Source organism: Pantoea sp. F_5 (assembly GCF_008631595.1).
In the GTDB taxonomy this organism is placed as follows: Bacteria; Pseudomonadota; Gammaproteobacteria; order Enterobacterales; family Enterobacteriaceae; genus Pantoea; species Pantoea gossypiicola.
In genome coordinates, this window is record NZ_VWUO01000013.1 from 56,720 (window position 1) to 112,968 (window position 56,249).

Annotated in this window: 58 protein-coding genes and 2 pseudogenes (2 of these 60 running past the window's edge); 36 read left to right on the forward strand and 24 right to left on the reverse strand. The window is 53.6% G+C overall.

Annotated features, from left to right (window positions below; translation table 11 throughout):
- Positions 1-545, reverse strand: the beginning of a protein-coding gene (locus F3I44_RS17085; RefSeq protein WP_150014332.1) for a metallophosphoesterase. 571 nt of this gene lie to the left of the window's left edge; only the first 545 of its 1,116 coding nucleotides appear in the window; it begins with the start codon at positions 543-545; the stop codon falls past the left edge of the window.
- A 165-nt stretch (positions 546-710) separates the two neighbouring features.
- On the opposite strand from F3I44_RS17085, the gene F3I44_RS17090 reads away from it, so the two are divergent.
- The 3 genes from F3I44_RS17090 to F3I44_RS17100 all read left to right on the forward strand — a co-directional run bounded on the left by F3I44_RS17090 (position 711) and on the right by F3I44_RS17100 (position 4,882).
- Positions 711-1,658 (forward strand): LysR family transcriptional regulator, encoded by a 948-nt coding sequence (locus F3I44_RS17090; protein WP_150014334.1) that lies wholly within the window; start codon positions 711-713, stop codon positions 1,656-1,658.
- A gap of 722 nt (positions 1,659-2,380) precedes the next feature.
- On the forward strand, positions 2,381-3,610 hold the full coding sequence (gene zigA / locus F3I44_RS17095; protein ID WP_150014336.1) for a zinc metallochaperone GTPase ZigA: 1,230 nt from the start codon (positions 2,381-2,383) through the stop codon (positions 3,608-3,610).
- 93 nt (positions 3,611-3,703) lie between these two features.
- A complete protein-coding gene (locus F3I44_RS17100) occupies positions 3,704-4,882 on the forward strand; it encodes an FAD-binding oxidoreductase (RefSeq protein ID WP_150014338.1) in 1,179 nt (392 codons plus the stop codon).
- 3 nt (positions 4,883-4,885) lie between these two features.
- Here the strand turns inward: F3I44_RS17100 and F3I44_RS17105 are convergent, their stop codons facing one another.
- Entirely contained in the window at positions 4,886-6,256 is a 1,371-nt protein-coding gene (locus tag F3I44_RS17105) for an aldehyde dehydrogenase family protein (RefSeq protein ID WP_150014340.1), read from the reverse strand.
- A gap of 462 nt (positions 6,257-6,718) precedes the next feature.
- On the opposite strand from F3I44_RS17105, the gene F3I44_RS17110 reads away from it, so the two are divergent.
- The 3 genes from F3I44_RS17110 to F3I44_RS17120 all read left to right on the forward strand — a co-directional run bounded on the left by F3I44_RS17110 (position 6,719) and on the right by F3I44_RS17120 (position 11,381).
- Entirely contained in the window at positions 6,719-7,648 is a 930-nt protein-coding gene (locus tag F3I44_RS17110; protein ID WP_003855845.1) for a RepB family plasmid replication initiator protein, read from the forward strand.
- 1,554 nt (positions 7,649-9,202) lie between these two features.
- Positions 9,203-10,402, forward strand: a complete 1,200-nt coding sequence (locus tag F3I44_RS17115) for an AAA family ATPase (RefSeq protein WP_033735792.1) — start codon at positions 9,203-9,205, stop codon at positions 10,400-10,402.
- A 7-nt stretch (positions 10,403-10,409) separates the two neighbouring features.
- Complete coding sequence (locus tag F3I44_RS17120; RefSeq protein WP_150014342.1) at positions 10,410-11,381, forward strand: ParB family protein; 972 nt, start codon at positions 10,410-10,412, stop codon at positions 11,379-11,381.
- Between the two features lie 1,086 nt (positions 11,382-12,467).
- Here the strand turns inward: F3I44_RS17120 and F3I44_RS17125 are convergent.
- The 4 genes from F3I44_RS17125 to F3I44_RS17140 are packed head-to-tail and all read right to left on the reverse strand — an operon-like array spanning position 12,468 to position 16,437.
- Entirely contained in the window at positions 12,468-13,478 is a 1,011-nt protein-coding gene (locus F3I44_RS17125; protein ID WP_150014344.1) for a transketolase family protein, read from the reverse strand.
- Between the two features lies 1 nt (position 13,479).
- Entirely contained in the window at positions 13,480-14,322 is an 843-nt protein-coding gene (locus tag F3I44_RS17130) for a transketolase (RefSeq protein WP_150014346.1), read from the reverse strand.
- A 12-nt stretch (positions 14,323-14,334) separates the two neighbouring features.
- Positions 14,335-15,633: an MFS transporter gene (locus F3I44_RS17135; RefSeq protein ID WP_150014348.1), complete on the reverse strand. Its 1,299-nt coding sequence runs from the start codon at positions 15,631-15,633 to the stop codon at positions 14,335-14,337.
- Positions 15,634-15,687: 54 nt separating this feature from the next.
- On the reverse strand, positions 15,688-16,437 hold the full coding sequence (locus F3I44_RS17140; RefSeq protein WP_150014350.1) for an SDR family NAD(P)-dependent oxidoreductase: 750 nt from the start codon (positions 16,435-16,437) through the stop codon (positions 15,688-15,690).
- Between the two features lie 197 nt (positions 16,438-16,634).
- Between F3I44_RS17140 and F3I44_RS17145 the strand changes: the two genes are divergently transcribed.
- The 4 genes from F3I44_RS17145 to F3I44_RS17160 all read left to right on the forward strand — a co-directional run bounded on the left by F3I44_RS17145 (position 16,635) and on the right by F3I44_RS17160 (position 21,569).
- Positions 16,635-17,531: a LysR substrate-binding domain-containing protein gene (locus tag F3I44_RS17145; protein WP_150014352.1), complete on the forward strand. Its 897-nt coding sequence runs from the start codon at positions 16,635-16,637 to the stop codon at positions 17,529-17,531.
- Positions 17,532-17,736: 205 nt separating this feature from the next.
- Complete coding sequence (locus F3I44_RS17150) at positions 17,737-19,188, forward strand: sugar porter family MFS transporter (RefSeq protein WP_150014354.1); 1,452 nt, start codon at positions 17,737-17,739, stop codon at positions 19,186-19,188.
- A gap of 302 nt (positions 19,189-19,490) precedes the next feature.
- A complete protein-coding gene (gene pagP / locus F3I44_RS17155; protein WP_150014356.1) occupies positions 19,491-20,051 on the forward strand; it encodes a lipid IV(A) palmitoyltransferase PagP in 561 nt (186 codons plus the stop codon).
- An 18-nt stretch (positions 20,052-20,069) separates the two neighbouring features.
- Positions 20,070-21,569 carry a carboxylesterase gene (locus tag F3I44_RS17160; protein ID WP_150014358.1) on the forward strand — a complete coding sequence of 500 codons (1,500 nt, stop codon included), beginning with the start codon at positions 20,070-20,072 and terminating at the stop codon, positions 21,567-21,569.
- 32 nt (positions 21,570-21,601) lie between these two features.
- Here F3I44_RS17160 and F3I44_RS17165 read toward each other — a convergent pair whose 3' ends face one another.
- The gene (locus tag F3I44_RS17165) at positions 21,602-22,456 is read right to left on the reverse strand and encodes an aldo/keto reductase family oxidoreductase (protein ID WP_150014360.1); all 855 of its coding nucleotides are present in this window, start codon (positions 22,454-22,456) and stop codon (positions 21,602-21,604) included.
- Positions 22,457-22,551: 95 nt separating this feature from the next.
- Here F3I44_RS17165 and F3I44_RS17170 point away from each other — a divergent pair, with 95 nt between their 5' ends.
- Entirely contained in the window at positions 22,552-23,481 is a 930-nt protein-coding gene (locus tag F3I44_RS17170) for a LysR family transcriptional regulator (RefSeq protein WP_150014362.1), read from the forward strand.
- Here F3I44_RS17170 and F3I44_RS17175 read toward each other — a convergent pair.
- Complete coding sequence (locus tag F3I44_RS17175) at positions 23,465-27,982, reverse strand: ATP-dependent helicase (protein ID WP_190285971.1); 4,518 nt, start codon at positions 27,980-27,982, stop codon at positions 23,465-23,467. The genes F3I44_RS17170 and F3I44_RS17175 overlap by 17 nt on opposite strands.
- 106 nt (positions 27,983-28,088) lie before the next feature.
- The gene (locus F3I44_RS17180) at positions 28,089-29,282 is read right to left on the reverse strand and encodes an MFS transporter (RefSeq protein ID WP_150014364.1); all 1,194 of its coding nucleotides are present in this window, start codon (positions 29,280-29,282) and stop codon (positions 28,089-28,091) included.
- Positions 29,283-29,434: 152 nt separating this feature from the next.
- Here F3I44_RS17180 and F3I44_RS17185 point away from each other — a divergent pair, with 152 nt between their 5' ends.
- Positions 29,435-29,707: an antitoxin gene (locus F3I44_RS17185; RefSeq protein ID WP_150019494.1), complete on the forward strand. Its 273-nt coding sequence runs from the start codon at positions 29,435-29,437 to the stop codon at positions 29,705-29,707.
- Positions 29,707-30,072 carry a type II toxin-antitoxin system PemK/MazF family toxin gene (locus tag F3I44_RS17190; RefSeq protein ID WP_150014366.1) on the forward strand — a complete coding sequence of 122 codons (366 nt, stop codon included), beginning with the start codon at positions 29,707-29,709 and terminating at the stop codon, positions 30,070-30,072. Before F3I44_RS17185 ends, F3I44_RS17190 begins: the two co-directional genes overlap by 1 nt.
- A 158-nt stretch (positions 30,073-30,230) precedes the next feature.
- Here the strand turns inward: F3I44_RS17190 and F3I44_RS17195 are convergent, their stop codons facing one another.
- Positions 30,231-30,848, reverse strand: coding sequence for a pyridoxamine 5'-phosphate oxidase family protein (locus F3I44_RS17195; protein WP_150014368.1), 618 nt, complete (start codon positions 30,846-30,848; stop codon positions 30,231-30,233).
- A 271-nt stretch (positions 30,849-31,119) separates the two neighbouring features.
- Between F3I44_RS17195 and F3I44_RS17200 the strand changes: the two genes are divergently transcribed.
- The 5 genes from F3I44_RS17200 (at position 31,120) to F3I44_RS17215 (ending at position 33,310) form a co-directional block, all read left to right on the forward strand.
- Positions 31,120-31,668 (forward strand): GNAT family N-acetyltransferase, encoded by a 549-nt coding sequence (locus tag F3I44_RS17200; protein WP_061060638.1) that lies wholly within the window; start codon positions 31,120-31,122, stop codon positions 31,666-31,668.
- Positions 31,669-31,804: 136 nt separating this feature from the next.
- Positions 31,805-31,936 (forward strand): hypothetical protein, encoded by a 132-nt coding sequence (locus F3I44_RS24130; RefSeq protein WP_255467310.1) that lies wholly within the window; start codon positions 31,805-31,807, stop codon positions 31,934-31,936.
- A 127-nt stretch (positions 31,937-32,063) separates the two neighbouring features.
- Positions 32,064-32,609: a TetR/AcrR family transcriptional regulator gene (locus F3I44_RS17205; RefSeq protein WP_150014370.1), complete on the forward strand. Its 546-nt coding sequence runs from the start codon at positions 32,064-32,066 to the stop codon at positions 32,607-32,609.
- A gap of 75 nt (positions 32,610-32,684) precedes the next feature.
- A complete protein-coding gene (locus F3I44_RS17210) occupies positions 32,685-32,786 on the forward strand; it encodes a tautomerase family protein (RefSeq protein ID WP_223811692.1) in 102 nt (33 codons plus the stop codon).
- Positions 32,783-33,310, forward strand: coding sequence for a DUF4865 family protein (locus F3I44_RS17215; RefSeq protein WP_150014372.1), 528 nt, complete (start codon positions 32,783-32,785; stop codon positions 33,308-33,310). The genes F3I44_RS17210 and F3I44_RS17215 overlap by 4 nt, the downstream gene beginning before the upstream one ends.
- A gap of 25 nt (positions 33,311-33,335) precedes the next feature.
- Here F3I44_RS17215 and F3I44_RS17220 read toward each other — a convergent pair whose 3' ends face one another.
- The 3 genes and pseudogenes from F3I44_RS17220 to F3I44_RS23970 all read right to left on the reverse strand — a co-directional run.
- Entirely contained in the window at positions 33,336-33,713 is a 378-nt protein-coding gene (locus F3I44_RS17220; RefSeq protein WP_150014374.1) for a RidA family protein, read from the reverse strand.
- A gap of 49 nt (positions 33,714-33,762) precedes the next feature.
- Positions 33,763-34,061, reverse strand: a pseudogene (locus F3I44_RS17225) (hypothetical protein).
- Between the two features lie 70 nt (positions 34,062-34,131).
- Positions 34,132-34,281: pseudogene (locus tag F3I44_RS23970) on the reverse strand (phage integrase family protein); the annotation flags it as partial.
- Here F3I44_RS23970 and F3I44_RS17235 point away from each other — a divergent pair.
- From F3I44_RS17235 to F3I44_RS17250, 3 genes are all read left to right on the forward strand, one after another.
- A complete protein-coding gene (locus tag F3I44_RS17235; protein ID WP_190285968.1) occupies positions 34,245-34,814 on the forward strand; it encodes a hypothetical protein in 570 nt (189 codons plus the stop codon). The pseudogene F3I44_RS23970 and the gene F3I44_RS17235 overlap by 37 nt on opposite strands.
- 345 nt (positions 34,815-35,159) lie before the next feature.
- Positions 35,160-35,792 carry a hypothetical protein gene (locus F3I44_RS23975; RefSeq protein WP_223811693.1) on the forward strand — a complete coding sequence of 211 codons (633 nt, stop codon included), beginning with the start codon at positions 35,160-35,162 and terminating at the stop codon, positions 35,790-35,792.
- A gap of 38 nt (positions 35,793-35,830) precedes the next feature.
- On the forward strand, positions 35,831-36,196 hold the full coding sequence (locus F3I44_RS17250; protein ID WP_150014380.1) for a hypothetical protein: 366 nt from the start codon (positions 35,831-35,833) through the stop codon (positions 36,194-36,196).
- Between the two features lie 476 nt (positions 36,197-36,672).
- On the opposite strand, the gene F3I44_RS23980 is transcribed toward F3I44_RS17250, so the two are convergent.
- From F3I44_RS23980 to F3I44_RS17290, 7 genes are all read right to left on the reverse strand, one after another.
- Positions 36,673-37,020, reverse strand: coding sequence for a hypothetical protein (locus F3I44_RS23980; RefSeq protein WP_223811694.1), 348 nt, complete (start codon positions 37,018-37,020; stop codon positions 36,673-36,675).
- Positions 37,021-37,182: 162 nt separating this feature from the next.
- Positions 37,183-37,476 (reverse strand): DUF1493 family protein, encoded by a 294-nt coding sequence (locus tag F3I44_RS17260; protein ID WP_150014382.1) that lies wholly within the window; start codon positions 37,474-37,476, stop codon positions 37,183-37,185.
- Positions 37,470-37,928, reverse strand: coding sequence for an STM2901 family protein (locus F3I44_RS17265; RefSeq protein ID WP_150014416.1), 459 nt, complete (start codon positions 37,926-37,928; stop codon positions 37,470-37,472). Before F3I44_RS17265 ends, F3I44_RS17260 begins: the two co-directional genes overlap by 7 nt.
- Positions 37,929-38,075: 147 nt before the next feature.
- Entirely contained in the window at positions 38,076-38,612 is a 537-nt protein-coding gene (locus F3I44_RS17270) for a DUF1173 family protein (protein ID WP_150014384.1), read from the reverse strand.
- Entirely contained in the window at positions 38,498-38,824 is a 327-nt protein-coding gene (locus F3I44_RS17275) for a DUF1173 domain-containing protein (RefSeq protein ID WP_150014386.1), read from the reverse strand. The genes F3I44_RS17270 and F3I44_RS17275 overlap by 115 nt, the downstream gene beginning before the upstream one ends.
- Positions 38,825-39,056: 232 nt before the next feature.
- Positions 39,057-39,377, reverse strand: a complete 321-nt coding sequence (locus F3I44_RS17280) for a hypothetical protein (RefSeq protein WP_150019118.1) — start codon at positions 39,375-39,377, stop codon at positions 39,057-39,059.
- A gap of 324 nt (positions 39,378-39,701) precedes the next feature.
- Positions 39,702-40,397, reverse strand: coding sequence for a B3/4 domain-containing protein (locus F3I44_RS17290; protein ID WP_150014390.1), 696 nt, complete (start codon positions 40,395-40,397; stop codon positions 39,702-39,704).
- Positions 40,398-40,440: 43 nt separating this feature from the next.
- On the opposite strand from F3I44_RS17290, the gene F3I44_RS17295 reads away from it, so the two are divergent.
- On the forward strand, positions 40,441-41,043 hold the full coding sequence (locus tag F3I44_RS17295; RefSeq protein WP_150014392.1) for a helix-turn-helix transcriptional regulator: 603 nt from the start codon (positions 40,441-40,443) through the stop codon (positions 41,041-41,043).
- A gap of 8 nt (positions 41,044-41,051) precedes the next feature.
- Here F3I44_RS17295 and F3I44_RS17300 read toward each other — a convergent pair whose 3' ends face one another.
- Entirely contained in the window at positions 41,052-41,555 is a 504-nt protein-coding gene (locus tag F3I44_RS17300) for a MarR family winged helix-turn-helix transcriptional regulator (protein WP_150014394.1), read from the reverse strand.
- Positions 41,556-41,688: 133 nt separating this feature from the next.
- Here F3I44_RS17300 and F3I44_RS17305 point away from each other — a divergent pair, with 133 nt between their 5' ends.
- From F3I44_RS17305 to F3I44_RS17320, 4 genes are all read left to right on the forward strand, one after another.
- On the forward strand, positions 41,689-42,840 hold the full coding sequence (locus F3I44_RS17305) for an MFS transporter (RefSeq protein WP_370452852.1): 1,152 nt from the start codon (positions 41,689-41,691) through the stop codon (positions 42,838-42,840).
- Positions 42,841-42,906: 66 nt separating this feature from the next.
- The gene (locus F3I44_RS17310; protein ID WP_150014396.1) at positions 42,907-43,599 is read left to right on the forward strand and encodes an aspartate/glutamate racemase family protein; all 693 of its coding nucleotides are present in this window, start codon (positions 42,907-42,909) and stop codon (positions 43,597-43,599) included.
- Positions 43,600-43,619: 20 nt separating this feature from the next.
- Positions 43,620-43,949: a DHCW motif cupin fold protein gene (locus F3I44_RS17315; protein ID WP_150014398.1), complete on the forward strand. Its 330-nt coding sequence runs from the start codon at positions 43,620-43,622 to the stop codon at positions 43,947-43,949.
- A 210-nt stretch (positions 43,950-44,159) separates the two neighbouring features.
- Positions 44,160-44,900, forward strand: coding sequence for a YoaK family protein (locus F3I44_RS17320; protein WP_150014400.1), 741 nt, complete (start codon positions 44,160-44,162; stop codon positions 44,898-44,900).
- 39 nt (positions 44,901-44,939) lie between these two features.
- On the opposite strand, the gene F3I44_RS17325 is transcribed toward F3I44_RS17320, so the two are convergent.
- Positions 44,940-45,665, reverse strand: coding sequence for an SDR family oxidoreductase (locus F3I44_RS17325; protein WP_150019496.1), 726 nt, complete (start codon positions 45,663-45,665; stop codon positions 44,940-44,942).
- Positions 45,666-45,764: 99 nt separating this feature from the next.
- Here F3I44_RS17325 and F3I44_RS17330 point away from each other — a divergent pair, with 99 nt between their 5' ends.
- A complete protein-coding gene (locus F3I44_RS17330) occupies positions 45,765-46,649 on the forward strand; it encodes a LysR family transcriptional regulator (protein ID WP_150015992.1) in 885 nt (294 codons plus the stop codon).
- Positions 46,650-46,790: 141 nt separating this feature from the next.
- Here the strand turns inward: F3I44_RS17330 and F3I44_RS17335 are convergent, their stop codons facing one another.
- On the reverse strand, positions 46,791-47,807 hold the full coding sequence (locus F3I44_RS17335; RefSeq protein ID WP_150015993.1) for a substrate-binding domain-containing protein: 1,017 nt from the start codon (positions 47,805-47,807) through the stop codon (positions 46,791-46,793).
- Positions 47,808-48,217: 410 nt separating this feature from the next.
- Between F3I44_RS17335 and F3I44_RS17340 the strand changes: the two genes are divergently transcribed.
- The 7 genes from F3I44_RS17340 (at position 48,218) to F3I44_RS17370 (ending at position 53,580) form a co-directional block, all read left to right on the forward strand.
- On the forward strand, positions 48,218-48,412 hold the full coding sequence (locus F3I44_RS17340) for a hypothetical protein (RefSeq protein WP_150015994.1): 195 nt from the start codon (positions 48,218-48,220) through the stop codon (positions 48,410-48,412).
- A gap of 674 nt (positions 48,413-49,086) precedes the next feature.
- Positions 49,087-50,130: a catalase family peroxidase gene (locus tag F3I44_RS17345; RefSeq protein ID WP_150015995.1), complete on the forward strand. Its 1,044-nt coding sequence runs from the start codon at positions 49,087-49,089 to the stop codon at positions 50,128-50,130.
- The gene (locus tag F3I44_RS17350; protein WP_150015996.1) at positions 50,130-50,705 is read left to right on the forward strand and encodes a cytochrome b; all 576 of its coding nucleotides are present in this window, start codon (positions 50,130-50,132) and stop codon (positions 50,703-50,705) included. The genes F3I44_RS17345 and F3I44_RS17350 overlap by 1 nt, the downstream gene beginning before the upstream one ends.
- A gap of 55 nt (positions 50,706-50,760) precedes the next feature.
- The gene (locus F3I44_RS17355) at positions 50,761-51,351 is read left to right on the forward strand and encodes a TetR/AcrR family transcriptional regulator (protein ID WP_150015997.1); all 591 of its coding nucleotides are present in this window, start codon (positions 50,761-50,763) and stop codon (positions 51,349-51,351) included.
- Positions 51,352-51,673: 322 nt separating this feature from the next.
- Positions 51,674-52,333, forward strand: a complete 660-nt coding sequence (locus tag F3I44_RS17360) for a hypothetical protein (protein ID WP_150015998.1) — start codon at positions 51,674-51,676, stop codon at positions 52,331-52,333.
- 209 nt (positions 52,334-52,542) lie between these two features.
- Positions 52,543-53,118, forward strand: coding sequence for a DUF308 domain-containing protein (locus F3I44_RS17365; RefSeq protein WP_150015999.1), 576 nt, complete (start codon positions 52,543-52,545; stop codon positions 53,116-53,118).
- Between the two features lie 150 nt (positions 53,119-53,268).
- A complete protein-coding gene (locus tag F3I44_RS17370) occupies positions 53,269-53,580 on the forward strand; it encodes a chorismate mutase (protein WP_150016000.1) in 312 nt (103 codons plus the stop codon).
- A gap of 39 nt (positions 53,581-53,619) precedes the next feature.
- Here the strand turns inward: F3I44_RS17370 and F3I44_RS17375 are convergent, their stop codons facing one another.
- On the reverse strand, positions 53,620-54,468 hold the full coding sequence (locus F3I44_RS17375) for a LysR family transcriptional regulator (protein ID WP_150016001.1): 849 nt from the start codon (positions 54,466-54,468) through the stop codon (positions 53,620-53,622).
- A gap of 129 nt (positions 54,469-54,597) precedes the next feature.
- Here F3I44_RS17375 and F3I44_RS17380 point away from each other — a divergent pair, with 129 nt between their 5' ends.
- Both F3I44_RS17380 and F3I44_RS17385 read left to right on the forward strand, forming a co-directional pair.
- Positions 54,598-55,344 carry an SDR family NAD(P)-dependent oxidoreductase gene (locus F3I44_RS17380; RefSeq protein WP_150016002.1) on the forward strand — a complete coding sequence of 249 codons (747 nt, stop codon included), beginning with the start codon at positions 54,598-54,600 and terminating at the stop codon, positions 55,342-55,344.
- A gap of 113 nt (positions 55,345-55,457) precedes the next feature.
- Positions 55,458-56,249, forward strand: partial view of an MFS transporter gene (locus tag F3I44_RS17385; RefSeq protein WP_150016003.1) — the 5' portion only. Its footprint extends 666 nt past the window's final position; 792 of the gene's 1,458 nt are visible here — the first part of the coding sequence; its start codon is at positions 55,458-55,460; its stop codon lies off the right edge, out of view.

Genomic DNA, 56,249 nt, shown 5'->3' on the forward strand with positions numbered 1-56,249 from the left:
GTAACTACAATCAGATCAGGATGAAGCGCATTGGTCTTATCCATCACGCTCTGCATCCATGAATGAGGCAGGAGGCGGCTGGCATGCAGATCGGTCAGTTGCACGATGGTAAAGCCGTCAAATTCACTCGGCAGTTTCCGGAGCGTAAGTTCTGAACGTTGTACAACAGGCGTTTTTATGGCGTTATGCACACCCACTGCGGCAAGCAGACATGAAGCGACCAGCATTAGCATTCTTCCACCCGCTCTGCCTGTAACGGAACGGTGCAAAAAGACCCGACAAAAAATAAAACAGATGTCCTGAAGCAGCAGCATGAGAGCTAAAAATATAACGCTACCAAAAATCCATCCAAGAACGATCATGATCAGTTGGGGCAGTTCGGGAGAAAACATCGTGCCAAAGGCGAGACGGCTCAATAAATGAAATTCACATACGACCACTGCAAAGAGGCCCAGTGAAAGCTGAATTTTATTACTGAATTTCAGCTTTTTTATAAAGCGCAGGTATACATACACTGCCGGAAGCAGCGTCCATACGTGAAACATCCTTTGATCTCCAGACTGGAATGCAACCGTCCGACTGTCAAAGAGACATTGTACTGGTTGCATAAAATTTGTGAATTTAACTAAACTTAACACTTTTAACAAAGGGTTATGTTTAGTGTCCTGCAAAGGGGCGTTGAGTTTTGCTCATGTATAGAAGGCACATTTATGTCAGTCACACCTACTCCTCGTCTTTCACGTAGCGATCTGGCGGATTTAAATGCTTTTCGCGTTGTTGAACGATTACGCAGCTTCACCAAAGCTGCCGTTGAGCTTGGGATCACCACCTCTGCTCTCAGCCACGCAGTCCGTAATCTTGAAACACGCCTTGGTGTTCGGTTGCTGAACCGTACGAGCCGGACGGTTGCTCCGACCGAAGCGGGTGCAAGCCTGGCCTTGCGGCTGGATGCAGGCTTTCGTGAGATAGGAGACGCTTTAGATGAAATTAACCGGATGCGGGATCGGCCAGTCGGGCGGTTACGACTGAACGTCCTGAGCGACGGGGCAAGGTTAATTATGGCTCGTCACCTGCCGAAATTTCTGAGTCAGTATCCGGAAGTTGAAGTAGAAATCAGCGTTGATGATCGAATGGTAGATATTGTTTCTGAGGGGTTTGATGCTGGCATTCGTTTTGGCGGGACAGTTCCGGAGGATTTAGTTGCCGTCAAACTGGGCCCTGAGTTGAAATGGGTTGCCGTCGCGTCTCCGCGTTACCTCTATCATCGTCCCCTTCCCGCCACGCCGGATGATTTGCGCGCTCACTCCTGTATTCAGCTGCGAACGGGCCAGGGGATAATTTATAAATGGGAATTCAGCAAGGGGGATGATTATCGTGCAATCGATGTCCCAGGACAGATTTGTGTCAGTGAGACAGCGTTAGCCATTGAGCTTGCCCTTGCCGGAACTGGCATTGCGTATTGTCTGGAAAACCGGGTATCACATTATATCCAGGAAGGTAGTTTGCGGATCGTGTTGCCTGACTGGGCACCTACAGAACCGGCTATGCATCTGTATTACCCTGGACACCGACGCATTCCTCAAGGGCTAAGAGAGCTCATTGATATGCTGCGAGAAGAAATTTCGGCTGAAAGCCGCAGCAATGAGGGGCGGCCATAAATCTAACTATTCAGGACTTCTTATCAGATCACGACATATGTTGTCGCAGAAGTCGGAAGAGCTGGCATGTTCAGTTTAATAATGTCCGCTTATGGCACAAAGCGGACATTCATTTTGGCCAATCATTTGGTGCTCGAAGTTCACTTAAATTCCGAGTAATACATAGCTAGCCCATGAATGCCGCTTTAGCGGCATGGAGACGCCTGATGTCGTTGAGGATAACACTGAGGTTAAACGGCGCCGTACGCCCGGCGTAGCCGGTTACAGACGTATAAATTCTGCCATTCCATACTCTTCATTGAACAGCCTAAACCAGTTTTCAGCAATGAATGAGGTCAGGTAACCCCTCTAACCCCGGGAAGCGGGCTTCACGGCGCTGGCGACTGAAGGGCGTGATTTCCGGGGCCTTAGCTTGCTGCTGACGCTTAGGGGAATGTTCATTAAACTTTCAACGATGGCCTTGGAAATTAATACGGTAGCTGCTGAATTACCAGCTCAGCAGACCGGTAACGATATCGCCCTCCTGCCAGCGTATCGTAGAGGTTTTCTCGCCGCGTCTGACGACGGACATCAGACGGGGACCAGTGTAAGTTGCTGCATTTCCTCTCCTTTCTTTAAACCCACTTTGAGAACTGCCACAAAACCAGAAATCCGGATTGAAAACAGTGTTATTAATGTTATGTTATAACATAATTATTTAACTTCATCTGACAGGTAACAGTATGACACTCTCTTCTCAGACATCTGGCGATCCACGTCTGCCGGTTGCGGTTCTCTCTGGTTTTCTGGGTGCCGGTAAAACCACGCTGCTCAATCATATTCTGAATAACCGTGAAGGACGGCGCATCGCAGTCATCGTCAATGACATGTCTGAAATTAATATTGATGCGGCTCTGGTGCGTAATGGCGGTGCCCAACTGTCCCGCACTGATGAAAAGCTGGTCGAGATGAGTAACGGCTGCATCTGCTGCACGCTGCGTGAAGATCTGCTGCTGGAGGTGAAACGTCTGGCGCTGGCTGGTCGCTTCGACCATCTGGTCATTGAATCGACCGGCATTTCTGAACCGCTGCCGGTGGCTGAAACTTTTACCTTTGAAGACGAAGCGGGTGAAAGCCTTTCAGCTTATGCCCGGCTGGATAGCATGATTACCGTGGTGGATGGCTTCAACTTCCTGCGCGATTACCGTTCAGTCGATGATCTTCAGTCTCGCGGCGAGTCGCTGGGCGAGCAGGATGAGCGATCGGTGGTTGATCTGCTGGTAGATCAGATTGAGTTCTGTGATTTGCTGGTGCTGAACAAAACGGATCTGCTCAGCCCGACGGAGCTGCATCAGCTGCAGGGCATGCTGCGTGCACTCAATCCACACGCTCGCATTGTAAACAGCGAGTTCGGGCAGGTTCCGCTGGACTGTCTGCTGAATACCGGCCGGTTTGATTTTGACCGGGCAGCACAGGCACCTGGCTGGCTGCAGACCCTGCGGGGCGAGCATCAGCCGGAATCGGAGGAGTATGGGATTCGCAGCGTTGTCTATCGCGCCCGTCGCCCTTTTCATCCCCAGCGTTTCTGGGAGGTTGTAAACCACCAGCTCGACGGCGTGATTCGCTCAAAAGGTTACTTCTGGCTGGCCACCCGACCCGAATTTGCGGCGATCTGGTCGCAGGCGGGCGCGGTGGCTCGTCAGGGTTACGCCGGGCGCTGGTGGGTCAGCGTGCCGCGAGACAACTGGCCACAGGATGCAGACTCACTCAACTTCATCGCTGAGCAGTGGCAGGAAGGCATCGGTGATGCGCGTCAGGAGCTGGTGTTTATCGGCATAGATATGGATGAGCAGCACATCATTGCCGCACTGGATCACGCACTGCTGACACCTCATGAGATGGCTGCAGGGCCAGAACACTGGATTACGCTGGACGATCCACTGCCTGCCTGGTTTGATGAGATAACTGCCTGACGCAACGGTTGACCGCACACTGTCGCTCCGCAATAGTAAAACGTCCCGGCGGGTGCCCATCACCCGCTGATTTCTGTTCAGGAGAAGCCGGATATGCCACAACGTATAGCTGTTATCGGTGCAGGCGTGCTGGGTTTAGCCGTCGCGCAGTCATTGTCCCGCCGGGGCGCACAAGTCACTGTCTTCGACAAAAGCTTGCCTGGCAGTGGCACCAGCCAGATCAGCTACGCCTGGGTCAATGCTAACGGCAAAGAACCCGGCCATTATCATGAACTCAACGCCCAGGCGATAAACGAGCACAAGCGATGGCAGGCGAGCCACCCTGCATTGCCCCGCTGGCTGCTTGAAACCGGCTCGCTGGAGTGGGCAGCCGATGAGTCATCCCTGCGCCAGCTGGCGCAGCGTGCAGCAAAGCTTGCTACGCTGGATTACCCCGTTGAGAAGCGTAGCCGCGCTGCGCTACTGGGCACCCTGCCCGGACTACGGCTCGATCCCCGCATTCAGCATGCGTGGTTTTTCCCTTCGGAGTGCCTGCTCCATCCCAGCCTGTTCATCGCTTCTCTGCTTGCCGACCTGCGCGCCAGTGGCGGGCAGCTGGTCTGCAACAATGAGGTAACCACACTGACTGAATCGGGTCGGGATGTGCATCTGACGCTGGCCAGTGGTGATGAGTGGCACGGGGATCAGCTGGTGCTGGCAACCGGTCGCTGGGCACCTGAGCTGATCAGCCAGTGTGGACTTGAACTGGCGATGACCGATGCGAACCGTGCCGATCCTGTTGCCTGCAGTTTTCTGGCGCAGACACAGCCTTTGCCGATTCTGCTTAACTGCAATCTCATTACCCCGGAACTGAATGTGCGGCCGGATGGCGGAGGACGCCTGATGCTGCAGGCTCTGGATCTTGACCAGCATGCCGATCCGTCACGCCCCGCTTCTCCGGAGGGGCTGACTGGCAAAGAGATGCTGCGTCGGTTGCGTCGGCTGTTTAACAATGCGGAAGGGGCGAGGATTGAGCGGATTGAAACGGGACAGCGATCGCGCCCGGCAGATGGATTACCCGCACTGGGCTACATCAGTGACTCAGCACGCGTTTATCTGATGGTCAGCCATAGTGGCATGACCCTTGCGCCCTTACTGGGCAGACTGGTGGCTGAGGAGATGCTGAGCGGTACACCTTCACCGATGCTGAGTGGGTTTGCCCCGCATCGGTTGCTGCGTCCGCTCAGTGAGGTCGCTAAAACTGCACCCGCCTATCTTCCGGCAGCGCAGTAAATACTAGCGGCGATTTTTCCACAGGGTCTGCACGTTACAGAATTCGTGCACACCAAAGTGGGACAGTTCACGACCATAACCGCTTTTCTTCACGCCGCCGATGGTCACCCGCGGATCGGACGCGCCGTTGCCATTAATAAACACGGCACCGACTTCCAGCTGCAGCGCCAGCCGATCGGCAGTTTCTTCGTTACCGCTCCAGACAGTAGCACTGAGGCCAAATTCGCTGTCGTTAGCGATCTCCAGCGCATGCTGAGGATCCCGTGCTACGGCAATGGCCGCGACCGGACCAAACAGCTCCTGCCTGAACGCGGTCATGGTGCTGGTAACGTCAGCGAGAATGGTTGGCGCATAGTAGTTACCCTGCCCTGCCACCTTCTCACCACCCAGCACCAGACGCGCACCTTCACTAAGGGTCGCTTTTACCTGTCCGTCGAGCTCGTCGCGCAGATCGGCGCGTGCCATCGGGCCCAGGAAGGTGTTTTCATCCAGCGGATCGCCCATTTTCAGTGCCTGTACCGCTGCTGTGAAGCGCTTTTCAAACTCTTCCGCGATGGGGGCTTCCACAATAAAGCGTTTGGTCGCCATGCAGACCTGCCCGGTATTCTGGAAACGTCCGATTACGGCTGATTTCACTGCTTCATCGAGATCGGCATCAGCCAGCACGATAAAGGGATCGGATCCGCCCAGCTCCAGCACTGTTTTCTTGAGCGCTGCACCTGCCTGTGCCGCGATTGCTGCACCCGCCCGTACGCTGCCGGTAACCGCGACGGCAGCAATGCGGTCATCTTTAATCGCTACCGAAACACCGTCGTTGTCGACATTAATCAGGTTAAAGCCACCCGCAGGCAGATCGGTTGCTGTGAACAGCTCAGCCATCAGTGTGGCGCTTCCCATGACGTTTGGCGCGTGTTTCAACAGATAGGTGTTACCTGCCAGCAATATGCTGACTGCGCCCCGCAGAACCTGCCACAGGGGGAAATTCCATGGCATGACCGCCAGGATCACCCCAATGGGACGGAATCGCTGCCATGCGTCAGTAATCTGAGTGGGCTGATCGGCCAGCATCGCCGGGCCATGTTCTGCATACCAGTCGCACAAATTTGCGCATTTCAGTACTTCCGCGCGAGCCTGTGCAATGGGTTTACCCATTTCCAGCGTAATCATGCGTGAAAGATCCTGTTCTCTCAGACGGATCTGTTCACCGAGCTGACGCAATACGCGCACCCGGTCACTCATACTGCTGTGCTGCCATGCTGCAAAAGCAGAAGCGCTTTCTGTCAGAGTCTGTTCCAGTTCGGTGCTGTTCTGCAGAGGATAGCGTGCCAGAATGTCACCTGTTGCAGGGTTTCGTGATAGAGCATATTCAGTCATGGTGCTGTCTTCCTCATTCGTTCAGTGATAGAGAAACGATACGCGCTGTAGTTAATGATGAAAAATGAATAATAGTGAGGAAGTTCGTTATCGATTGAGAATATCGGAATTGCAAAAGCAGTATTCTGGAAGTCTGAAGGGTTTGCGGAGATGATGCTATTGCGGCACCTGTCCGTGTGTCTGAAAATGATACCTGCCAGTCAGTTATCCACTTATACACTGACTCGATCCTAAAAAACGATCCTTAATAGATCATAGAGAGATCCTAAGAGATCCCCGATCGTCGCAGGCCGCACCCCGTAAGGGCTCAAAGGGTGATCGCGTTCACTATAATCAGTAAAGTGTTCACTGTAATCAGTACTTTATTCACTGTACCAGGTAGAATGTTCACTGTAAACAGTGCTAATGTTCACTGTAGTCAGAAAACGATCCTTTTCATCCACAGAATGAAGATCTTACGCCATGGCAGATAAAGACAACGAAAACAAAGCGTTACTTGAACCTTTTCTGTCAGTGACCAAAAACAGTGGTGAAGTTATTCAGCTTCATCCCAACAAGAATAATACTGTTCAGCCGGTAGCATTGATGCGTCTTGGACTGTTTGTGCCGACGCTGAAATCAACCGCGCGGGGTAAATCCGGCGCTATGGCATCAACGGATGCGACGAAAGAGCTGAAGAATCTGACGCTGGTGAAGGCGGAAGGCTACGAAAAGATTACCATTACCGGCGCACGGCTGGATATGGATAACGATTTCAAAACCTGGGCAGGTATTATTCAGTCCTTTTCGCGTTATCCGACCAAAGGCGATACCGTTACACTGCCGTTTATCGATTTTGTGAAGATGTGCGGCATTCCCTCTGCCAACTCGTCTGCCGCACTACGTAAGCGTCTTGATGCTTCTCTGCGTCGCATTGCAACTAACACGCTCTCCTTTGAAGGCAACGGCAAGGCGTATCATACCCACCTTGTCCAGTCTGCGTATTACGACCGCGAAAAAGATATTGTGCGGATTCAGGCCGACCCCAAACTATTTGAACTCTACAACTTCGATCACAAGGTGCTGCTTCAGCTTCGTGCAATATCCCGCCTTAAGCGTAAAGAGTCTGCACAGGCGCTCTATACCTTCCTTGAAAGCCTTCCGACCAATCCGGCACCGATATCGCTGGCACGCCTGCGTATGCGCCTCAATCTCGGCTCAAAGACCACCACGCAGAACCATGTGGTGCGGCGTGCGATGGAGCAACTGAAGGAAATTGGTTATCTGGATTATTCAGAAGTGAAACGTGGCCGCTCAGTCTTTTTCATTATCCATAGCCGAACACCTAAGCTTGATGGCATCGGTAATCTGGAGAGCATCGATTCACTGGATGAAATTGAGTTTGAGGATTAACTCCTTAGGTTCACTGTAATCAGTATTTTTGCGTGGCAGTGTCACTTTTTCGTTGCCGGTGACATTGCATCCTTCATCTCTCATTCACTGTAATCAGTACTTACCCTCTATTCACTGCAATCAGTAACGTTCACTGTAATCAGTAAACGGGGCACGTTTTTGTATCATACTTTCCTCCCCTCTTTTGCTGTCGTTCCATGCCATAAGGCTTATAAAGTAAGTTTGTGCTTACAAACTAATTGACAAGCGCCTTCGGACATTGGCTTTGCTGATTACAGTGAACGTTCTGATTCAGGCAGGTCAGCGCCTCTCTCTGATGATTCTCGTTGAGCACTTTACTGATTACAGTGAATGTCAGCGCTCACGTTCATCACGGCTGACGTGCGTCCTGTATGGAGGCGCTTTAACTCATCACTACTGCCAGCGTGACACTGTTACTGATTACAGTGAATGTTTGCCTGTTGGCATCGTCATAGCACCGGCGTGCAGCGAATTCCCCTGTCCGTTACTGATTACAGTGAACGTTGTAGCAAGAAGCTACCTTCACCACGATGATCCTCAGGAATGCTGCTTTACTGATTACAGTGAATGCTATGCTGAATACAGTGAATGATAGCTCAAATTTGACGCAACGCTTTGCCGCTTCTACTGTTTATAGTGAATATTGGAGGGAAAGCAGTAATGACATAACTGATGTTCAGGGGGGATGTCTGTCGGCCCGAGCGTTGTCAGAATCGAATTGATATCTCTCTTCGTATCACAGCTTTTCTGTCTTCAATTTCGATCGAACTTAACCAGCGCTTCTGCTGATTACAGTGAATGTTCCGATAGCAAGACTCCTCATTTACTGACTATAGTGAATATTCGCTATCCCCTCGTTACTGATTACAGTGAACGTCATTGGGCTGACCTGTTCATTTATGCCGATTCATTCTGGCTCCCAAACTCTGGTTGCCTGTTGTCTCATCAGCTTCTGATGGTTTTATGAACCAGATAGGATTTGTCGGCTCCTTACTACTGACTACAGTGAACGGTTATTCAATTCAGCTTCCTGTCCTGCTATCTGATTAGCGAGTTTACTGATTACAGTGAACGTGACTACTGCCTGGGTATTGGGACATGACATTACTGATTACAGTGAACGTTAAGCTCACTCAGCGCCAGGTATCAACCCCGCTTACTCGCACAGGCTTTCAGATTAGGGTTTGTTTTCTGCACCACTACCTTAAGTTCCTCCGGTAATTCATCTGATAGAGAACTGACCTTACTGATTACAGTGAACGTTAAGACTCATCTTCGCGCTTAGAACAATCCATTTCACCCTGCTCTCTCTGCGGATCGATTTCTGCTGATTACAGTGAATGTTTTGCTGATTACAGTGAACGCTGTTCATCTTTGAACTGGAAAAGTAGCAGGGCAGAAGTAATTGTGTGATGAACCTCACCAAAACCCGTGCTGTTACCTAAAAGTGAAGATTAAGTTGAAAAGATAACTTATTGCCTCACGTGCAGGAATTCTGTATAAAGTCACAAATCCTACATGTTTGGAGCAACGATGGCTAACGACGACAAGCAGGTGATGAAGGTTGCACAGCGTTCTGAACGCATGCTGCTGAGCCTCACCGACCAGATTCAGGCGCAGAAGCAGGAACTGCATGAAAATACGTACTACCAGGTTTATGCCAAAGCGGCGTTAGCAAAGTTGCCCAAACTGACAAGAGCCAGTGTTGATTACGCTGTAAATGAGATGGAAGAGAGCGGTTATCAGTTTGATAAACGCGCGGCCGGATCTTCCGTTAAATATGCGATGTCGATTCAGAACATTATCGATATCTATCATCATCGAGGCGTGCCGAAATATCGCGATCGCCACAGTGATGCCTACACTATTTTCGTGGGTAATCTGAAGGGTGGCGTGTCTAAAACGGTTTCTACCGTTTCGCTGGCTCATGCACTTCGTGCCCATCCTCATCTGCTGTTTGAAGATTTGCGAATTCTGGTGATTGACCTTGATCCACAGTCCTCAGCAACCATGTTTTTAAACCATGAACGTTCAGTAGGGCTGGTGGAAGCGACAGCGGCACAGGCAATGCTCCAGAATGTCACCCGTGATGAGCTGGTGAACGAATTTATCGTTCCGTCGATTATTCCGGGTGTCGATGTGCTGCCTGCCTCGATTGATGACGCCTTTATCGCCTCAAGCTGGGACCAGCTTTGCGCAGAGCATCTGCCGCAGCAGAATGTTCATGCCGTGCTGTATGACAACGTCATTGCTAAACTGAAGAAAGATTATGACTTTATCTTTATCGACAGTGGCCCGCATCTTGATGCTTTCCTGAAGAACGCCATTGCGGCCTCTGATCTGCTGATGACGCCTGTACCACCGGCTCAGGTCGACTTTCATTCCACGCTCAAATACCTGACGCGTCTGCCGGAACTGATTGCGATTATCGAGGATTCCGGCGCCACCTGTCGCCTGCAGGGCAACATTGGCTTTATGTCTAAGCTATCGAATAAAGCCGACCACAAGCTCTGTCATAGCCTGGCAAAAGAAATATTTGGTGGTGACATGCTTGATGCTGCCCTTCCCCGCCTTGATGGTTTCGAACGTTGCGGCGAATCCTTTGATACGGTCATCTCCGCGAATCCTTCGACTTACGTCGGCAGCAGTGAAGCATTGAAAAATGCAAGATCCGCCGCAGAGGACTTTGCAAAAGCCGTCTTTGACCGTATCGAATTTATTCGCCTGAACTGAGGTTTTTATGAGCGCAAAAAGAATCACGATTGGCCGAACCTTCAGCCAGACCCCGCTGGAAAATGAGACACCGGATAGTCAGCACAATCAGACATTCGTTCTGGCTACGGGCAAGCGCGCCCTGTTTCGTTTTGAACGCATTGCCGCCAGTGAAGTTGAAAACAAGACATTCGTGACAATGGAAACCAATGGGCGCGACCAGGCGGGGCTGACACCCGATTCACTGCGCGATATTATCCGCACCATTAAGCTTCAGCAGTTCTTCCCGGCGATTGGCGTAATGCGCGATGACCGCATTGAGATTCTTGACGGCTCACGTCGGCGTGCGGCTGCGCTTTACTGCAAAACCGGGCTGGACGTGCTGGTCACTGATGCCGCTATTAGTGCCGATGAGGCCCGCAGACTGGCGCAGGATATTCAGACGGCCCGCGAACATAATCTGCGGGAAGTAGGAATGCGCCTGCTGGCGTTAAAAGATGGTGGGCTTTCGCAAAAAGAGATCGCTGAGAATCAGGGATTATCGCAGGCGAAGGTCACCCGTGCTCTTCAGGCAGCCAGCGTTCCGTCCGATTTGATCTCACTTTTCCCTAATCACGCTGAGCTGACTTATCCGGATTATAAAGCGCTGTTACAGGCGGCTGACAAATTAAGTGAATCCGGCCAAAGCATTGAAGCTCTGATTAGTTCTATCTCGCGGGAGATAGATGTGGTTTGCGCCCGCGAAGGGCTTGCCGAGGATGAGCTGAAAAATCACATTTTGCGTCTGATTCGACAGGGTAGCCAGACATTGATTAAAGAGCCTGAGAAAGATAAAACACAGGCGACTGCGCTCTGGTCTTTTGCTGATAAAGATCGTTTTGCACGTAAGAAGGTACGTGGTCGGATGTTCAGCTATGAATTTAACCGGCAGTCGAAAGAGTTGCAGGAAGAGCTGGATAAAGTCATTGCTGAGACCCTGAAAAAATATCTCAATCGTTAATGTACACGCATCCAAAGAAGCCAGCGTCTGACGCTGGCTTTTTTTATTACATAATTAACTGAAGACGCTTAGAAGATACGTAAAACAAAATTTCAGGCTGAAATCGCCAGGTTTTCAATGATATTATTAGACCTAAGATGCTGAATTTATTAATATTATATGGGGTGTTATTTGATTTAATTCCTGTGAAATCGCCATTCCTCCGGAACATTTCGCCAGCGTTCTCGGCTGCCTTTGAATGCATGAATTGTCTGTAAGGGCAAAAGCGGATTCAAATTCTGCTGTCACTTCTTGAGGGTTTTGATACTGCCTGTCTGCATTCAGCGATCACAAATTGCAAGTAAAGATTTTCAGGTGCTGGTTCATTAGTAACCAGTTACTTTTCACCAGACCTCAGTTCCTGCACAAATGCTTTATATCGGCTAATGCTTTCTTTGAGACTCCTTTTACAGCTAAGCTATCCGCCAGCGAAATTTATCGCTTAAGTTACTGTTTATACTGTAAAAATACGGTGAATTTCAGCCTGAAATCGCCATGCGTCCTGCTAAAAATCATCCTGGTTACGACATATAACTGCGTTATAGAGATCTTAATTGCAGGGCAGCCTGCTAACAGCAAAGGCATCTTCCAGGAGTGAAAAAAGATACTCAGAAAATATCCCTCACTTATCCACAGAAAAAGTGGATAACTTTTGCATCTGACAAAAACTATTTTTCTGCTGATGCGAACGACATGAGCTGGACTGTGAAGGTGCCAGTGATCTGAAATCGGCTACTTCAGACAGATTCACTGTATTGAGTAAAGCAGATGAAAGAATGTACTCAACGGTAGAAAACGATAATCGAGCCACTCAGGAAAGGGATATAACTGACGGGAAAGCTGTTTACAGTCAAGGGGAGTTAAAGAGGATTATCGATATAGATAAACGGCTGGCGGACTCATCAGAATCTGTTGATGCGCAGCCAGCGTTGAGCACGGCTATCGTTACGTTGTCTGCAGAATGCGTATGAGGGAGGCGATAGCAGCATAGCTATCGGGTGCGCAAAAAGCGATATAAAACCGGGCCTGGCCCGGTTTTGTTATGAATCAGGCTTCAAGCCAGGCTGTTATTTGCCTGACCATCACATCGGTAGAGATGCCATAACGGTCATGCAACGTCGGTAAAGCGCCTGCAGCCAGGAATGCGTCCGGCAGGGCAATCTGCTTAAAGCGTGGCGTCACACGGTTCCGCATTAGCAGGCCCGCAATTGCCTCGCCTAACCCGCCCGTGATTGAATGATTCTCTGCTGTGATAACCAGTTGGTTATGATGCAGCGCTTCCCCTGCCTCTCGCAGGATAGTCTCTTCATCCAGAGGCTTAATCACTGGAGAGTGAACCACACCAACCTCAATGCCCTGCTTTTCCAGCACTTCAGCGGTTTCAAGTGCCCGCATGGTCATTAATCCGCTACTGATAATAACTGCATCTTTGCCCGCTCGCAGACGCTGGGCCTTACCGTGCTGATAGCGATAATCATATTTATCCAGTACCAGCGGAACCTTACCGCGCAGCAGGCGCAGGTAAACCGGCCCCTGATGTTCGGCAATCGCCGGGATGACCTGGCTAATCTCCAGTGCATCGCAGGGATCGATGATTGTCAGGTTTGGCATACCGCGAAAAATTGCCAGATCATCAGTCGCCTGATGGCTTGGCCCATAACCGGTGGTCAGGCCCGGCAGCGCACAGGCAATTTTGACGTTCAGATTCTCTTCGGCGATGGCCATGCAGATAAAATCATAGGCGCGACGGGAAGCAAATACGGCATAGGTGGTGACAAAAGGCATAAAGCCCTCGCGCGCCATTCCCGCTGCGGCACTCATCAATAACTGTTCTGCCATTCCCATCTGGTAAAAGCGCTGTGGAAAAGCCTCCGCAAACAGATGCAGGTCGGTATATTTACTCAAATCTGCCGTCAGACCGACCACATCGGATCGCTTCTCTGCCAGTGACACCAGAGCATGCCCGAAGGGGGCAGAAACCGTGGGCTGACCCTCAGCAGCAATCGAGGCGATCATGGCGGAAGTGGTCAGACGTTTTTTTTGCGGTTGTGAACTCATATCATACTCCTTGCTCAAGTGCGGTCAGGGCTTTGTCCCACTCATCGGCATCAACACGGATGAAATGGGTTTTCTCACGGCTCTCAAGAAACGGCACGCCTTTACCCATTCGGGTATCGCAGATGATGACGCGCGGTTGCGGTTCAGGCCAGCTGCGTGCTGCGTCAAAGGCATTCTGCAAAGCAGCAATATCGTTGCCATCAACGCGCTGGGTATACCAGCCAAAAGCCTGCCAGCGATCCACTATCGGTTCGAACGCGAGAATCTCGCTGCTGTGACCGTCAGCCTGCTGATTGTTGACGTCAATAATGGCGATCAGGTTATCAAGCTGCCAGTGTGAGGCTGACATGGCCGCTTCCCATGTTGAACCTTCATTCAGCTCGCCGTCAGAAAGCAGGTTATAGATTCGCGCCTGGGAGCCTTTCTGCTTTAGCCCCAGACAGGCACCCACGGCTATACCCAGTCCCTGACCTAATGAACCCCCGGTGATCTCCATGCCTGGGGTGTAGGCGGCCATGCCGGACATCGGCAGGCGGCTCTCATCGGTGCCATAGGTTTCCCGTTCCTCTTCCGGTATGACGCCCGCTTCCAGCAGCGCAGCATAAAGCGCGATAGCGTAGTGCCCAATCGACAGGTAGAAGCGATCGCGCTCTTCCCACTCAGGCTCATCGGCGCGGTAATTCATGGCGTGAAAATAGCTGACAGCGAGTAAATCAGCTGCACCCAGTGCCTGACCGATATAGCCCTGTCCCTGTATCTGCCCCATTAATAAGGCATGACGGCGAATATTCATGGCACGCTGCGGTAATGAGAGCGTGTGTGAACTGTGATGAGAGTCAGTCATATAACCTCCAGATTAACGATTAACATCCGCAGCCCGAATGCGCAGTACGCATAGCGCACCACCCAGCAGAACGGCAGCAATAAAATACATTCCCGACGCGGGGGAACCGGTTGCCGTGGTGATTGAACCAATCAGCCACGGCGAGAAAAAACCGGCCAGATTGGCAATGCAGTTCACCGCAGCGATGCCTGCGGCAGCTGAGACGCCACCCAGCAGGTTGGTCGGTAGCATCCAGAACAGTGATGAGGCGGAAAGAATGCCCGCAGCGGCAATACAGAGGGAGAGCAGTGACAGGGAAACGTTATGGCTGAGCAGCGTTGCCAGCGTGAGTCCCGAAAGGCCGATCAGCATCGGAACAATCAGATGCCAGCGACGTTCACGATGACGATCGCCACTGCGTCCAGCCAATAGCATAAAGATAATGGCGCACAGGTAAGGCAGACTGGTCAGTAATCCGATATGCAGAGGCTCGCTGACGCCTGAATTTCTTACCAGCGTCGGTAGCCAGAACGTTAATGCATACTGGCCCATCACCACACAGAAATAAATCAGCGCCAGCAGCCACAGACGACGGTCAGCAACAAAGGCTTTCACCGTGCCATGACAGGCTTTCTGCTGATTATCTTCGTCGAGGTCGGCACGCACCTGGCGTTTCTCATCGTCATCCAGCCACTCTGCCTGCTCCACCCGATCCTTGAGAACCAGCAGCACTACGAATCCCATAACAAGGGTAGGGATAGCTTCCAGCACAAACATCCATTGCCAGCCCGCCCATCCGTGAAAGCCTGCGAAGGTCGCCATGATCCAGCCAGAGAGCGGACCGCCAATCATCCCGGAAAGTGGAATCGCGACAAACCACAGAACCGTCATGCGAGCGCGACGGTGAGAGGGAAACCAGTAGGTCAGGTAGAGCAGTAAACCGGGTGCAAGTCCGGCCTCTGCCACACCAAGCAGAAAGCGCAGCAGGTAGAACTGCCATGCAGTTTCAACAAAGGCAAAAAGAGCTGAGATAACACCCCAGGTAATCATAATGCGGGCAATCCAGCGGCGTGCACCGACCCGATGCAGAATCAGATTACTGGGCACTTCAAAAAAGAAGTAACCGATGAAAAAGATCCCGGCACCCAGTCCGTAGACCGTTTCGCTGAGTGACAAATCATCCATCATCTGTAATTTTGCGAAGCCAACGTTCACACGATCAAGATAAGCGCAGAGATAACAGAGCATCAGCCAGGGCATCAGTCGCCAGGCAATTTTGCGATAGGTGATATCGCGCGCAGCAGAGGTTGCGCTCAGATTAAGCGTGGTCATGGTGTTCACTCCCGAAGTTAGCCCGCAAGGTGTGCGGGCAGGGCAGGGCGCTGATTAATGGATCAGCATGCCACCGTTCACATCCAGCGTGATGCCGGTGAGATAACCGGAGAGATCGCTGGCGAGGAAGAGTGCCGCATTAGCGACATCGCTGGCGGTTCCGAGGCGGCCGAGAGGTATGCCATCGAGAATGGCATGGCGGCGTTCATCCTGTAACAGGCCTCCGGTGATATCGGTCTGGATAAGACCGGGCGTCAGGGCATTGATACGAATCTGGTCCGGACCGAACTCGCGTGCCATGGCTTTTGTCAGGCCCAGCACGCCTGCTTTCGCCGCACTGTAGTGCGGGCCGCCGAAAATGCCACCGCCACGCTGAGCTGATACCGATGACAGACAGACAATGCTGCCGCTTTTTTGCTGCTGCATCGTCGGGATAACCGCCTGAGACATCAGCAGAGTACCGCGCAGATTGACATCCAGAATGCGGTTGTAATCTTCGATGCCAATTTCCAGTGTTTTAACCGGCTGAGTGATCCCGGCATTGTTGACCAGCACGTCAATACGGCCGTAGTGCTCAAGTACCTGATCGATAGCACGATGAACAGAAAGCGGATCGGTGACATCGGTGGCCAGGCCGAGATGCCCGTCGCCACACGATTGCGCGCTGGCCTGAGCAGCCTGTAAATCTAAATCGAGTATCACCACGCGTGCGCCATGCTGAGCAAAGCAGGCGGCTGTGGCTCGTCCAATGCCGCGCTGAGAAGCGGCACCTGTGATAATCGCAACTTTGTTTTCAAGTAACATTGTCCACTCCAGAAGAATAATTATTAGTGGTTCGGTATCGCTACCGGTAGGGTCACGATCAGAATTGATAAAGCGCATAATATTGGCAATGCAGTAAAATTCATTTGATGCTGAATGAATTTGTTGGTTTGATGCAGTTAACAAATCTGCGATTTAAAAATGGGCACACATCACAGAATTTCAGTGTGGAGAGGCGGATGGAAAAGCAGTCGGAGCACTTACCTTCAATTAAATCACTGCAGGTTTTTGAGCAGGTGGCCCATTTTGGTAATGTCGCGCGGGCGGCAGAAGAATTAAATATTACCCCCTCGGCAGCCAGTCATCAGCTGGCTAAACTGGAGCGGGAACTGGGCTGTATTCTGTTTAATCGTTCGGCAAAAGGCGTAGCGTTAACGCTGTCAGGCGAACATTACCTCAGGGAGATTGGCCCGATACTGCTGGGCCTGGCGCAGGCCACGGCGCGCATCAGTAATGAGAAAGCGCGCAGTAACCTCCGGATCCACTGCGCACCCAGCTTCGGTCTGCTCTGGCTGTTGCCACGCATCCATAAATTCCGCAACAGCTATCCGGATTTTCAGCTTACTCTCTCCTGCTCATATGAAAATCTCTCTTTTAGCCGGGACAATATTGATATTGCGATACGTCACGGCTTCCCGGACTGGAACGCATTTGAGATTAAAACTATCCGCCATGAAAAAATGTCGGTGCTGGCCTCGCCAGCATATCTGAAACAGCACCCTGTCAGTCAGGCTGCGGATTTAATGCATCACGCGCTGATATTATCCGAGTCACCGCTCATTCAATGGCCGCAGTGGTTTGCGTCGCAGCAACTACCTCAGCCGGATAAGGAGTGGTTATTTCGTTTTGATCGCTCTTATATGAGTCTTGAAGCAGCAATGTTAGGACACGGTCTTATTTTTGAGAGTGAATTGCTGGCAGAGGATTATCTGCGCAGCGGGAAACTGGTCAGAGTGCTGACTGAGCAGCATAGCCTGCCCGTCAGCGCCCACCATCTGGTCTTTCCGCGTGGATTTGCACAATTTCCTCGTGTTGCACATTTCCTGAGCTGGATACAGGAAGAACTCAGAACGTAAAGCTGATGTTAAAATAAATGCCGGCCCGTCACTATGACGGAGGGTTATTTCTGCGGGTAATTATTCACACCATTAAAGTCGCATTCCCAAAGCTAACGTTTAAATACCGTCTACACTTCTTTACCCAATCGGTAAATATGTTCCCTTTCTATTCCGTATGAAATTTAATCAAACGGATGTTTAACTTATTAATGGCAGGAATATTATGAGTACAAATACACCAGACGCTGGGGAAGCGGGCGATCACGCGCCTGCGGATACGGTACGCCAGCGCATTTTTTTAGTGGTGCTGGTTGCCACCATGGGCGCGCTGGCTTTTGGCTATGACACCGGGATTATCTCGGGTGCATTACCTTACATGACTTCACCACCCGACCAGGGGGGGCTTGGACTTAACTCATTTACGGAAGGGCTGGTTGCCTCTTCGCTGGTGTTCGGTGCCGCTATCGGCTCTTTCCTCAGTGGTTTCTTTTCGGATCGTTTTGGCCGTCGTATTACCCTTCGCACCCTGGCGGTCATTTTTGTTCTGGGTTCGCTCGGTACGGCACTGGCACCTTCCGTCAATGTGATGGTAGCCATGCGTTTCCTGCTGGGAATAGCTGTCGGCGGTGGCTCTTCAACCGTGCCCGTGTTTATTGCCGAAATTGCCGGGCCACGTCTTCGCGCACCGCTGGTGAGCCGCAATGAGCTGATGATTGTCACCGGACAGCTCATCGCCTATGTCGCCAGTACGCTGCTGAGCTATCTGCTGCACGATGAGCATTTGTGGCGCTATATGCTGGCCATTGCAATGGTGCCTGGTTTTCTTCTTTTTATTGGCACCTTCTTCGTTCCGGCTTCACCACACTGGCTGGTGGCAGAAGGGCGTCTGAAAGAGGCAAAGAAGATTCTGAAGTATCTGCGTGAAACGCCGCGTGAAGTGCGTCATGAGATGGCGCAGATGAAGAAGCAGGCAAAGGCAGCAGAACGCGGGCCGGATGCGAAAACCCTGATTCGCGAGAAATGGGTTATCCGCCTGATGATTATTGGTGTCGGACTCGGCTTTGTCGCGCAGTTTACTGGCGTTAACGGCTTCATGTATTACACGCCGATCATCCTGAAGTCGACCGGTCTGGGCACCAGCGCCTCCATTGCCGCGACTATCGGTAACGGTGTGGTTTCTGTTCTGGCGACCTTTGTCGGTATCTGGGCGATTAGCCGTTTCCCGCGTCGTACCATGCTTATCACCGGTCTGTGTCTGGTGATTACGGCACAGATCCTGCTGGGCAGCGTCATGACCTTTATGAGTTCGAGCCTGATGCAGAGTTATCTCGCCCTGGGCTGTATTCTGCTGTTCCTGTTCTGCATGCAGATGTGCATCTCGCCGGTCTACTGGCTGATGATGTCCGAGCTGTTCCCGATGCAGCTGCGTGGCGTGTTAACCGGTGGCGCTGTTTCACTTCAGTGGATTTTCAATGCTGTGGTCGCATTCGGCTTTCCACCGATCATGGAGTATGCCGGCAGCACTACCTTCTTTATCTTTGCCGCGATTAACGTTGGCTCGCTAATCTTCGTGATGGCGATGGTGCCCGAGACGCGCGGTAAAAGTCTGGAAGAGATTGAGTCACACATGAAAGAGAAGTTTGGTGAAAAGCCGAAGGAGGCTGAAGCCTGTTAACACCTCTACCGGATTCGGCCCGTCGGCTGAATCCGGTTTCTCTCCCTTCTCTGCCCCCTTGCGTCGTATCACTTTCTGTCAGATAAGCCGTTTCATTCACTGTAATCAGCACGATTTTGCGGAAGGGTTTCCGGACATGCCTGGCGATTTCAGGCTGAAATCGCCAGAATCCGGCCTAACCCTCCGCTGTCGCTGACGATTGAAACAGTCGTTTAAGCGAACCATGACCGCTGACAAAGATTGAATCTGACTCTGCGCTATACTCCTTTTTCATCTGCTCCGCATGCTGACCGGGATGCACCATGAACATATCAAACTCTGTGACAGTGGCTGCTGCTCTGCTGATTGCCACGCCATTGCATGCTGAAAATGCGCCGGTTTCGTCCTGGTGGAATGGATTCACTGACGATGTTGCACAGACCTGGAAGACGCCTCAGCACACCGATCTCTACCTGCCGTTTATTAGCTGGCACGCTCGCTTTATGTATGACAAAGAAAAAACCGATAACTATAACGAGAATCCCTGGGGCGGTGGTCTGGGCGTTTCCCGCTATAGCGATAGCGGCAACTGGAGTGCGCTTTATGCGATGGCGTTTAAAGATTCGCACAATGAGTGGCAGCCCATTATCGGTTATGGCTGGGAGAAGGGATGGTATCCAGGACCCGGTCAGGACTTCCGGCTCGGTGCCGGATTAACAGCGGGTATCACTGCGCGTGAAGACTTTGGAAACTATATTCCGCTGCCAATTATTTTGCCGCTGTTCTCTGCTGGTTACAAAGCGGTGAATGTCCAGTTCACTTACATTCCCGGTACCTACAATAACGGCAATGTGCTGTTCGCGTGGTTTCGCTTTGCCTTTTAATTTTTCAGGAAAGGATTTATGACCCGGAAGTTTAAAACTGCCACGCGCAGACTCTGGCGTTCAATGATTGTCGTAGGTTTGGTGTTACTGCTGCTATTAATCATTCGCATCTATGAGGCGGAACGTGGTCCGGAATTACATCGCTGGCATACCTGGATCCCACATGAGCTGACAGTTGAACAGCTCGATAAAGCCGGTTACGCCGATTATCTTAACGCCGAAAATCATCTGTTTGATGAGATGAAGCAGCAGGTCACTGAAAAACTGGATGCGGATGAGAAAACCCCGCTCAACCGATATTTCTCCGGCAGCATGATCTATCCGGGCCATTTTGCGCAGGACTGGAACCGTTCCTATATTCTGCGTCCGGCGGGCACGCCCCGTGGTGCAGTCGTTTTACTGCATGGTCTGACCGACAGTCCCTACAGTCTGCGTCATATCGCAGAAACCTATCGCCAGCAGGGTTATGTGGCCGTAGCGATCAGGTTACCGGGGCACGGCACGGTGCCTGCTGGCCTGACTGATGTGGACTGGCAGGACTGGATGGCGGCTACACGCTTAGCGGTGCGCGAAGCAACCCGTCTGGCGGGCACCCGGACACCGCTGCATCTGGTAGGATTCTCTAACGGCGGGGCGCTGGCGGTAAAATATGCGCTCGACAGCCTGGGCGACGCCACGTTGCGTCGTCCGCAGCAGCTGATTCTGTTATCGCCGATGATCGGTGTCACCCGTTTTGCACGGTTTGCCGGGATTGCCGGACTGCCCTCTGTTTTTCCGGCCTTCTCGAAAACAGCCTGGCTGAATATCGTGCCGGAGTTTAATCCGTTTAAATATAACTCTTTTCCGGTGCACGCTGCCCGGCAGACCTATCTGCTGACGCAGGCGCTACAGAAAGAGATCCAGCACTACGCACGTAATCAGCAGTTGTCCGGCTTCCCGCCAGTACTGACCTTTCAGTCGGTCATGGACTCTACCGTCAGCACGCCGTCGGTGATTCGCTTGTTATACAATTATCTTCCAGAAAACGGCAGTGAGCTGGTGCTGTTCGATATCAATCAGGCCGTCAGCGTCAGCCCGTTATTCCGTCACTCCTCTTACACGGCAGTGAATCAGCTCTTACCCGCGGCCCGTCGGCATTATTCTTCCACAGTGATCACCAATGCTGCCGCCACGTCGCTGGAAATGGTGACTAAAAGCGTGCCTGCCGGTGAGATTATGGAGCGAATCCAGCCACTGGAAATCAACTATCCGGCCGGTCTTTACTCGCTCTCGCACGTGGCGATCCCGTTCCCGGCTGAGGATGGTCTCTACGGCAGTGCACCTGCGAAGAAGAATGAGTTTGGTATCAGTTTTGGTACGTTGTCACTGCGCGGCGAGAGTGCGGTGCTGATTGTGGGACTGGACTCAATTATGCGCGCGACTTCTAACCCGTTTTACCCCTACATGATTAACCGAATCGATCACCACATCGGTTGCAGTGATAAGCCGCAACTGGCGACCTGCCTCAGCAGTTTCTGAATCAACCAGGCCCGCATGATGCGGGCCTGGGTTTATATCGTGTTCAGCTTTTCCATTACCTCATCCGACAGGTGCAGGCTGCCACTGGCCAGATTCTCTTTGAGGTGTTCCGGTGAGGACGTACCGGGAATCAACAGAATATTGGGCGAGCGCCTTAGCAGCCAGGCCAGCGCGACCTGCATCGGCGTCGCATTCAGGGACGCAGCAACCTCATTGAGCCGATCCGACTGTAATGGGGAGAAGCCGCCGAGCGGGAAAAACGGCACGTAAGCGATGCCCTGCTGCGCCAGCTGATCCACCAGTTCATCATCCTGTCGATGTGCCAGGTTATACATATTCTGCACGCAGACAATGGGCGTTATCGCCTGGGCTTCAGCGATCTGTGTGGCGGTCACATTGCTCAGGCCAATATGCCGTATCAGTCCGCGCGCCTGTAATGTCAGCAGCGCCTCCAGCTGGGGAGCCAGAGAGCCCTCTTTGGGCTTCGCCGGATGCAGCATACTGCGCAGGTTCACCACTTCAATCACGTCCAGCCCCAGATTGCGCAGGTTATCTTCCACCGCCTGGGTCAGCGCTTCAGGTTCCATCGCCGCCAGCCAGCCGCCTTTTGCATCGCGGCGGGCACCCACCTTGGTCACAATTGTCAGATCCTGTGGATACGGATGGAGCGCCTTTTTGATTAACTGATTGGTTTCGTGTGGGCCATAAAAGTCGCTGGTGTCGATATGATTGACGCCCGACGCGATGGCGTCGCGCAAAACCTGCATTGCCCGGGCTTCATCTTTTACCGGCCCGAACACGCCTGGCCCGGCCAGCTGCATTGCGCCGTAGCCGAGACGGTTAACTTCACGATCGCCTAACGGATAAGTCATGGTGATATCTGACATGAAAACCTCCTGCGTGAATGTAGATTAATTGTAACGGTGATTCAGCTGTGCAACTATCCGGAGAAATCAGGACAGACTGTACGGGGTGATGCACAATGGCGATTGATATGGCGCTGCTGGATGCTGTTGTGGCAGTGGCGAAAGCGGGAGGATTCCGGGAAGCCGCGCGTATTACAGGCAGCAACGCGTCACGCCTGAGCGATGCGGTGCGGCGGGCAGAACAGCAACTGGGTATCCGACTGTTTCACCGGACGACACGCACGGTAGTATTAACTGAAGCGGGCAGGGCACTGATGGAACGTCTGTTGCCTGCTATGAATGAAGTTAATGCTGCGCTGGATGCGGTGAATCGCTATCGCAACACGCCAGGCGGCACGCTGCGGCTGAATGTCCCGGTCAGTGCCACCCGGCTGGTATTGCCCGGGCTGGTGCCGGAATTTCTGCGACGTTATCCTGATATCCAGCTGGAAATCGTGGCGGAGAGCAGCGTGCAGGATGTCTTTCGTGACGGCTGCGACGCCGGAATTCGGTATGACGAGCGGCTGGAGCAGGATATGGTGGCGATGCCCATTGGCCCCCGGCAGCAGCGGTTCGCGCTGGCCGCGTCTCCTGCTTATCTTGCGGAATATGGCCGACCCGATCACCCGCGCGATCTGATCCATCATCGCTGTCTGCGTGGCCGTTATGCCAGCGGCATCATGGCTGACTGGACATTCAGCTGCGACGGAGAAGAGATAAGCATTGAAACCCGCGGGCCGCTGGTGGTGACCGTCGGCGGGGCAATGGATCTGGCTGTAGAGGCCGCGATTGCCGGAAGCGGGGTGATCTATCTGTTTGATGAGTGGCTCAGACCGGCCCTGGACAGCGGCCAGCTGGAACCGCTGCTGCAACCCTGGTGGCTGACCTTTTCCGGCCCGTGGCTTTACTACAACGATCGCCGTCTGATTCCGGCTCCGCTTCAGGCGTTTATCGATTTTGTGCGCGAAACAAACGCGCGCGAAAAACCTGTCAGCTATACCAGCTGAATCCCTGCGGCACCCGTGAAAAACCGGCGTGTCGCAACGCATTAAGCAGCGGTGACTGCGACACCGCTTCACCATCTACCGTCTCCAGCGTAAAGCTCGCGGGCTTTTCACGTTTCAGCGCCACGCCCAGCGCCGCGACTGCGGTTTCAAGTTGTGCGAGGTCGTTGCTGAACGTCAGCAACTCTTTGCCTCCTGGCGTCAGAAAGAGCATCAGCATGCCGCCTGCAATCACGACCCGCGCGCCCTGACGACGCGTCGGGCGTATGCCGCTGGCATGAACCGGCCAGCTCAGCATCGCGCCAAACGGATTCGCGGGATCGAGTGCAGCCAGCGTCACCGCTTCAGTGACATCGGTCGGCGCTTCGGCCAGCGCCCGCAGCTGCTCAATGGTCTGATAGTCAGCAAACTGGGCACCGCCGGACCCGGCAACAATCTGCCCGCGCAGCAGTCGCCCGGCATCTTCCATACTGCGCAGTACGGGCTGTAACGCCGGAAATCCACCGGGGATCTGCTCTGAAACTGCACTGCCTCGCGTGATCACTCCATAACGGTCGAGCAGATTTTCTGCCAGCGAAAGAGCCAGTCGTGCAGGCGCAATCTCCTGCCGGTTAATCTTCGACCAGCGCCCGGCCAGCGTGTTGACCGCTGGACGGCGTGCGGGCAATGCGCCAGGCGTAAAGCGCTGTCCAAAGCGGGTGCGCAGAGTGCGTGCCGGACGTGAACGGGTCACGCCTGGCGTGGTCAGCAGCCCACGTACCGCAATCCAGCTATCCGCAGTGACATAGCCCTGCCACACCAGTTGCCACAGGGAATCATAGACGTCGCTGGGTTGTGTCTCCGGTGCGCCCATCTGCACCATAATCTCATGAACAAACCACGCGCCACCGCGGCTCAGTGCTTCAAGTATCGCCTGCTGGATCGGCGTAAGAGGGGGTGTGGCCTCAGCCTCCGGCAGCGTCTCAGCGGCGAATTCTGAGAGATGAAGCGAGATCAGACCATCATTCTGTCCCAGCGCTTTATGTCCGCACCAGATCACCTCGCCACTGACTAACAGTTCATCGAGCATTGCAGGCTGATAGTCGGCAATCCTGGCGCGCAGGATTTGTGACTCCCACAGCGAGGCGGGTAACGGCACGCCCGCCAGTTGCTCTATCACCCGCAGCAGCCCGCTGACACCCTGATGCGCGCGGTTAAGCAGGCCGTGCCGCGTCAGCAGCAGGCTGACCCAGGCGGCGGGTGAAACCGGCCGGGTTGCTTCGCGTGCTGCTTGCAGTGAACGTAAGCGCAAGCGTTTGAAGATCTCTGAGGAAACCCACTCCGTTTCCGTTGTGCCCGCTGCCGCACCTGTGTTCAGCAGGCTGCCCTGTTGATAAAGGTGTAGCAGCACGGCATTCACTATGGCCACGCCCAGTCCCAAATGAGTTGCCAGCTGTCGGGCGGTGAACAGCGTATTGGTGCGGGCGTAGCGGTTTACCAGATCGCGTAATGGATCGGTCTGCGGCTCGAGAAATGTGTCGGGCAGATCGTCAGGCAGCTCAGTGCCCAGCGCATCGCGCAGGCGAGCCGCATCTTCAATCACTGCCCAGCGAGCCTCACCAGCGACCGTCACCGGGATCACGCGCCGGGCAGCAGCAAACTGCGACACGGCTTCTGCGATTTGCTGGTCATTGCCACTGAACCGCGCCGAAATACCGGCAACGGAGAGCGGACCGAGATCGCGCAGCAGATCGATAATGCCTTCGGCGTGCTGTGCCTGATAGCGGGAATCAATGCGCTGCAGTTCCTGTCCGACCTGCTCAACCACGTCAGGTGCCAGCAAATCACGCTTGCTGGTCTGGCCGAGCAGTTCACCCAGAAGATTGCTGTCGAGCGCCAGCAGTGAGGCACGTCGTTCGGCCTGTGGGGCATCGCTGGCGTAGATAAATTCTGCGACATAGCCAAACAGCAGTGGGGCGGCAAAAGGAGAGGGCTGTTCAGTCGTCACCTCGACCATCTTTACGTTTCCCTGTGCCAGTTGTTCCATCAGCTGGTGCAGAGCAGGCAGATCGTAGACATCCTGCAGGCATTCGCGTGCGGTTTCGATCAGGATAGGGAAATCATCATACTGGCGGGCGACGGCCAGCAACTGACCGGCGCGCAGCCGCTGCTGCCAGAGTGGTGAGCGCTTACCCGGATTGCGCCCCGGCAGCAGCAGTGCGCGAGAGGCACACTCCCGGAAGCGGGCGGCGAACAGTGCCGATTGCCCGACACTCTGCGTGACGTCCTGAGTGAGCTGGTCTGCGTCAAACATAAACAGGTCAGCGCCGGGCAGATGCCCTTCGCTGGCGGGAAAGCGGGCTACGATGCCGTCATCGCTGGCTGCAACGGAAGCATCAAGACCCATGCGGTGCTGGATCCGGGCAGAAATCGCCAGCGCCCAGGGCGCATTGACCCGTTTGCCCCACGGCGAGTGCAGGATCACCCGCCAGTCACCAGTTTCGTCCCGGCAGCGTTCAATCAGCAACGTGCGATCGTCGGGCAGGACGCCGGTCGCGACACGTTGTTCAGCCAGTAAAGCCAGCAGATTTGTCACGGCATGGGCATTCAGCCCCAGCGCGTGCAGCTGTTGTTGCGCATCATCCGGTGAAGCACTGTTCAGTTTACGCAGAAACATCCCGAGGCTGGCACCTGAATCGGCAGAACGGCCAATGCCCTCACCGCGCCAGAAGGGCAGACGAGCGGGACGGCCTGGCGCGGGAACAACCAGCACCTGATCGTGCGTGATCTGTTGAATGCGCCACGACGTTGCACCCAGAGTAATAATGTCGTTGACCCGCGACTCATAGACCATCTCTTCATCCAGCTCGCCGACCCGACGAGAGCCCGCCTGCTCTTCACCTTCGGGCAGGATGACGCTGAACATGCCGCGATCGGGAATGGTGCCACCGCTGGTTACGGCCAGATTCTGAGCGCCAGGTCGCGCCGTCAGCACTCCGCTCTGGCGATCCCATACCAGCTGTGGCCGCAACTGAGCAAATGCATCTGACGGAAACTTACCCGCCAGCATATCAAGCGTGGCGTTAAACAGCCGACGTGAGAGAGTGCGGAATGGATCGGCCCGGCAGACCTGTGCATACCAGTCATCAGCCTGCAGAGGATCCATTGCCACAGCCGCCAGCGTCTGCTGCGCCAGAATATCGAGCGGGTTACGGGGCGGAGCCAGCGCATCGAGATGACCCGCCCGCATCGACTGTAATATCACGGCCGAATCCAGCAGATCGCGCCGGGTGCGGGGATACAGGATGCCGGTGGAGATGCCGCCAACCTGATGTCCGGCGCGACCTACACGCTGCAGGGCGCTGGCGACTGACAGCGGAGCGCCCACCTGGATCACCAGATCCACCGGCCCCATATCAATGCCCAGTTCCAGACTGGAGGTCGCCACCACGCAGCGCAGCCTGCCCTGCTTCAGGGCAGCTTCGATCTCACCGCGCTGTTCTTTCGAGACGGAACCGTGGTGGGAACGGGCAATCAGATCGCCGGCGCGCTCTTCATCCTGATTTTCAGCAGGGATCTGCTGCGCAAGATATCGCGCATTGAGCCGCGCCGTCAGCTTTTCTGCCAGACCACGCGAATTCACAAAGACCAGAGTAGCGCGATGGGCCATTACCTGCTGCAGAATGCGCGCTTCGATATGTGGCCAGATCGATCCGCTTGCAGTGCTCGCTTCACCGGTCAGGTCATCGGCGCTGGCGATATCGGTCATATCCTCAACCGGCACGTCGATCGTCAGGTGCAGCGTGCGATCGGCGGCCGGATTTACCACCTGAACCGGCTGACAGCCGCCGAGAAAGGCCGCTACCCGTTCAACCGGTCGCACCGTTGCAGAAAGCCCGATGCGCTGGGCGGGCTGTGGCAGTAGCGCATCCAGCCGCTCCAGGCTCAGCGCCAGCTGGGAGCCGCGCTTTGAACCCGCCACCGCATGCACCTCATCAACAATAACCGTGGTGATGCTCTGCAGCGTGGTACGTGCTTTGGAGGTCAGCATCAGAAACAGCGATTCGGGTGTGGTGATCAGGATATCGGGCGGGCGACGTAACAACCTGGCGCGCTCCGCGCTGGGGGTATCACCGGATCGCATCCCGATATTCAGAGTGATTTCTGGCTCATTCAGCGCCTGCCGTTCGGCGTAGACGCCTGCCAGCGGCAGATTCAGGTTGCGCTGCACGTCGGCTGCCAGCGCTTTGACCGGTGAAATATAGAGAATACGGGTGGTGGATTCGCGTGTGGGAGCAGGCTGGTCGGTTCTGACCTGAAACAGTGTATCGATGGCGGTAAGAAAGGCCGCCAGCGTTTTTCCGGAACCGGTAGGCGCAATCACCAGCGCATGCTCTCCGCTGGCAATCGCCTGCCAGGCCGCCTTTTGCACCGGCGTCGGCGCAGCAAAGGCGGCAGAAAACCAGCGTCGGGTGGCGGATGAAAACCGGGCTAAGACCGTATCAGATTGGGATTTCGACATCATACTCACGGCATCACGCAGTGACTGCACCAGGAATTAATCCGTTGAGTGTAAGTGAAAATCGCCGTTTGTGGATGACGCGGCCGATCTCTGGCTGCGTCAGTGACGTTTAAGAGCAGGCCGCGCCAGCTAACGCGCGACCTCTGACCGCCAGGAGTGACACCAGCGCCAGCACAATAAGGGTCATGCCATAGAACCAGGCGGTCTGGGTCAGCCCGATATGGGGGGCGGCAATACCGGCCGCAATCGCGGGCAGCGCAAAGGCGAGATAGCTTTTGATCAAAAAGGCGGAGAACAACCCGGCGCGCTCATGACTCTCCGCTAACGGCATGATGATCTTCAGCACGCTGGAGAAAATCGATCCAAACCCCTGACCCGCAATGGCGGTGCCGAGATAGAGCAGGGCCACGCTGTGCAGGGAAAGGCCTGTCAGTGTGACGCTGACACCCGCCATAAGCATCAGCGTACCAATAACCAACGCCCGCGCGGGCGGCAACGGACGAAAGAGTAAAACGGCTGCCGTTGCACTTAGCATCAGCGTTGCCACAATCGAGCCGCCGATAAATGGCGACGTCAGGCCGGTTGCATTTGCCACCATCGTGGGCATCAGTGACAGATAAAATCCGCCAAGCATCCATGTTGAGATGTTCACTGGTGTTACCTTCAGCAGCGGGCCCAGTGCGCGTCGTGGAATGCTGACCTGAGGCCGCAACGCGGCCAGTACCCCAGGCTGAGGCGCAATTGTTTCAGGTATCAGGGGCAGAAGCGCCATCGCGACTATCATCAGCACCATCAGCAGCGCGTAAATCGTGACCGTAGGAAACGGGGCAAAGCTGACCAGAATGCCACCTGTCAGCGTGCCGAGCGTCATCCCGAGAAACGCGGTGAACGAATTCAGCAGGGGTCCACGCGTTTTACTGGCGTCAATCAGGCTGGCACCGAAGGTCGGCAGTGCAATACCCGTAGCAAAGCCCTGTACCAGTCGGGCAGCAATCAAGGTCGGAGCCGAACTGGCCACCATAAAGATCACCAGCGCGACCGCGTTAATCGCCAGGGCCAGCAGCATCAGCGGACGTCGGCCAGTATAATCTGACACTTTACCCACCGTCAGCAGCGCGGCCAGCAAGGCGAAAGCATAGGCACCAAAGATCAGTGTCAGCATGGTCGGCGTCAGATGAAACAGGCTGCGATAAAGGGGGTAGAGCGGCGTGGGCGCGCTGCTGGTGGCTGAGATCAGCGCCGCACCGGTAAAGCTAAAAAGCGTGGTGCGGGTAGCCGCCTGCGGTGTCAGGGTGGGGTTCATGGGAGTCACCTTAATGCAAAGGATTAGCTTTTAATAAGGTATACGGTGATTCTGAGCTTAATGCAATATCTTTGCTTTAACGTTTATTGCGGTGTGACTTAGTGTCACCTTATGCGAATCTATGTGTTACTAAGTTACACACCGGAGGACTCATGGCATTAACAAAACTTTGTCAGCAGGGCGGAGCTGTCGTGCTGACTATTCCCAGTGAGATTGCTGCCAGAGCAGGCTGGACCGTGGGCATTGAGCTGGACGTGACCGCTGAGGGAGAATCCGTGAACATTGTGCCGGTTACGCGTGTACCACGCGGTCGCCGGACAGTTGCTCAGTTGCTGGCCGGTATTGATCAGCTGGAAATCCAGAGTTATAACGACGAGGCCGTCGACGGACTGAATGACGCGCCGCAGGTCAGGGAGCATATCTGATGGTTTCAGGGAGGGTGCCGCAGAAGGGCGAAATCTGGCACGTTAATGGTGATCCGGTTGAAGGGCGTAAGTTTAAAGGGCCGAATTATTATCTTGTTATCTCTCAGCGCGAGTTAGTTGCTGCTCTGGGGACGGCAATTTGTGTGCCGGTGACAAGCGGCGGCGTCGCGTCGCGCTCACAGGGAGTGACTGTGTTTCTGGACGGTAACAGCACAGATACCGGTAAGGTGACCGGCGTGGCGCTGTGCTATCAGGTGCGTTCGCTTGACCTGACAGCGCGCAAGGCAAGCTATGCTGCCAGGGTAGAGCCACATGTTATGTATGAAATATTGTCTCTGGTTGTAGACCTTATCGACCCGCGATAAATAAAAGCTGGCTGCCAGTTATAATTTGCAAGTTAATTAATTCCGGGAAGGCCTGACACTCTCGCAAGACTCCGACCGCAGGTGCATGATCATCTGCGGCCCGAAAGTATAAGCACTTTCCTCCTCATTACGCTGCCTTAAGTGCGACTCGCAGGAGCTTAGTAAAGCGAGTTCTTTAATCGCTCTGGCAGCGCTTTGTCGTAGGCATCGCCATCGATTTCCGCAATCTGTTTCAGAATCGAGCCGGTGCTGGGCAGCGACTGCCGCGCAATCTGCGTTTCAGCATCCCATAACCCGGAGCGGATAATTGCCCGGCTGCACTGAAAGAAAACGCTCTCAACACTGATGCGCAGCATCGTTTTTGGCAGCTGATTATTGACAGCGAAGCGTTCAAGCAGTGCCGGGTCGGTGCTGATCGCCGCCGTACCGTTCACGCGTAGCGTCTCACCAATGCCGGGGATGAGAAAAAGCAGCGCAACCCGATTGTCATTTAAAATATTACGCAGGCTGTCGATGCGATTATTGCCGCGTCTGTCAGGCAAGAGCAGGGTTTTATCATCTTCGATTTCGATAAATCCGGCCGGATCGCCGCGCGGTGAAACATCCAGTCCCTCCGGTCCCGATGTTGCCAGCGCCACAAAAGGCGAGGCGGCTATAAACGGACGATAGGCGGGATGAATATGATCGGTCACCTTAGCCACAGAAGGCCGGGCGACAGTGCCATAAAGACGTTCAAGTTCGGTCAGTTCTGTCACTATGCTGCTCTGTTCAGCCATGTTTGCACTTTCCTTTCATTGATCAGATCCTCAGGACACCGACAATAAGACGCCACAGATCCGACGCGCAGGTTTAAGCAGGACTCTAACACTAATCGCTGCAGAGTCAGAGCCACTGCACAAGCCTTTGTGATCACTCTTCACTATGATCCGTGAATCCCGGCTAAACAGAAAGGGATTACCATGCCTGACCTGTAAACCCAGGTGTTGGTATCAGCACAACCTGCTGATATAAAGGATTAACCTCATCAGTACCCATAAGGAGCAAAGGATGGTTTGGGAATCAGAGCGGTTGCTCTACAGATTTACCCTTCGTGAGGATCTTGACGACCTGTTCAGAATTTATGGCGACCCGGAAACGCATAAATTCAACCCGCGAGGCCCGTGGCCTGACAGGGAATATGCTGTTCAGGCAATGGAGCGCATACAGGATAGCTACCGGGATCAGGGGTTCGGCGACTGGACAATATTCGAGAAAGCCCATCCGGAAAAAATCATCGGCTTTGGTGGCGTCTTCAGAAGTCAGTTTGACGGCCGTCAGACCAATAATCTCGGCTACCGTTTTGAGCCAGATGCCTGGGGAAAAGGCTATGCCACTGAGCTTTCACGCAGGGCTATTCGCTACGGATTTGAGGAGGCCGGACTCAGCGTGATCACGGGCGTGGTGCGTGAAAACCACCTGGCTTCGCGCCGGGTGCTGGAAAAAGCAGGCCTGACGTTCTTGAAAAAGGTTAACGATCTCGAAGGGCTGCCTCCCAGCCTGATGTATGCCTTGAGCCGGCGGGAATGGCTTGACGCTGGCAACGCGCTTAACGTCTGAATTTCCTCTAAGCGAGTCGGGCGCAGCGTTGTCTGCGTCCTCTTACTGCCTTAAACCGCTGAGAAACCCTCTCTTATCCCGCGATTACTTCCCTGCTCACTGGATTACCTTAACCGCCTTACTCAGGGGAGGATTTATGGATATTCGTACGATTTTTATTTCAGCGGTAATGGCAGTCAGTTTGTTGTGGATAGGCGCATCAGACAACCGTTCGTCTCATTTCAGCGGAGAGCCAGTCAAAGCAGGCCTGAGTAAACTTCAGCCCTGATTGCCACTCGCCCGATCGCACACTATAGCGCCTGCTCAGCCAGAGATGCGGTACACTGCCGCTATCTGTTAACGCAACATCGTTGCGTTAACCAAAACGTTGACGCGGATAAAAGCAGGAGAACGAGATGGCGAGGGAGATGATTCGTCAGGGCGGGCGCAGCGCCCGTATTCAGGCGGAAGTGCATGACACCGTTAACCGGCTACTGGAAACGCGTGATCGTTCCGCCATTACCGTACCGATGATCGCCGAACAGGCAGGCGTAACGCCCTCCACGATTTATCGACGCTGGGGCGATCTGGCCCAGTTGCTGGCGGATGTGGCCGTGGCGCGGATGCGACCGATTGCCGATCCGGAAGATACCGGCTCGATGATTGGCGATCTTACCGCGTTCCTTCAGCAGTATGCTGAAGAGATGTCCTCGAAAGTGGGTCGTGAACTGCTGGCCGATGTGATTGGCAGTCATGCTGAAGCGGCCAGCCATAAATGCTGTGTATTCACTTATCAGCATCTTGAAACCCTGAACAACCGGGCCATCGCGCGCGGGGAAGCGGGTTTTGACGTTGATCGCCTCGTCGATGTCGCTGTCGCGCCCGTGATGTTCCACATCCTGTTTGGCGATCGCGACGTTTCAGCGGAATACTGTTCGTTACTGATTCAGCAGGCATTTTAACTCAGCGCTGAACGTAGGGCAGGGCGGCTTCAGTGATCAGGTGCTGCAACAGCCTGCGCGGCGCTTCAGACAGAGATGGCAATCGATCCTGATGATGTGATGATCATCATTCAGTTTAACAGCAGCGAAGAGTGGAGCTTTAGCGGCGGCCAGATGCTGGCACAGGCGGCGTTATGATTATCATGCATTATCGCTTTACGCTGCCTGCGGACTACGACATGGGCATCATTGAACAGCGCATCATGCAGAACGGTGCCCGGCTGGATGGCTTTCCGGGGCTGGTGGCAAAAGCGTATCTTTACGCCTGCCGTGAGGATGGGGGAATCAATGAACATCGCTATGCACCGCTCTATTTCTGGCGGGATGCGAGTGGCATGCAGCGTTTCCTGCAAAGCCCGGGTTTTGCGGCGCTGGTGAGGGATTTTGGCTGGCCGATCATCGAAAGCTGGCTGGCGTTTGAGGAACAGACTCCCATCACTGATCTGGCTGAAGCCCGTTTTATGACGCTGCACCGCTGGACGATTCCTCCGCATGCGAACCTTGCAGCACTGCCGATGGCAACAGGCTTAAGCGCCTGGGATGTAACCCGCTGGCAGGGATTAACGATTAACGCATCACAGCAGCGACCGGCGTCCGGTCCGGAAGTCTATCGCATCGGTTATCTGGCGCGAGGCGCTGCCGCTTCAGATCTGCGGCTGTAGCAGCGGTTTTGATGCGGATTGCCCCTCAGAGGGCAAATATAGCCTCAATCTCAATGCGCAGGTCAGTGGAGAACAGTCCGCTGACCTGCACCAGCGAGCTGGCGGGCAGATGTTCGCCATAATTGCGATAGAGCACGTCCCGCAGCGCGGCGATTTCTGTGAACGAGGTGATGAATATTGTGACTTTGAGCAGCGCGGCAAGCGACGTATTTTCAGCAGCAGCAACGTCTCTGAGTTGTTCAAAGATGGCTTCAGCCTGTTCAGCCATATTACCCTGCTGAGCGGCCGTGCCGAAGGCGGTCAGGCCGGAGACGTACAGCGTCTCACCCTGTTTCACTGCATGGACATAAGGCGCGTTGACTTCGCCCAGTTGCGGATAATTTTTGCGTTCTGGCAGGGTCATATTTTCTCCTTCATCATGTGAATCATCAGACATTTCTCCCCGCCACCACTTAGCGTTTCAGCAGTTGCTGGCAGACCATATTATCCTGCGTGGCGCGCTGCTGTTCATCATTCGTCAGTTGCTCCCAGCGGCCAATCACGCTGCGTCCCAGCCGCGGTTTATAGGCTATTTTCTGCAGCGCATAGTCAGAATTACCGCCTTCAATAACATTTCGCATCTGCTGGTCGAATGGCTGCTGACCGTGATGATCAATCGCGCAGAACACCGCGACGTAATACGCTTTGTCTTCCTCACTGTCGTGCGGGATTAAAAGCCAGCCAGGGCGAGGATAAGCAGCAGCGGAAGAATATATTTTAGCCATTTATAACACTGGTTTTCGTATGATTAACAGCCTCATACCCTTTTCAGTATGGCGATATTATCTGAACCTGCACCCTGCACCCTGCACCCTGCACCCTGCCGCCAATACCTTCTTATAGACATTTGTCGAATTAACGCTTTTGTGCCACATCATGCTCTGCAGCATCCTCATTGGAATGTCCGCATAGAGCATATGCATGGCGTAGCGGCGATGCGGCGAGCGACGTACGCGTCTATGAGGTGCCATTCTATGCCTGGGAACGTGAGGCCGCCGGAATGGGTGCGACCGGTGTTGTAACATTCCATAAGGATCACGCACTGGCGAAGGAGTATGATTACGGGTTGTGTATCGGCTGGCGTTATGACATGTGGGAACAGTTCTTCTATCAGGCAGCCGTCGGCGCGGTTTACCTGCTTAATCCCCGTTTTGCGCCAGGCAGTCATCTGAATACCTCAACCCTTGAGCAGGGTATGGCCATTCGTTACGCTGAAGAAATGCTGGATAAATACCTGCCTTATACAGGACGAGCTTTAGTGGGCAGTCCGGTCGGTACAGGCAATATGTTCGATTGTGCCTACCGGGCTGCATGTAAGCTTCCGGATAATATTCTGCGCCAGGTCCGCGAAGAGTTTGGCAGCTTCGGTACTATCACTGATCCGGTGCGATTTGCAGACATGACATCTGACTTCCTCACGCCGGATGAGGTCAGCCTGCTCAGTGGTGATTTCCATCACAGCTAAGGCTCTTATCCCTTCCCACGACAAAAACTGATAATATATTTTTTAAAAAGGACACATCGTGGCCTTTATTACATTTATTATTTAAGTGCAGTTCATTTTATAAAAATTAATAAGGACGCTTATTTCTTCCACGCTTCAATCCTCCGGCAAAAAACCTGAAGTTTCATTTGTACGTGATTTTCATTATCTGACTGCGCTGATACAACACCTCGGCGCGCATGAGCGCTGGAATAGCAGAACCCCCAGAAATATTGCAGACAGCATCGGCATGGACATGGATGAAATTGAAAGAGTGCTGACCAGTTATCCAGCCTTTTTCCGGCGGTCAAGTAACCTAAGCACTCAGTGAGAACCGCTTTTTATTATCCATCTGCGTTATGCCCGGCGAAAAAAAATGAAGAAACAGACGCCCGTGAGTCGCCGCCTATCAATGCCGCAGAAATGGGAATCATGCTGGACCTGGTCACCAAAATGATTGCGGTGGAAGAACAGAATAAAAGGCTCAGCTTCGAGATAATAAGTAATAACATCAAAATCTGGTCAGCCATGGGGCTTGCTTTCCTGTCATCTGTATTCCGACTTTGGTACTTTCCGGATCTCGATAGAGGCGAAGAAAGATTGTTACAGATGAAGCACAAAATACTGAATTGTTGCGATGTGGGTATTAAGCATGGAATGCAAAATTCTCGATCTACTGAACCTGATACGGCAACTAAGAGGAAAAGAACACTTTTTTCAGTTTTTTCACTAACAGGCCTTAAAGGCCGCATTCCGAACAGTAAATACCTGCACATAAACCAAGACATTAAGGAGAACATTATGTCTACATTCGTAACTGCAGTATTTGCTGTAATCTTTACCCTAATCGCCATCGGCCAGTTCATCTGGGCAATCTTAGTCTCTTACCGTGGTCTAACCTGGTTTTTGACCAATTATGACGACCTTCCTCATACCTTCATTTTTAACAGAAGTTCATAGCTATTCCACAAAGTAATAATCTGTCCGGGAGCACATTCATGAAGGTAATTTTCGCAGGACTTTTTCTGTTTGTATGCGGACAGGCCCTGACTGATGTTCAGGCGGGGTCGGACTATCCGTCCTGCATCATTCAGGCACAGCATAACGGCAGCAGTAAAACCAGACGCTCAGAAGCGCTCCTGTCAGAAAGAATTAACGTTCTGCAAGCTGACATCAGTATAGCACGAAAAAGCCGAAAACTGACCCAGGTACAGGCAGATACGCTGTGGCAGAAAGCCAAGAACATCCATAATGAAATTCAGCACTATGTCAGCCAGCAGGGTTTTCTCAGTGCGGGGGAGCGGGCTTCATATGAAAGAGAGCTCAGCGCATTGACCGGAGAATTGTGTAAAAAAGTCAGATAACGTCCTCCGGAGAATCCATCCGTAATTCAGCTACTCATCTGAAAACTGACAGCACTGATTCGCGCATTGCGCAGTTTTATCAGGGCGAAAAAATCCCATTTGGGTTTCGCTATAGCTACATTAAGCGCTTTATAAATCGGTAAGGCAGGGTCTGTGAATGGAAGAACACAAATCCTGTCGTCATGACATATGGCCCATACGTTAAAAGGCTTCAGCCGTATGAGTTTTAGCGACTCAGCCGGTGCAGAAACCGAGGGCGCAACCCATGCAAGCATGACACTTCTGTGGCGTTTGAAGAGATCCACTCTGTTCTTCCCTTCAAGGGCTATATAGAGAGGCAACTCTCCTGGACAAAGATATCGTGGGTCACAGATTCCAGTTTCACATTCCTCAACAGCCTTATCTGACCAGTCCATCACCTCGTCCGGTCGATTCCCTGCGTAACCTCCAAAATGACCGTGGTTGTAATTGCGATACTAACCCGATACAACAAGCTGAGGGTGAATGAGCCGTTTTTCATATTTTCCCCCAAAAGCACTTATATCGTACAAGAAAGGAAGTGCAAAATGCATAAAATGAGAAGGATAGGCCGCAGTGGCTTTACGACGCGGACGCCCATATCTATTCAGTTTTTCCGAGGGTTCATAATATCCCAGTAACCACCTCAACTTCCTGACGAGAAGCGGATGAACACAGGATGTCCGGTTCGAAAGGTCCAGATCGTCCTTAAACTTTACAAAATTACAGCATGCCTCTACTAAAGGATCATGCCAGTCATGACGCTCGATTTTAAAATCGTTTACATCATTTAAATCTGAATTCATTGAATGCACCTGACTGAATTTTTGAATAGTGATTCCGCCTGCCACGACGGGAACATCCATCAATATGCAGTCTGAGCGTATATATCTTCGTGTCAGTACAGTAGAACAGGAAGTAAGGATATAGCTCCTTAACAATAATAACTGTCTCTGACATCTTATGTATCAGTCATAGCACCAACGCCTGGCACGGACTGACTCTATCAGCATCCCGATAGTCAGAGGGATAGCCTCACGCGGGTTTTCTGGATAGTAAAGGCTAAAATTCACATGGTCAGAATCCATTCCAAACGCATCGAAGACGTTCTGAAGGCATTCCGCAGCATCCTCCGGGTCCAGTTTCATGTCCAGATTGAGCGACATCTCTGGCGTGAGTGTTTTTTTCCGGAACGTCAGCAGGGAGCGGCCGTTCCACGGCTTAATGAGTGCCATTACGCGTGCCTGGGTGTCATCTACCATATCTTATCCTCCCCGCGGGCGATGGCATTGTACAGTCTGACCGAATTGAAACTGATACTGGCAACGTCTCTGGCCAGCATCACCCAGCCCACGACGGGTATCGCTCGTCCGACAAAGGTGCTGAGCTTATGCGTAAAAAGAATACGCGCGGTACGGGGCGGGTATCCCCCTACGATGGTGGGGAGCTTTATGCCGAAGGGAAATTTGGCTTTCGGAAATACTCTGCGCGCTGCCCGTGAGGCATAGGAGGTTCCCTTGAGAGCATCGCGCGGTTTGGTGCGGGTAGTCAGGACATTACGTCCGGACAGGATGGCCACGATCGCGCCGAAGTCATCAACCCCCAGCTGTTCAGCAACTTCTTCACAGAAAATCATGAAAAAGAGCTCACCAGCGGTGAGGTTCGGTCTGCCCGCGTAGAAATAGGTGTTATTGAGTTCTTCAGTCGTGTCCACTGCCAGCTCCTGCAGGTTCAGCTTCAATTATCGTCCTGACGCTTCTTAAACAATACCTTCCGCGTTCAGGCCTGACAACCTGTCCGGCACAGGTTAAACAGAAACAGTACTTCAACCCTATCTCCCCACAGTTGAAAGACTCCCGTGTCAGACGCAGGGAAATGCAGGCATGTCTGGCTTCGCAGCAGCATCCCAGTACCACCACCGTCCGGGCCCATATTCCGCCTCATAGTGAGCGGTTTTTACCTGCCTGCGCTGCAGGTACTCTGGCGAGTTCATGCCGAACACTTCCATCGGAAGCGCATCCCCGTCAGGAACGTCCTTGAGCACAAAATCCGCAAATACATCTTCCTCACCATCGTAGCGAAGAGGCTTGATAAAGGCGCGTTTTTCCTGCCACAGTTTTTCTTCCACCGCCCCTTCATAGCCGGAATCCAGCGGAATAAAGCGTGGGATGACCGTCATCAGCGCCACATCGATTACGGTACTGCAGCTGGATGGCTGGTCACGCTCGTCTATTTGCCTAAAGGATGTTTCCGGCGGCTCTGTTTCAGCGATAATCACGACTTTCATTCCCCTGCGCCAGTCGAGGAGTTCGCGGCAAAAGCTACGCTCCAGGCGGTGACGAACGTCTTCAGGCAGAACCAGATCAGGAAAGCCAGAAAACAGCCCCAGCGGCAGTATAGTCTTCCGTCGTGCTTCACCGGCTTCACTCCAGCCAGCACAAAAATGATGATACGTCGCCGTTTGTTCTTTCCGTTCGCTCTCAGATGTTCCCGGTTAGCGATAACCTGCGGCATATCTTTCATGGCCATGAGCAGCAGGGATTCTTCCAGCGGCACGCGACCAATGCGAATCCGGGCCGCCGTCTGCTGCAGGCGCCAGCGCCAGCTCACCCAGCCAGTGCCGCCGCAGTCGGCTTATTGGTGAAACTGTATGCTGTCATAATGAGACTGCATTTCAGCACCATCAATAGCTTCTGACACTATTTTTAATGCATTTCTTTCAGCCATAAACGGTAAACCCACGCTGATTTCAGGCGCTGAGGAATAAGGCAAGACGGGCGCAGCAATAATGATGACCAGCGCGAAATTATTCGAATAATATGATAAACACGCTCACCAGAAATCAGCGCATCAGCAGTTGCTGGCAGACCATATTATCCTGCGCGGCGCGCTGCTGTTCATCATTCGTCAGTTGCTCCCAGCGGCCAATCACGCTGCGTCCCAGCCGCGGTTTATAGGCTATTTTCTGCAGCGCATAGTCAGAATTACCGCCTTCAATAACATTTCGCATCTGCTGGTCGAATGGCTGCTGACCGTGATGATCAATCGCGCAGAACACCGCGACGTAATACGCTTTGTCTTCCTCACTATCGTGCGGGATAAACCACCAGGTAGCGAGGGCCAGGATCAGCAGCAGGGGAAGGATGAATTTTACTTTGGCCATTATGGTCACCGGTTGTGGGCAGTTNATTTTCTGCAGCGCATAGTCAGAATTACCGCCTTCAATAACATTTCGCATCTGCTGGTCGAATGGCTGCTGACCGTGATGATCAATCGCGCAGAACACCGCGACGTAATACGCTTTGTCTTCCTCACTATCGTGCGGGATAAACCACCAGGTAGCGAGGGCCAGGATCAGCAGCAGGGGAAGGATGAATTTTACTTTGGCCATTATGGTCACCGGTTGTGGGCAGTTAAGTCAGCCGGGTATGGCCAGACGCAGGGCGCGTATCCTCCCACAGATTCTGCTTAGCGTTAACCCCGCTGTTCAGCTTGCGGGCGCTTCGATCAGCGTTTTGCCAATCTGCGCACCTGGCATCATCTGCTGCAATCCCGAGATCAGATCATCGCTGGCCTGTTGCAGCGCGGCGAGCGGCATAGCGGGCAGGCTTTCCAGTATAAACCACATCTGCTGCGCACTGGCATCGAGTCGGGTGCGCACGCCCTGACGCCAGTTCCAGCGGCGGCAGGTTACCCCCTGATCGTCGCGCCAGATCACTTCGCCCGGTTCCGGTGATTCATAAATGACCTCGCCCTCTTTGACGGTATCGAAACGTTCACTGCCGTCAGCAATCACCAGACGTGGCGCGCCTGTATAGGCCGCGATATTTTCGCCGCCGACCGGCAGGGCGTAACGAATGCTGATGGCATTGTAGAGATCGACAACCGGATCAATAGCAGGCAGTGTGCCATCCCGCAGCACCCGTTTACGCAACGCTTCAGCAGAACAGGGCGTGCGCTTCGCTTTGGCACCAAATGCCCGGAACACCTCGGCCCATGCCGCAAGGTGCGCATCTGCCCAGACAACATCATCCTGTATGAACTGCTGGCATGCGCTTTTCAGTGCGTCGCTGGCGACTTCTGGTCGGGTAATGGATGTGGCTTCCACCGCAATGCTCATGGCACGAAAGCCGGGAGCGAGTGTGAAAATAGCCGGATCGATTGACGGATGAACAGATAACATTGGATACTCTCTCAGTGACTAATTTATTTCATAGTAATGACCGATGACCAAAAAAGTCAATATAACGACCGATGCCGGCGCTGATGTCGCTACTGTCAATCAGGCTGTTTCAGACCGCATAAAAAGCTGGCGCAAAAGCCAGAAACTCTCGCTGGATGAGTTATCCCGCCGGGCAGGCGTCAGTAAAGGGATGCTGGTTGAAATCGAAAAGGGCGCTGCCAATCCCAGCATCGCCATTCTGTGTAAGGTGGCTGCTGCACTGGGCGTCTCGGTAGCGGATATCGTTAGTATCTCGCATGCACCTGACGCCTGGCTGATTAAAAACAGCGAAATGCCCGTGCTGTGGCAGGGTGAGCAGGGCGGGAGTGCGCAACTGCTGGCCGGCACCCGTGGGCCGGATATGATCGAGCTATGGCGCTGGCAGATGTTTGCAGGCGAGGTGTTCAGTTCCTCCGGCCACTCGTCGGGCACGCTGGAACTGCTGCACGTCGAGCAGGGCACGCTGGTTCTGACCGTGGGTGAGCAGACACTGGTGGTTCAGCAGGGCTGTGCGGCGGTGGCCCGTACCGATATGCCCCATGCCTATGCCAGTGCCGATGACCAGCCCGTTATCTTCACCATGACGGTGGCGGAACTGCAGCGCTGACGGCGTTTTTATTCGGCTGTCGCTTCACCGGGAAAGGCAAGCAGCAGCGTTTTCAGTAACCCCTCCAGCTCGGCGCGCTCTGATGCGGCCAGCGGTGCCAGCACCGCCTCCTGAATTGCGGTATGTGCACGAAGTGCCTGCTCAATCTGCTGCTGACCCTGTGGTGTCAGCCCTACCAGCATGCTGCGCTTATCATCTGGCGCGGCAACACGTTCAATCAGATGATGCTGCTCCAGCCGGTTCAGGCGATTTGTCATGGCACCGGAGGTCACCAGCAGCGACTGGTAGAGCTGCGTGGGGGACAGCCGATAAGGGGATCCCGCCCGTCGCAGAGTCGCCAGCACATCAAATTCGCCCTCCTGAAAACCAAACGGTGCCAGCGCCTCACTGCGCGCTTTAGCCAGATGTTTCATCAGCCGCAGCACTCTGCCGAAGATACGCATGGAAGCGGTGTCCAGGTCGGGCATCGCGTTCTCCCACTGGCTGACAACGAAATCAATATGGTCATGCATAAATCACCTGCAGATGTTGGGGTTATATTGTCGGGTTGTGCTCAGGCTCTTAACAGCGAACGGTATTTATCTTAACGTTAAGATAAGTAGTGACAGCCCGGTGCTGTCATCGTCAATTTCTGGCTGGGCGTAGATGATGAAAATGTTCCCCACTCTGTTTGCCGCGATCGCTTTTCTGGTCGGACTCAACCTGCGGCCGATGCTGGCTATTATCGGCCCGCTGTTTCCGGTGTTGCAACAGCAGACCGGGCTGTCGGCTACGGTATTCAGCCTGCTGACCACACTGCCGGTGGCGATGATGGGCCTGGCGGCACTCTCTGGCCCGTGGCTGATCGCCCGCTTCGGGCCGGTAACCGCCACTGCCGCCGGGTTGCTCTGTCTGACGGTGGCCTGCCTGTGGCGCGGCCTTAACCTGACCTCCACTCAGCTTATGCTTACCGCGCTGGCGGGTGGCGCAGGCATTGGCATAATCCAGGCAATGATTCCCGCGCTGATCCGGCAACGTTTTGCTGACGCAGCAGCGACGCTGATGGCGCTGTTCAGCACCGGGATTATGGCGGGCGCGGCGCTGATGGCCGCCAGTGCCGAACCGCTGTTTTCACTGATGGGTTTGCAATCCGCGCTGGCGATTTCCGGCGTGTCAGCGCTGGTAACGCTCCTGATCTGGCTGATTGCAGTCAGGCGATCGCCGCAGGTGAGCGTGGCGTCTGAGGCAATGACGCTGCCAGCGCCGCGAACACTGCTGCTGACGCTCTTTTTCGGCATTGGCACCGGGGCTTACACGCTGGTTCTGGCGTGGCTGCCGCCATTCTATATTCAGCTGGGCTGGAGTGCGCGCCACAGTGGCTATCTGCTCGCCGCGTTGACGTTAACCGAAGTGGTGGCAGGTTTCATCGTCACAGCAACCTTACAACGCTTTCCCGATCGTCGCCCGCTGCTGCTCGGCGTGCTGGCCCTGTTGCTGATCGGGCTGCTGAGCCTTGTGTTTTACCCCAATACGATGCCGCTGCTCTCTGCGCTGTTGCTGGGAACGGGCATTGGCGCACTGTTTCCGCTGTCGTTGATTGTCACGCTGGATCATGCGCGCAGTGCCCGGGAAGCGGGCACTCTGCTGTCACGGGTGCAGGGTGGCGGATATCTGATCGCGGCGCTGATGCCGCTGGTGGCAGGCTGGGTGCGTGACAGCGGCCTGTCACTGACTCAGGCCTGGCTGATCATGAGCGCTGGCGTAGTGCTGCTGATGGTGGTTGCCCGGCGCTTCAGGCCGCAGGACAGCAGAGCCTGAATAAAGCCGTTGCCGTTCAATGGCGATCTGGCATGCTGGAATAAACCCCAGAACCCGGAGTGTAGTGTGAAAGTTATTGGTCTGTTAGGCGGCATGTCGTGGGAGTCTACCGCGCTCTATTACCGCATCCTCAATCAGCAGGTTAAACAGCAATTGGGTGGCCTGCACTCGGCGGAGCTGGTGCTCTGGAGCGTCGACTTTCATCGCATAGAGCAGCTTCAGGCTGCGGGCGAATGGCAGCAGGCGGGCGAGATCCTGGCTGACGCGGCTCGTAATCTGGAGCGGGCTGGTGCGCAGTTCATCGTGCTCTGTACCAACACCATGCATAAAGTGGCGGCGCAAATCCGTGCTGCAACAGGCATACCGCTGCTGCATATTGCCGATGCCACCGGACGTCGCATTCAGCAGGCCGGGATACGTAAGGTCGGATTACTGGCGACGCGCTTCACTATGGAGCAGGATTTTTATCGCGGCCGTCTTCAGCAGCAGTTCGATCTTGAGGTGATGACGCCCGATGAAGCGGAGCGTCTGTTTGTGCATGAGGTGATCTACCACGAGCTATGCCTGGGCGAAATCAATCCCGCGTCGCGTCGTCGCTACAGGGAGATTATGCAGTCACTGGTAGCGCAGGGGGCTGAGGCCATTATTCTGGGCTGCACTGAAATCACTCTGCTGGTTGATGCCACCGATGCCAGCGTGCCGCTGTTTGATACCACCCTAATCCACGCGGAAGAGGCGGTTAGCCAGGCGCTGTCTTAACGCTTATCCAAGGGAATTGCATGAAAATAGATAATCTGCCGTTTGGCCTGACGCAGTGGGATCAGGTTGAAGAGACGATTCATCCCGGCGACCAGGGGCAGGCGACCTGGCGAACCCTGAAATTTAACGACATCCGGGTTCGCATGGTCGACTACTCGCCAGGTTATGTCGCCGACCATTGGTGCACCAAAGGTCATATTCTGCTCTGCATGGCGGGTGAGTTGCACACTGAACTGGCAGATGGCCGCCGTTTCGTGCTGACTCCGGGCATGAGCTATCAGGTCGGAGATGAGGCTGAACCGCATCGTTCTTTTACAACGACAGGTGCGCAACGCTTTATCGTCGACTGAATTTCATATCCGCTTTAGCAGGGCTGCCCGCTGGTGGATCATCGCGTCGTTGACACTTTTAAAAGTAAACTGAATCTGCTTTATAAAAATCAGCAAAATTAATGGCTTATTTCATCAGAGTTATCTGGTTCTGACAGGAATAATTTCCATCAGGTTGTATGCTTGAAGACTTATAAGAACGTTTTGCATTCACCTGATGTGGGGAAGCCTGTGCTGATAAAAAAGAAGAAAGTTCGTTCACATACCGAAGATCGACTGCTGGCGCTGGTGCTGGCGACTACCGCCGGCATCCTTAATGCCATGGCGCTGGGCGCGTTTGGATTTTTCCCGTCGCATATGACCGGTAATACCTCGCAGATATCTCAGGAAGTCACCACCAGCGATCTGCATACTATGCTGTTTTTGATGGCGCTGATTGTTGCCTTTGTACTGGGCTGTACCGTTGCCCGGCTGGCGGTAGTGGTGGGGATCAGGCATAAGTTACGTACCATTTTCTGTCTGATTATTCTGGCAGAAGGCGCGGCGCTGACGGTGGCGTCGATCTTTGAGCTGATGTTCTACCGGCCAAGCTTTAACGGCGAAGTGCTCCTGATGCTGGGCTTTTTGATGGGGGTGCATAATGCCACCTCGACACAGCTCTCCAATGGTCGCGTCAGATCGACCCACATAACCGGCACGCTGACTGATGCGGGCATTGCGCTGGGATCGTGGATTTTTGCACATACGTCTCATGCTGTGCATCTGGAAACTGACGATCGTCGCTTCTTCCAGAAGGTTCTGCACACCCATCTGACGACGGTGTTCTCCTTCCTGAGCGGCTGTATTGCCGGGCTGCTGCTGTTTAAAACCTATGGGTTTAACGCGATGGTGGGACTGGGCGTGTTTCTGATGCTGGTAGCACTGACGGCCATTGCCGTTACCGTGCAGCGAACCCGCAGAAGCCTTTACTGATATTCCGGCCCGCTGCACATCGCGCAGCGGGCCGGTTGTTTACTGCTGTGTGCGGGTTGGCCGCACGACTATCTCGTTTACATCCACCTCTTCAGGCTGCTCAATCGCATAGCGCACGGCGCGGCCAATGGCATCCGGTTGCAGCGCGATAGCGCGATAATGCTGCATCGCCTCGGCGGCTGTCGGGTCGGTAATGGTTGATGCCAGCTCGCTTTCGACCACACCGGGATGGACACAGGTCACCCGCAGCTGACTGTTCTCCTGGCGTAAACCGTCAGAAATCGCCCGCACCGCAAACTTAGTGGCACAGTAAACTGCCGCAGTGGGCGACACGGCCAGCGCGCCAATCGATGCGATATTGATGATGTGTCCGCGCTGATGGCCCAGCATGGTCGGCAGCACCGCCGCGATGCCATAGAGAACCCCTTTGATGTTTACATCGATCATCTGATCCCACTCTTCTACCCTGAGCGAAGCCAACGGTGACAGCGGCATAATCCCGGCATTGTTGATCATCACATCAACCCGTCCCCACTTCTCCAGCGCAAACGCCACAAACTGCGCCACATCTTCGCGGCGCGTAACGTCCAGCGCTTTGATCGCCACCTCAGAGCCATTAAACCGCAGCTCTTCAGCCAGCGCGGCCAGACGGCTTTCGCGCCGCGCGCCCAGTAACAGAATGGCATCGGTGTTTGCCAGTTCACGTGCGATGCCTGCACCGATACCGCTTGAGGCACCGGTAATTAAAATCACTTTCTGCGTCATTTTGTCTCTCCAGTCAGGTTGTCACTGGCGATCATACGGCGGCTGGATTATAAAGATAATCCACCTGACGCTTTACAGACTGGTAACCAAATCTGACCAATGAATGCAGACAAGAATGCCCTCGAAGTTTTTGTGATTGTGGCGCAGACCCGAAATTTCCGGCTGGCAGCGGAACAGCTAGGCGTGACCCGTCCGGCGATCAGCCAGAGTCTGCGGCGTCTGGAAGACCGGCTCAACATCACGCTGATGCAGCGCACCACGCGTTCGGTTCAGCTGACAGAAGCCGGACAGCGGCTCTATGTGGAGGTGGCTCCGGCGATCAACCAGCTTAACCGCGCCGTCACTGATATTGCCGAACTGGCGGCTGAGCCGCGTGGTCAGCTGCGTCTGGCGATCTCCTCGATTGCTGAGCGGATGCTGGGAGGCGAACTGCTGGCGAGCTTCATTACCGCTTACCCGCAGGTCGAGCTGGATATCACCGTGACCGATGACGAGTTTGATATTGTCGGGCAGGGCTATGACGCAGGCGTGCGGCTGGGAGAAGTGATCGCGCAGGATATGATTGCGGTGCCGGTCTCCACTGCGCAGCGCCAGGTGGCAGTAGCATCGCCCTCTTATCTGGCGCGTGCAGGCACGCCGCAACATCCCGAAGAGCTGGTCAGCCATCGCTGCATAGGCTGGCGTAAAGGGCCAGGCCTGGCACCTTATCGCTGGGAGTTTGCTGAGCAGGGACGGGAGTTTGATGTCGCCGTTAATCCGCAGCTCACGACCAATGATATGGGCGTGATGATCCGCACCGCCTGTGCCGGGGGCGGCATCAGCTTTGGCATGGAGGAGACCTTTCAGCCTTACATTGCACGCGGCGAACTGGTGACGGTACTTGATGAGTGGTTACCCACCTTTGCGGGGTTCTACCTCTATTTTCCCAGCCGTAAAAATCTGGCCCCTAAACTCAGGGCGTTGATCGATCACGTCAGGCTGTGAAGAGGGCAGAAGTGTCTGTTCATCAGCGCTGAAATTGCCGGACGCTGACCGGCTCCAGCCCGTCAAGCGCTGAGCCATTCAGAGACCCCGCAATTGCAATATATGTCATGACGTTAAGCGGGGTTAAGGCGTGTCAGTGCTTCAGGCTGTCATGTTGTATCGGGTGATGATATTGATTTTAGAGTAGGGCACAGGCGGGCCGGACGCGGGCAGGAAACCGTGGAACTCCAGCAGCGTTCTGAAGGCGTGCAATGCGTCGAGCTGTAAATTGTGCTCGATCAGCGCATCAATTTTTCCGGCCTGCAGCAGGGCACAATTCTCCTGGTCGAGATCGTGACCGATACAGGCGTTCACATGCCGTTTTTGTTCGGCAAATGCGCGCAGGATGCCGGGATTGCCGCCGCCGACCGTATAGACCGCATCCGTGTCCGGATGGCTCTGCAAGAATTGCCTCATCGACTGATACATCCGTGCATCGATGCCATACCCGCCCGCGACCACGCTCACCTGATGCTGAGGTGCAAACTGCTGCATAGCACGCTCAAAACCCTGGATTCTCTCCTGTTCACCCATGAAATCGCGACTGCCGGTCACCGCCACAATATGTGAACGGCTGACCCGCAGCCATTTTGACATCAGAAAAGCCGCCACCTTACCGGCATCAAAGTTATCCATGCCGATATAGCGCAGGCGCGCGCTGTCGGGTAAATCGCTCATCATGGTGACCACCGGAACGCGTTGTTTCAGGAGCGACTCAATAGTGGGATTCAGCTCATCGGAGCAGGCCGCTTTCAGAATGACACCGTGACTGTGAAGCGCCTTTTTGTTCAGCTGCACATTAATGGCTTCCGCCGTGAGATTCGCGCCAAAGTGGAAACGCAGCTGAAGTCTGAAAGCTGAAAAGCTGGCAATCTGACTGCTGAGCGCTTCACGTATCAGTGGCTGAAAGCGGTCAGGGGTATGCATGATGACGTCGAAGTAGATCGTTCTGCCTTTGGCGAGCCCGGCTTTTTGCATCAGTTCCAGGTCCGCTATCGCCTGCTGAATCCGATGCTGAGTGCGCGCATGAACGTTGCCACGCTGATGCAGGGCACGATCAATAGTGGCAAGGCTAAGCCCCGACTGGGCAGCGATCTGTTTGAGGGTGAACTTAGCCATGCAGGACTCGCGACAGCAGAGGATAACCAGAGTTTTATCATAATACTGGCTGACAACTGTCGTTCAACAGAAATACGCTGTTCAGAGCAGGGCAGATGACAGCGAAAAATGCGGTACCGGGGACAGGAATAACAGATTGTATAAACCTGAAACTCAGTGTTACGCTCAAACGATATAATTAATCGACCCACTTCCGGTATTGGTAAAGTCAGATTCAGGCAGTGATGACACTCTTTTGACTATTTACTGGCAAAAGCACACTGCTGGCTTAAATAATCTCAGAGCAAGCTTTGAATTGGATAATTTATAACCTGGTTGCCGCTTCGCTTATATTTCCGATGAAATGGCTTTTTTGTTTTTTGACCCCCGATAATGTTAGACTGTATATGCATACACCATCGGGAGGTCGTGTGAAGTACGATAACGAAAAAGAGATCCGTGCGCTGGTTGGCGCGGTCGTCAGTGATTTGATCAAGGCGGGAGAGCCTGTTCATTTTCACGACATTACGGACGCTCTGTTTCGCCTGAGCGAAGAGACGCGTGACAGTAAACTGAAAGCATTGTGCCATGAAGCGATTGGCTTTTTTACGCGCAAAATGCATTAAGGTTGATGGCGCCGATGGCGGGCGCCATCCAGAACCTTCCCCCTCCAGCCATAACTCCGCAGTACCCTTTTAACTGAGAATAAGACGCAGTTAATAGCGCTGAAACAACAGGCGAATTGACGAGTTTCACTATCAGTCCGTTTATATTTATGAATTGTCAGTATGACCTTCTGCTGGCCTGAAATGAAAACATAATAATTAATTTCATCGGCTCTAATCATTATTCAGAACAGAGGGTTTAGTAAGTTTTCATTCTAAAATTCTTCAGAAAAAATCTGCAATATCAGCGAAGTGACGCAGCGTTTTCTTCTGCTTCAAGCGTAACTCATACTGTTCTGACTTTATGTGATTTGAGAAACGATGATGACCGGGAGAATGTCCTGCGTTTTCGCCGGGATGGCAAAGGCAAAATAAATAAGCAGCTCAGTCAGCGTTTTTTAGATCATTCTGAGACCTGTAAACGGCAAAAGACCTTTTTTGGTGAGCACCGGTCATCAGACTTGCCGCAAGAGCACCGCAGGTTAAAAGAAAGTAAAACATTCGTTTGACTAGTCAGCCTACCTACTAGTAGATTCATTAAAGACATCAGTCGGGATTATAAATGCTTTCCTGTTATCGCATGCAACGGATACGGGATGCGCGTGGCTTTAGCATCTGCAATGTAGAGTGTATTGATGAATAAACCTTCTCTTACTGCTCGTCAGACAATCATGCGGCTGGCGCTTATAGCAGTGACCCCTTTGCTGCTGACCGCACTGATCCTGTGGGCAGGCGGGTGGCTGGAGACCAGCCGGCTGACATCGGATAAGCTGGTGGCGGCTTTAGAAAAATCTGGCGGTCACCACCCTGGCTATCGCCGTAATCACGCTAAAGGCATCTGTATCATAGGCAACTTCTCTGCTAACGGTCACGCCAGTAGCCTGTCACGCGCGGCGCTGTTCGCCCCTGGCGTTACGCCGGTGGTGGGCCGTTTCGCTATCGCAGGCGGCAATCCAAATGCGCCTGATTATGCGGTTCCGGTACGCAGTATGGCGCTGGCGTTTTATCAGAAAAATGGTGAGCAGTGGCGCACCGGCATGAATGCAATGCCGTTTTTCCCGGTACAAAGCGTTCAGGGCTTTTACGATCTGCAAACCGCCACGCTGCCGGATGCAAAAACGGGTAAACCTGACCCCGCCAGGATGCAGGCTTTTGTACGGCAGCATCCTGAGATCAAACCCTTTTTTGCCTGGGCTAAACAATACATGCCCGCTTCCAGCTGGACCCGCGATCGATTTAACAGTCTGAATGCTTTTAATTTCATTGATCCACAAGGTCATCCACACCCGGTGCGCTGGAGTATGGTGCCGCACGCTGACTATCAGCCGATGGATGAAAAAGAGAAAGAGGACACTGATTTCCTGCAACGCGATCTGCAGCAGCGGCTGGCGCAGGGGCCGCAGAAATGGGACCTGGTTATTACTGTCGCGGGCGTGGGTGATAAAAGCAATGACGCAACGATTGACTGGCCTGCTGATCGTCAGACGATCAATGCCGGAACACTGACCATCACTAAAACGACGCCACAGCAGCAGGGTGCCTGTAACGACATTAACTATGACCCGCTGATTTTACCGGATGGCATTACCGCATCGGACGATCCGCTTCTGAATGCCCGTTCGTCTGCGTACGCCAAATCTTATAATGCACGTACCCGTGAACAGGCAGGAGCCCGCTGATGGAACAGAACACCGCTTTTCACCCGGCACTGCGCATCATCCACTGGCTGATGGCGGCGGCGATTATAGCCATGCTGTTTATTGGCGTCGCGATGGTATCCACGGTTTCGTCATTGCACGGCCTGCTGGTAGCCATTCATAAGCCGCTGGGTCTGATGATTCTGGTGCTGGTCATTGTGCGGCTCTGGCTGCGCTTCACCACCACTACGCCAGCACTGCCGGCCACGCTGCCTGCCTGGCAGAAATTGTCAGCACATCTCTCACACTGGGCACTGTATGCCATGATGCTGGCTCAGCCGCTCATTGGCTGGGCAATGCTGTCCGCGGGCGGCTATCCCGTTACGCTGGGTCATCTGGTGCTGCCGCCCATTGTTCAGGTCAGCAACGATGCCTATGCGGTTTTGCGGCCGCTTCACAGCTGGGTGGCCCTGGCGTTGTTCATGACCGTCATGTTGCATCTTGCCGCAGCCTTGTTCCACGCGTTGATTTTGCGCGATGGTGTATTCAGCAGTATGGCGGGTTCACCTAAACGCCCCGCGCCAGGTACACTTGACAACCCTGCTGACGGTCAGTAGGTTCGGGGCCGTTTACCGATTTGCCGTTATTTAATTGTTGCTGCCGGGAGCATGCATGAGTACAGAACGTTCACAGAAAGCCGAAGAAATTATGCATCACACCCGCGGGTTGCTCACCTCTGGCGGTTATAACAGCTTCAGCTATGCCGATTTAGCCGAGCGGGTGCAGATCCGCAAGTCCAGTATTCACCACCACTTCCCGGGTAAAGCGGATCTGGTTCAGGCGGTCGTGAGTGATTATCGTCAGCAGGCACGCGCAGGAATGGTGGCCATCAGCCAGCACTTCGCCGGTGATGCCGTGGGCGAAATTAACAGCTATGTGAACTTCTGGACGACCTGCATAAAAGAGAACAATTCGCCTTTCTGTATTTGCGTGATGCTGGCGGTCGAATTGCCCGTATTACCCCAAGAAGTGGCTCAGGAAGTCAGTGGTCATTTTTCCGATCTCACTGAATGGCTCACTGACGTGCTGGCCAGGGGCGAGAAGAACGGCGTATTTTCCCTGCGAGAAAGTGCCGCTACAGAGGCAAAATCACTAATGGCAACGGTGCATGGTGCGATTATTTCTGCGCGTGCTTTTAATAATGCTGATGTATTCCTGCAAATTGTTGAACCGGTCATCGGGCGATTAGTGAAAGCCCGCTGATGCCTTGAAGATGATAAGTTGTTATCAGGCGACGTTTAATTGTTGCCTGTTTCATACTTTAACGTTCAACCTTTTCCCCGGCTTATTATCTGCGAGCGAGCAGGTCGATGAATAAGCCGTGAGTTCAATGATAATTGATTAAAATATCTGACTGAAACCAGGTGTTTATGGTGGATGTCATTGTAAGTGCCCGACCACCTTCAACAGGATGAATCCGTATTTTTTAGGATGCGGATGTGAATTATTTCGAAAATTAATTACTCAGTCATTACCTCAACAAGCGCTATTTCACGGTATTTTTACCCAGACGGAGAGATTATTTATGACGGCTATTCGTGCTCTGCCCTCTATGCCATACATGACAGCATTAAATAGTGAAAGAATAAACTATCGGTGCCTGGATCCCATCGCCTCAGGTTTCCAGTCCCAATTACAGAATCAGGTCAGGCTTTCACGCTCTGATGCTTTAAATCAGCCAGCCACGCAAAAGCCGCTCATCAGTACGTCACCACGCCGGGCAGATATCGACTCGATGCTTGCCCAATTGCTGGCCAGCAAAAAAATGTTATTACAACCAACCCGGTCCGTTTCTTTTTCAGGAAAATCAGTCACGGCAGACTTAGCAGAATGCAATATGACTGATAACGCGTGCGGAGAACCGTCTGACGTTAGTCCTATGGAATATGTTCACAAACCTGCTGTGGGTTTATGTAATAAAATACACAAAATGCACCCTGAATTAAGATGTGATCCCTGCTGTTATTATCTTGTTTCAGATTTTCCAGTTACCTGCCCGCAACCCAGTGTGGTTATGATGCCCTTATCCAGCATTTATATCTGGATTGCGCCTGAGTTCGTCCGGGCGCGCTTACCCTTTTGCCGTGGCCAGCCATTGCAGATACGCAGACTTCGTCCATTAAACAAAACGCGTTACCGTCAGTCAGGCCGACATCAGAATCGGGAGCGTTACCTGAAAGCCTGATGAGATATTAACCCCTCGTTTTAACTTGCCTGTAGCCCGGTCTGCTCAGGTTATGTTGTCGACGACAATGACTTTTTTCCGAAATAACGACCTCTGATTGTAGAGAGCATGCTTTGATTTAGTTATCTGACTGAATGAGCGCGGCCTTTAATCAGGCGGTTAGCTCATCTGAACGTTGTGTGAAAGTTAATATTAATCTGGAGAGTTATATGCAAACAAACACCTTAAAAGCTCAGGATCAAAATCAATGGCTGCAGTCTTATTATTACATCCGTGCGGCTGGATCTGTTATATGGATTGTACTCGCGGTATTAATGGGTAAGCATAATCCCACTATTGGTGCTGTCCTTCTTGTTCTCTATCCCGCCTGGGATGCGCTGGCTAATTATTTCGATGCCAGCAAATCAGGCGGATTAGCGGTAAATCCCCCTCAGAGATTCAATTTAATCGTTAGCCTGATTGTCACGGCGGTTATTATCTGGGCGCTCACCGTCAGTATGAATGCCACGATTAAAGTCTTTGGGCTATGGGCCATATTTTCTGGTGTGCTGCAGCTCTCGGCTTCTATTCGTCGCTGGAAACATTCCAGTGGACAGTGGGCAATGATTTTAAGTGGCGCGCAATCTGCATTAGCGGGTTTATTCATGATTAAACAGGCGAGTGGTGATATGGCTCTGGATGTCACGACGGTTGCACCCTATGCGGCTTTTGGCGTCTTCTATTTTTTAATTTCAGCCATCACTCTGACCGTTAAGAATGGCCGTAAAAACAGGGTTATCTGCTGATCCCTAAAATAGCGGTGTGAATGTCACTCTCTGACGGGCGGACCAAACGACGTTAATCACCGGCACCTGAGCTATTCAGACCGGCCGGTTATGATCAGTTTCTCGTCAGCCCGCCCCTCTTTTCATCAGGCTAAAACCAGAGGTAAACCAATGTATACCCATGATTATCAGGCAGTGCTCTCATCGTATCGGCTAACGATTGATAATCTCGATGCGGCACTTATTCATATCCTGGCGGAACGTTTCCGCTGCACGCACAACGTGGGTATGCTGAAAGCCGAACATAATCTGCCGGAAACGGACACAGGCAGAGAGGCACTGCAGCTCACCAGACTAAAAGAAATTGCGCAAAGTGCAGGTCTTGAAGCGAATTTTGTTGAAGGCTTTATGCGTCATATTATTGACGACGTCGTCCGCAGACACGGGGAACTTAAAGCAGCACGCAGGATGAGGCCCGCCTGAAAACCAGATGTCTGTTTCCGCCCATAACCTGCCGGAGGCTCAGGTCAGCATCGTATCTGCGATATCCAGCAGGGCGCGCAGGCGATCCATATGGCGGAGATCCTGATGGTAGCCGACCCAGATATCCCGTGAGGGCGGAAAATCGGGCGTTGCAATGCGCTGCAGACCCAGGGTGGCATCACCCAGCGGCTGCGGCAGTACGGCAACGCCCATCCCCCGCAGGCACATCTGCGCCTGAACGGCCCGACTCGTGCTTTTAAAGGCCGGTCGCGACTGCGGAAATCGTTCCAGGAGCCAGGAAACATCAGGAAAATGAGACTGTCCCGTATTCATCAGAATCAGTCCCACTGAAGAGGGCGCTGTCAGCAGCGCCTGAGCCGTTTCTGGCGTCCCGTAAAGTGCGTAGGGCACACTCATCAGACGGCGCTGGACAATATCCGAATCGGTGAAAGGGACGATACGAAACGCGATGTCGGCATCACGGCGCGACAGATCGAGCAGCCGGAAACTGGCAATCACCTCCGGCACAATTGCCGGATGACGGCGCGTCAGTTCACTCAGTACGGGTGCCAGCACAGTATTAGTAAACCATTCTGCGGCTGATATTCGCAGTATCCCTTCAAGACGGTCGTGATTACCTGCCAGTCGACGCTCCATTGCCAGCGCGGAATTTTCCATCGCTTCTGCCAGCTTCATGACGCCATCACCGGCATCGGTCAGTACCAGACCTTCCTTTGTGCGCCGGAACAGCGCCTGCTGCGCCTCATCCTCAAGCGCTTTAATACGGCGTCCGACTGTCGGATGACTCACGCCCAGACTCAACGCAGCCTTGCCGAACGAGCCGTTACGGATGACGGCAAGAAATACCTGAACATCTCCCCACTCCATACGCACGCCTTGCCGTTCAAAAATGAACATTCAATATACAAAAGTGTCAGTTCTCAAACAACTTTGCAGGTATCAACATAGTTTCTTCGATCCCGTCGCTTCAGGCGGCCATTACAGGAAGCTGAGATTATGAACAGACTCGAAGGCAAAGTTGCCCTCGTCACCGGGGGTTCAAAAGGTATAGGCGCGGGGATAGCCCGCCAGCTTGCCGCTGACGGCGCGACAGTTGTCGTCAATTTCGCCCTGGAAAGAAACGGTGCTGAAAAGGTTGTTGCGGAGATTGAAGCCGCCGGTGGAAAGGCCAGGGCCGTTGCGGCAGATGTCACCCGCCAGCCAGAGGTTGAGGCCCTAATCAACAATACCCTCGAATTTTTCGGGCGGCTGGACGTCGTGGTGAACAACGCCGGGGTTTACCAGTTCGCCAGTATCGAAGAGAGCACCGAGGCGCTTTACCGCAGACAGTTCGATATCAATGTCCTGGGCCCGTTATTGGTCAGTGCCGCGGCTGTGCCGCATCTGGGTAAAGGCAGCAGCATCATCAACATCAGTTCGTTTGTCACCCGCGTCTTTATTGCTGAGAGCGCCATTTACAGCGGGGCCAAAGGTGCGATTGACGCCATTACCGGTGTGCTTTCAAAAGAGCTTGGCCCACGGGGAATTCGCGTTAATGCGGTCAATCCGGGCCTGATCGAAACCGAAGGAAGTCATAGCGCAGGCGCAATGAACTCAGACATCCAGAGATGGAATGAAGAGCAGACGCCGCTCGGCCGTATTGGTCAGGTAGAGGACGTCGCGCCGATTGTCTCCTTTCTCGCCTCAGACGAGGCGGGCTGGATGACGGGTGAGGTGATTCTCGCCTCCGGCGGGATGCGCTGACCGGTCCGTCGTGTCGTTTCTGCCGGGCGACGGCCCGTTCTGTCAGATCAACTGCACATTTTGTGATTACCACTCGCCTCTTGTCGGGGGCGATGTTCCATAAGGAGTGATCTATGTCGGCACATAGCATCCCGCAAGCCGAGCCACGTCGCTGGGCGATGTTTGTCATTTTACTGGTCGGGGCATTTTTGCCGCCGCTCGATTTCTTTATCGTTAACGTGGCATTGCCTGCTATTCAGAATGAACTCAGCACCTCTTCCTCTGCGGAACAGCTGGTGATTTCATCCTATGCTGCTGTTTATGCCGTGACGTTAATTACCGGCGGCCGGCTGGGAGATATCTATGGTCGCGGAAAGATGTTCTTTCTTGGGCTGATGGGCTTTGCCGCAGCATCATTGCTGTGCGGTTTTGCCTGGTCACCCTGGGCGCTGATTGCCGGACGCATCTTACAGGGCGCGACGGCTGCCATTATGGCTCCTCAGGCGCTGGCTTCCGTACAGGCCATTTTTCCCGAAGCGGAGAGACCGTTAGCGCTCAGTATCTATGGTGCCGTGTTTGGTCTGGCCTCGGTGATCGGACAGGTTCTGGGCGGCATTCTGATTTCTGCCGATCTGTTTCATCTGGGCTGGCGGGCTATTTTTCTCGTTAATTTGCCGGTGGCGCTGCTGGTCATTCTTTTTGGTCTGCCGCTGCTGAAAGAGACACGGGCGCGGGTGGCGCAGCGGCTTGACCCTGTCGGCACACTGCTGGCCACATTAACGCTGAGCACGCTGATTGTGCCGCTGATTGAAGGTCGTGAAACGGGATGGCCCTGGTGGACGTGGATGTTGTTCCTTATTTTTCCGCTGCTGGCCTCGCTGTTATGGCGCTATGAGCAACGGCTTGGTCAGACGGGAGGCTCACCC

What these genes read in the sequence shown, in the direction of transcription:
- F3I44_RS17090 (WP_150014334.1), top strand. Translation starts at nt 711, where the DNA reads ATGTCAGTCACACCTACTCCTCGTCTTTCACGTAGCGATCTGGCGGAT.
- zigA (WP_150014336.1), top strand. Translation starts at nt 2,381, where the DNA reads ATGACACTCTCTTCTCAGACATCTGGCGATCCACGTCTGCCGGTTGCG.
- F3I44_RS17100 (WP_150014338.1), top strand. Translation starts at nt 3,704, where the DNA reads ATGCCACAACGTATAGCTGTTATCGGTGCAGGCGTGCTGGGTTTAGCC.
- F3I44_RS17105 (WP_150014340.1), bottom strand. Translation starts at nt 6,256, where the DNA reads ATGACTGAATATGCTCTATCACGAAACCCTGCAACAGGTGACATTCTG.
- F3I44_RS17110 (WP_003855845.1), top strand. Translation starts at nt 6,719, where the DNA reads ATGGCAGATAAAGACAACGAAAACAAAGCGTTACTTGAACCTTTTCTG.
- F3I44_RS17115 (WP_033735792.1), top strand. Translation starts at nt 9,203, where the DNA reads ATGGCTAACGACGACAAGCAGGTGATGAAGGTTGCACAGCGTTCTGAA.
- F3I44_RS17120 (WP_150014342.1), top strand. Translation starts at nt 10,410, where the DNA reads ATGAGCGCAAAAAGAATCACGATTGGCCGAACCTTCAGCCAGACCCCG.
- F3I44_RS17125 (WP_150014344.1), bottom strand. Translation starts at nt 13,478, where the DNA reads ATGAGTTCACAACCGCAAAAAAAACGTCTGACCACTTCCGCCATGATC.
- F3I44_RS17130 (WP_150014346.1), bottom strand. Translation starts at nt 14,322, where the DNA reads ATGACTGACTCTCATCACAGTTCACACACGCTCTCATTACCGCAGCGT.
- F3I44_RS17135 (WP_150014348.1), bottom strand. Translation starts at nt 15,633, where the DNA reads ATGACCACGCTTAATCTGAGCGCAACCTCTGCTGCGCGCGATATCACC.
- F3I44_RS17140 (WP_150014350.1), bottom strand. Translation starts at nt 16,437, where the DNA reads ATGTTACTTGAAAACAAAGTTGCGATTATCACAGGTGCCGCTTCTCAG.
- F3I44_RS17145 (WP_150014352.1), top strand. Translation starts at nt 16,635, where the DNA reads ATGGAAAAGCAGTCGGAGCACTTACCTTCAATTAAATCACTGCAGGTT.
- F3I44_RS17150 (WP_150014354.1), top strand. Translation starts at nt 17,737, where the DNA reads ATGAGTACAAATACACCAGACGCTGGGGAAGCGGGCGATCACGCGCCT.
- pagP (WP_150014356.1), top strand. Translation starts at nt 19,491, where the DNA reads ATGAACATATCAAACTCTGTGACAGTGGCTGCTGCTCTGCTGATTGCC.
- F3I44_RS17160 (WP_150014358.1), top strand. Translation starts at nt 20,070, where the DNA reads ATGACCCGGAAGTTTAAAACTGCCACGCGCAGACTCTGGCGTTCAATG.
- F3I44_RS17165 (WP_150014360.1), bottom strand. Translation starts at nt 22,456, where the DNA reads ATGTCAGATATCACCATGACTTATCCGTTAGGCGATCGTGAAGTTAAC.
- F3I44_RS17170 (WP_150014362.1), top strand. Translation starts at nt 22,552, where the DNA reads ATGGCGATTGATATGGCGCTGCTGGATGCTGTTGTGGCAGTGGCGAAA.
- F3I44_RS17175 (WP_190285971.1), bottom strand. Translation starts at nt 27,982, where the DNA reads ATGATGTCGAAATCCCAATCTGATACGGTCTTAGCCCGGTTTTCATCC.
- F3I44_RS17180 (WP_150014364.1), bottom strand. Translation starts at nt 29,282, where the DNA reads ATGAACCCCACCCTGACACCGCAGGCGGCTACCCGCACCACGCTTTTT.
- F3I44_RS17185 (WP_150019494.1), top strand. Translation starts at nt 29,435, where the DNA reads ATGGCATTAACAAAACTTTGTCAGCAGGGCGGAGCTGTCGTGCTGACT.
- F3I44_RS17190 (WP_150014366.1), top strand. Translation starts at nt 29,707, where the DNA reads ATGGTTTCAGGGAGGGTGCCGCAGAAGGGCGAAATCTGGCACGTTAAT.
- F3I44_RS17195 (WP_150014368.1), bottom strand. Translation starts at nt 30,848, where the DNA reads ATGGCTGAACAGAGCAGCATAGTGACAGAACTGACCGAACTTGAACGT.
- F3I44_RS17200 (WP_061060638.1), top strand. Translation starts at nt 31,120, where the DNA reads ATGGTTTGGGAATCAGAGCGGTTGCTCTACAGATTTACCCTTCGTGAG.
- F3I44_RS24130 (WP_255467310.1), top strand. Translation starts at nt 31,805, where the DNA reads ATGGATATTCGTACGATTTTTATTTCAGCGGTAATGGCAGTCAGTTTG.
- F3I44_RS17205 (WP_150014370.1), top strand. Translation starts at nt 32,064, where the DNA reads ATGGCGAGGGAGATGATTCGTCAGGGCGGGCGCAGCGCCCGTATTCAG.
- F3I44_RS17210 (WP_223811692.1), top strand. Translation starts at nt 32,685, where the DNA reads ATGGCAATCGATCCTGATGATGTGATGATCATCATTCAGTTTAACAGC.
- F3I44_RS17215 (WP_150014372.1), top strand. Translation starts at nt 32,783, where the DNA reads ATGATTATCATGCATTATCGCTTTACGCTGCCTGCGGACTACGACATG.
- F3I44_RS17220 (WP_150014374.1), bottom strand. Translation starts at nt 33,713, where the DNA reads ATGACCCTGCCAGAACGCAAAAATTATCCGCAACTGGGCGAAGTCAAC.
- F3I44_RS17250 (WP_150014380.1), top strand. Translation starts at nt 35,831, where the DNA reads ATGAAGGTAATTTTCGCAGGACTTTTTCTGTTTGTATGCGGACAGGCC.
- F3I44_RS23980 (WP_223811694.1), bottom strand. Translation starts at nt 37,020, where the DNA reads ATGAATTCAGATTTAAATGATGTAAACGATTTTAAAATCGAGCGTCAT.
- F3I44_RS17260 (WP_150014382.1), bottom strand. Translation starts at nt 37,476, where the DNA reads ATGGTAGATGACACCCAGGCACGCGTAATGGCACTCATTAAGCCGTGG.
- F3I44_RS17280 (WP_150019118.1), bottom strand. Translation starts at nt 39,377, where the DNA reads ATGGCCAAAGTAAAATTCATCCTTCCCCTGCTGCTGATCCTGGCCCTC.
- F3I44_RS17290 (WP_150014390.1), bottom strand. Translation starts at nt 40,397, where the DNA reads ATGTTATCTGTTCATCCGTCAATCGATCCGGCTATTTTCACACTCGCT.
- F3I44_RS17295 (WP_150014392.1), top strand. Translation starts at nt 40,441, where the DNA reads ATGACCAAAAAAGTCAATATAACGACCGATGCCGGCGCTGATGTCGCT.
- F3I44_RS17300 (WP_150014394.1), bottom strand. Translation starts at nt 41,555, where the DNA reads ATGCATGACCATATTGATTTCGTTGTCAGCCAGTGGGAGAACGCGATG.
- F3I44_RS17305 (WP_370452852.1), top strand. Translation starts at nt 41,689, where the DNA reads ATGATGAAAATGTTCCCCACTCTGTTTGCCGCGATCGCTTTTCTGGTC.
- F3I44_RS17315 (WP_150014398.1), top strand. Translation starts at nt 43,620, where the DNA reads ATGAAAATAGATAATCTGCCGTTTGGCCTGACGCAGTGGGATCAGGTT.
- F3I44_RS17325 (WP_150019496.1), bottom strand. Translation starts at nt 45,665, where the DNA reads ATGACGCAGAAAGTGATTTTAATTACCGGTGCCTCAAGCGGTATCGGT.
- F3I44_RS17330 (WP_150015992.1), top strand. Translation starts at nt 45,765, where the DNA reads ATGAATGCAGACAAGAATGCCCTCGAAGTTTTTGTGATTGTGGCGCAG.
- F3I44_RS17335 (WP_150015993.1), bottom strand. Translation starts at nt 47,807, where the DNA reads ATGGCTAAGTTCACCCTCAAACAGATCGCTGCCCAGTCGGGGCTTAGC.
- F3I44_RS17345 (WP_150015995.1), top strand. Translation starts at nt 49,087, where the DNA reads ATGAATAAACCTTCTCTTACTGCTCGTCAGACAATCATGCGGCTGGCG.
- F3I44_RS17350 (WP_150015996.1), top strand. Translation starts at nt 50,130, where the DNA reads ATGGAACAGAACACCGCTTTTCACCCGGCACTGCGCATCATCCACTGG.
- F3I44_RS17355 (WP_150015997.1), top strand. Translation starts at nt 50,761, where the DNA reads ATGAGTACAGAACGTTCACAGAAAGCCGAAGAAATTATGCATCACACC.
- F3I44_RS17360 (WP_150015998.1), top strand. Translation starts at nt 51,674, where the DNA reads ATGACGGCTATTCGTGCTCTGCCCTCTATGCCATACATGACAGCATTA.
- F3I44_RS17365 (WP_150015999.1), top strand. Translation starts at nt 52,543, where the DNA reads ATGCAAACAAACACCTTAAAAGCTCAGGATCAAAATCAATGGCTGCAG.
- F3I44_RS17370 (WP_150016000.1), top strand. Translation starts at nt 53,269, where the DNA reads ATGTATACCCATGATTATCAGGCAGTGCTCTCATCGTATCGGCTAACG.
- F3I44_RS17375 (WP_150016001.1), bottom strand. Translation starts at nt 54,468, where the DNA reads ATGGAGTGGGGAGATGTTCAGGTATTTCTTGCCGTCATCCGTAACGGC.
- F3I44_RS17380 (WP_150016002.1), top strand. Translation starts at nt 54,598, where the DNA reads ATGAACAGACTCGAAGGCAAAGTTGCCCTCGTCACCGGGGGTTCAAAA.